Below are 57,139 nucleotides of genomic sequence, written 5' to 3'. Positions count from 1 at the left end.
AGGTGCGACGTATTGATGGCGATGTAGTTCACGCCGGCCGCTGCAAGCTTTTCGATGTGGTGAACGATGAGCGGTTTACCGTGCACCTCGAGTAATGGCTTGGGGGTGGTATCCGTCAATGGCCGCATGCGTTCGCCACGCCCCGCGGCGAGGATCAGTGCATGCCTCATGCGGCCACCGGCACGCGGATATCGCGATCACCGATCTTCGCGACGATGAAATCGGCCAGCGGCGCAACATCGGCATGGCGGCGTGCGATATCCAGTACGTACTGGAGGACGCGGGGAAGATCGTTGAGGTAGCCCGCCTTGCCATCCCGGTAGTAAAGGCGGCAGAACAGGCCGAGGATCTTGATGTGTCGCTGCAGGCTGGCCATGTCGAACCAGCGACGGAAGCGGTCGGTGTCCACGGTCTCGTCGAGCAGGCGCGCATCGAGCAGGCGCAGGCGATACGCCTCAACCCAGCCTTCCACGCGTTCGTTATCCCACACCACGTACGCATCGCGTAGCAATGACGCCAGGTCGTAGGTGATCGGTCCGGACATGGCGCCCTGGAAATCGATGACGCCCGGCGAGCGGTCGGTGGTGATCAGCAGGTTGCGGCTGTGGTAATCGCGGTGCATGAACGCGCGCGGCTGCTCGGCGAGCGAATGCAGGATCGCACTGAAGGCGCCTTCCACGACGTCCCATTCTTCGCACTCGACAAAAGCACCGAGGTGTTTCTGCAAAAACCACGTTGGCATGATCTCCATTTCCATGGTCTGCCATTCGCGGTTGAACGCAGGCAGGCCGGTGGTTTCCACGTGCATCTGCATGCGCAACAGCGCATCGAGTGCATCACCGTAGAGCGCGTCCGCGGTCTCGTTGTTTAGCTCCGGGAGGTACGTGCGCGTGCCCAGGTCCTCGATCAGCAGGAAACCCTGTTCAAGGTTGGCCACCATTACGGTCGGTGTGTGCAGCCCCGCATCATGCAGGCGCTTGCCAATCTCGACCCAGGGCGCAGGGTTCTCCTGGGCCGGCGGTGAATCCATGATGATCACGGGCTGTGTATCGACATAGCCGCGCCAGTAGCTGCGGAAGCTGGCATCAGCGGAGGCGGGTTCAAGCACGAGATCGGACTGGCCAGTGGCATGGCGTGCCCAGGCGAGGCGGGCGGCGGCACGGTCGTGAGTGGAGGTCATGCGGGTATTCAATGGGGATTCGATCAAAGCAGCTTAGAGCGTTTGCGCAGCGCTGTCATAGCACCAACCCGGTGCATGCCTAACGACCTGTTGTTGTGCACTGCAACGTATGGTTACTCTGTGGCATCGGGGTAGCCAAGGGGTAGTGGTATGGGTAGCGAATTCCCGCCCGCGTCGCTAAGTCGGCGCGACCTGTTGCGGATGATTGGCGTGGCTGGGGGCAGCGCGTTGATGTACCAGGCGATGACCAACCTGGGCTTTGCCGCGGAATCGACCTACCGGCGACCGCCGCCGCTGCAAGGCAGTGGGAAAGGCAGTGTGCTGATCCTGGGTGCTGGCCTGGCCGGCCTCGTCGCCGCCTACGAGCTGGGCAAGGCGGGCTACAAGGTGCAGGTGCTCGAGTACAACGCCCGTGCCGGCGGACGCAACTGGACCTTGCGCGGGGGCGACACGTTTACCGAACTCGGTGGCCACACCCAGACCTGCCGCTTCGACAAGGGGCTTTACTTCAATCCGGGCCCGTGGCGCATCCCTTACCACCACACCGGCGTACTCGATTACTGTCACCAGTTCGGTGTACAGCTCGAACCGTTCGTGCAGGTGAACCACAACGCCTACATGCATAACCCCGAGGCCTTCGGTGGCAAACCGCAACGGCTTCGCGAGCTGCAGGCGGATTGGCATGGCGGCATCGCCGAGTTGCTCGCCAAGGCATCGGGCAAGGGGGCGCTTGATGACCTGGTGTCGAACGAAGACCGCGAAGTCCTGCTTGAATCACTGCGCCAGTTCGGCGGCCTCGATAGCCAGTTCCGTTATGTGGCCGGCCGCGACAGCAGTGAACACCGTGGGTACGCGAAGGAGCCCGGTGGCGGGCCCAGTGGCAAGCCCGAGTTCTCCCAACCGGTCGGTATATCGGACGTCCTCAAGTCCGGGCTGTGGAAGCAGCTAGGCATGAGCGCCATGTACGAATACCAGACCACACTGCTGCAGCCCGTGGGTGGCATGGATGCGATCGGCAAGGCCTTTGTCCGTGAGCTCGGCCCGCAGGTCATCCGCTACAACAGCAAAGTGACCGCGATCGCGCAGAGCGATCGTGGGGTGACCGTGACTTACGAAGATACCGCCAGGCCGGGGCAGGCCCAGCAGGCCACGGCCGATTGGTGTGTCTGCACCATTCCGCTTTCCATCCTCAGCCAGATTCCTGTCCAGGTGTCCGCGGAGAAGGCGGCAGCCATCTCGGCTGTGCCGTACATGTCGTCCGCCAAGGTGGGGCTGCAGTTCAAGCGGCGTTTCTGGGAAGAAGACGACCGGATCTACGGCGGCGTGAGTACCAGCGATACCCCGATCGGGATGATCGGTTATCCGAGCCATGGTGTAGGCACGAAGAAGGGCGTGCTGCTTGGCGCGTATGCCTTCTTCACCGAAGCGTACGAGTTCACCTCGCTCGATCCGGCTACGCGCATTGCCAAGGCGCTCGAATACGGCAGCCAGGTCCACCCGCAGTACAAGACCGAATACGAGAACGGCATGGCCGTGGCGTGGCACCGGGTGCCCTCCACGCTGGGCTGTTTTGGCTGGTGGACCGACCAGGCTCGCGAGCAGCATTATGCCAACCTGTGCTCGATCGACGGGAGGATCGTGCTGGCCGGCGAACACGCGTCGTACTTGCCTGCATGGCAGGAGGGGGCCATCCTTTCCTCGCTGGCCGCGATCGACCAGTTGCACCGCAAGGCGGTGGCCGGAGGTGCGGCATGAAGGCGCTGATGCTTCGCCTTGCGGCTGTCGCCAGCCTGCTGGCCACGGGCACCGCCATGGCACAAACCAATGACGCAGCATTCTTTTCCCGCAAGGACGCGGCGCACGTGACTGGCGAGCAGATCTTTACCCACATCTGCCAGGGCTGCCATATGCCGGATGCGAAGGGGGCTGTCGGGGCAGGGCATTACCCCGCGCTTGCTTCGAATCCAAAGCTTGCTTCCAGCGCCTATCCCGCCGTGATGGTGTTGAACGGCCGCGGTGGCATGCCACCGTTCTCGATGCTGCTCAATGACCAGCAGGTTGCCGATGTGGTGAACTACGTGCGCACGCACTTCGGCAACCACTACACCGATGCGCTCACCGCCGACCAGGTCAAGGCGTTCCGTCCGCCCGCACCGAAACCCGAGGATTCACGATGAAGCTCACCCACCATTCCGTCATCCTGGCCGCCGCCGCCTGTCTTCTCGCTACGCCGGCTTTTGCGGCCGAGGTGGTGCGCCACAAGATTCCGAACAGCACATTCCCTATTTCCGCTGCCGTGGAAATCCCCGCCGGGAAAACGCTGGTGTTTCTCAGTGGCGTCGTGCCGCCCGTGGCGGATGCGAGCGCGCCGAAGGACAGCCCGCAGGCCTACGGCGACACCAAGACCCAGACGGTCGGCGTGCTCACCTCGATCGAAAAGCAACTGAAGGGCATGGGCCTGTCGATGGGCGATGTGGTGAAGATGCAGGTGTTCCTGGTAGGCGACCCGGCGAAGGGCGGCAAGATGGACTTCGGCGGTTTCATGGGCGGCTATACGCAGTTCTTCGGCACGCCCCAGCAGCCGAACCTGCCTTCGCGCAGTGCCATGCAGGTGGCGTCGCTGGCCAGCCCGAACTTCCTGGTCGAAATTGAAGTGACTGCCGTCCGTCCCTGATAGCCAGGCCCGGTTGCTGTTGGGGTGGTCTTGGCCGCGGCATCTTTCGTGAGAGCGCCCGGGTTGGCGTTCTCACGAATACACCAGGAGCGGGAGGGTGAGGGGCTGTGCCACAATGCTGTCGACGAGGTTGAGGTCAGCAGATGATGTTTTAGTAGCAAACTCCTTCGGAAACGCGTTCGGTAGGACAGTGGAGATTGCACCGCCAAACCCCTCGAAAGATAGATCCGTGAACAACTGCGATGAGTGGCTTCACAATGTCACGTCCGAATATTCGGTGAAGGATGCGATAGTCGCGCATCTATCCGATTCGCTCGATGGAATCTTCTCAGCTAATTTCCCGAAGACTTTCTTGGTTGTGTTTGTCATTTAGGGCAATTTGAGGTTGTGGTGTCGTACGTTAGGTTGACGTTGATGTATACCGTTTGTTGGTAAGTTTCCATCCTGAAAGTTGTTTCGATACCGCGTTTGCAGAGATGGATACGCCACTTTTCGCCATCGCCCGTTTCACGAATGATCCAGTCATTCTGAGTGAGACCGTCGCTAAGAAGTCGCTGTAGATCTTCTTGTTTCCCCTTGATACGCGCGATAGCACCGATACTTACGATGAATGATCTATCGGACGATCGAGCTAGTTGAAATCTGTCGTACAAGGGGAGCGTCGAGAAGACGCGCTTTAGGTCAGCGATCGTGGGCAGAGGACGCTTTAGTAAGTTGTCGTGCTGCGTGATGCAGCTACGGATTCCTGCGACTAACGCTCCGGCGAAACAGATGGCCAGTGCGAACGCCCGGATACTATTGAATGCGTTCATCACCGATTCGCCTGTCTCTTCCGGAGGCAGCTTCAGCTGCCGTCCCGGTCCCTGGCTCACTTCTTGTAGGCGCAGCGGTGGCCGCGAAGTCTTTCACGGGAGCGAGGTTGGGCGCTCTCACGGAAACACGAGGAGCGGGCACGTGAAAGGGCTGCGCCGCAACGCTGTCGATTAGGCTGAGGTCAGAAGATGATGTCTTATCAGCATTACTCGCAGAACAGAGACACGTAGCAATGTGATTTCCTCATCGAGATCACGTGGAATGAGGCGACTGCATCCGTCTTTTTTTGCCGCCCCTCGATCGCTAGGACCACGTCTCCCACTGGACCGGAGGCGCTTACGGAGGCGTAAAGTGTTAGTCCGTCCGGATCTAAGTTCATGGAAAGATCGTGAACCGTCACGTCCGATGGTTTGAGCGGGCCGGTAAGATCGACCAACGACGGGATGGCTGAGACGAACAATCTCAAGTCCCTCCCGACGGAAATATGGTTCACCAGTGCTCTGGTCACAATGAAGATCGTCAGGATGGACAGGCCAATCCAACGCATGACGGTGATGCATCGAAGCAGGGTTACCTTGCTCCGTCGTGTTGTGTTGCGTTCGTCAGTTGCCGTTTCCATTAGATCTCGCGCTACCAATTGGAGTAAGAGCCAAACTCGAAGCCGAGTGAAGCGGATGCGCGGACCGAGTAGCGAGTGGGTTTCGTTCCATCAGCTCCGATCACTGGGCTGAGGCCGGTGTAACTGCGCGTTCCCCAGTCCATCGCATGACTTTTTTGGCTCAGGTCGAATACATTCTCTGATGCGCTGATGCCGCTGAGCTGCGCTGAGATCGGCCCTAGTCCGGCCCCGACGGAAAACGTACCGGTCGTGCGCCCGATATAGCCAGACCCGCAGGACTTTGCGTGCTTAGATGGACCGCCATCTGGGTCCAGTGACGCTCCTGCACCAAACCCAAGACCGATACGTCCGGTAAGTTCTAAGGTGCCGTTCTTCCAGGCGATGTTGACGCCGCCACCAAGCAGCGCGTATGCCTCAAGGGTGAACGACCAAAGCCCGCGTGGATCAATGAAAACGAGAGGATTGTTTTCGCCGTACGCGTAGAGGGATATCCCGCCATGCAGACCGATCGGGTCACTCTGTACAAATCGTCCACTTGTCGGATCATAGTCACGCCACCCGTTCTGATAGAGCTTGGTGACCGCATCAAAGCGTTGCCCCGGAAAGCGCATGTCGAACAGGTACTTCCGGCCATCGCCATCGGCATCGTCATTGGGCGGGTTGGAGCCGAAGGCATCGCCAAGGATGTCCCATGCCCAAATGGCCCTGTCCCTTGCGCGATCAATCACGACCCTCGGCGTACCGATGTGATCGGCCTCGATATCGTGGACGGTGTCGCCATCAAGGGCTGCGATCGGCAGGTCATCCAGCCATACAGCCTGGCGAATGGCCCGTCCGGCGCTGTCGTAGTCACCTAACCAATGCCCGGATTCATCGTGCAGCGCGATCGTTGATTGCCCTGCGATGTACCGCGCCACCTGCTGCCCGAATGGGTTATAGAGATAGTTCATCTCGACCACGCCGTTCACCTTGGCCTGGCTCATGCGCCCGCTGGCGTCGTAGACGAATTCGCGCTCATCCATGTGGGTGGTGTTGCCGTTCTCGTCATGGCCGCGAAGCACGCCCGCAGCCATGATCAAGCGGTGGCTGTCCGCAGGGTATTCGTACGTTTTCACTGGAGAAGGCGGCGCCGTCCAGCTCAGGCGGTTCCCCGTCTTGTCGTAGGTGTACGTCTGCCGTGCGCTGGTTGGGCCGGTGGCCGTGACCCGACCTAGCGCGTCATGTGTGACGTTGGTCGTTGTGCCGCTACTCGTAAGGGTCTTGCCCTTGCCGTCGGCATAAGTGATCGCCAGGTCGAGGCCGTCCGGGCGCCCATCCGTCGCCCGGGTCAAGGCGCCCTGCAGGTTGTATGTGCGGGTGAGGGTGCGAGTGCCCGCAGTCCACTGGATGGGGCGGCCAAGGGAGTCGCGTTGGATGGCGGTGACGATGGGTTGTACGGTGCCTCCGTCAAGGCTCACATCGACGATGTTGCCCATGGCATCCCGTGAATAGACGACGCGGCGGCCATCCGGGTAGGTCATGGAGGCCAGTCGCCCGGCGGGCGTGTACGCGTAAGCCAGGTCGAGGCGAACGCCCCGCACGGTCTGGCTCTTGCGTACCACCCGGCCAGCGAAGTCGTAGCAGAAGGTCGTGTTTCCGCCATCACGGTCGGTGGCGCTCGCGAGGCGACCCACGCCGTACGTCTCGCCAGCGGGGCAAACAGACGACGCGACATCATAGGTGAAGCGTGTCTGTTTGCCGTCGCTGTAGGTTAGGGTGGTGACGCGACCCAGGGCGTCGTGTCCGCGCTCGATGCGGCGGTGGTCGGCGGGTGTTTCGCCGACGACCTGGCCCGCTTCATCGTTCTCGAACGCCGTCTCCCCGCTATCGGGGCTGCGCTGCCAGAGGAGATCACCCAGGCCGTTGTGTAGGTATCCCGTGGAGAGCCGCTTCGGGTCAACGACGGTGTTGGTGTTGTCGGCACCGTCGTACGTGAAATCCGTTTGCGCCGTAAGTAGGAACTGGCCTTCGGTGCGGCGGGTTACGCGACCACGGGCATCGCGTATGAGCGCCACTTTGGTGGTATTGCCTTCCACGCCTTTGGAGCGGCCGTTTGCATCGGCCGGGAACGAAAGGGTGAACCCGTCGCGGTCGCGGATGCTCTCCAGGATGCCGTGGGTGCCGTAGGTGAATTCCCTGTGAGCATCCTCGGTGCCGTCGGGCCGAAGATGCGTTACGGCACCGACAAGGCCCTGGTCGTCCCGGTCGAGCCGCTGCCGGTTGCCCTGGGCGTCGATGCGTTCCACGAGGCGGTGCGCGGCGTCGTAGATATGCCGCACACTGGCACCATCCGCGTCGGTCAGCGTCTCGATATCGCCGTTGGCGTTGTAGGCGATGCGGGTCACGCGGTCGCCAGCGGATGGGTTTCCATCCTGTCGGGCACGCAGCGCAACCTCCACTGGCCTGCCGGCCTCGTCGTAGCGGCGATCGGTACGAACACCCTGGGCATCGGTGCTGGCCAGGACACGTCCTGCGCCGTCATAAGCGAGCACGGTGGTGACGTGCCCAAGCGCATTCGCCAGCGTGTGCAGGTCGCCCTTACGCCACGCACAGGAGGAAGAACCCTTCGCGCAACCGGGATCGTCGCTCAGGCGGTACGCGTAGCGGGTGGTATCCACACTACCGGCGATGGGGCCGTCGATCGAAGCAAGCCGGCCGGCCGCATCGTAGGCAAAGCGTGTAACGCGTTCGTCGGGCCACGCCGCGGAACGCGGGTCGGCCGCATCGGCCAATCCGCCGTTACGTTGCTCGGTGAGATTGCCCTTGGCATCGTACGTCAGCGTCGTCCAGCGCGTGCCGTCATCGATGCGCGTCGGCTTGTCGAAGGCCGGGTGCCACGTCGTCTTTATCGTCCGGGCGGCGCTGGTGCCGGCCGCTTCCGTGCGCTCTGTCTCAAGACCGCGTGCGTCGTCGTAGTGGTACGTGGTTGGTACACCAAGGTAATCGGTCTGGCTGGCGACCACGCCGCCCGCTTGATAATCGAATGTGCGGCTCGCCGAATTGCCGCGCACACGTTCGGTTCGCTTCTGCAGGCGGACGCGCTCATCGGGCCGGACCGACGACCAGGTTTCATCTCGGCGTGGATCCTTGCCGCTTACGACGACACCGTCGCGCGATACCTTCAGTGCAGTCCACTCCAGATCGTCCCCGTGAGACGAGCGAATGGCCCGGTTGTCGGTGTCGTAGCCGAATGTGGCGAAGCGCTTGCCATCGGCGCCGACGATGCCCGTGAGCTTGTGGCTTGGCTTTCCGCCCATGGCCGACTCGTCATACACGTAGGTGATCTGCCGCCCATCGGCGTAGGTGACGCCGACCAGGTCGAATTGGTCGCGGTTCACGGCCTTGCTGTAGGCGTAAGTCACCGTGGACCCATCTGGCAGGCTGAGCGTCGCTAGCCGGCCCACGTCGTCATAGGTGAGGCGGAGTTCCCGGCCTTGCGGGTCCTGCACGCGAACGAGCGCCCGTTGGTCACGAACGCCCCACCCAGAGATCGTTGCGTACGAAAGCGTCGTGGTGTTGCCGTTGCTGTCGGAGCGACTGGTCAGGTAGCCGTCTTCGTCGTAACGCTCTTCAGTCAGGTCGGGCGCGGTGTAGATCCAGCCTTTTCCCGCATCGTCGCGTAATGTGCCCCGTTCGCCAGCCTCGGGTACGTAGCTCTTTCCACGATGCCGGAAACGGACCTCGCGCCCGTCCTCGCGGATAAGAAACAGCGACTGCACGTACGCGGCCGCGTCCGGATCATAGTCACCGCGATGGACAATGCGCCGGTCCCACGTGTGGCGCCAGCGGGCCCCCATCCGCGAGTCTTCCACGTAGAGGGACAATGGCGTGGTGAGCTGGTCGCGCTCGGCTGACATGGCGCCGCTGTGATAACGGCGGACAAACGCCAGCCCCGAACCTGAGGGATCGTCGTAGTCCGTGGCGGTCTCGATCTTGCTCATGGTCAGCGGATTGATGGGATTGCCGACCGTGGGCGCGTTACCTATCGGACACTGGTTGGCCCCGCTTTCCATCGGTGCGCCGAGATCGGCAGGCGCGGGTCGGATGCGTGACGGCTCGCACGCGACGGGTGTGTACGATGTCCGTCCGTCGCGGTTGTCGTAATGATTGCCCTGGTCATCGACAAGCACTGCGCCATTAGGACAGGAGCGAACGATGGAAATGGCGTGCGACGTCCATGGGCGATCGATCGAGCCCATGACGATCTCCACCTTCGTTGCCTGGCTTTGTTTACCTGCGGCTCCGTGGACGGGGGTCTTCACAGTGCGTAGTAGCTGGCAATCGGACGCGCTACCGCAATAGTTGGCGACGATCCTGCCGATCGCGCTGTTCATTCGTGCGGCATCAGCATAGACATCAATGGATGTATCGATGCCAAGATTTCGTCCAAAGGTGTAGAAGCCATCCTCGTATGACGGGAAGCGTTCCGGAAGGGTCGTGGCAAGCGCGTACGTCGGGCATGCGGCCGAGGTTGCGCCTATAGCGAGGGATAAAATGGAAATGCGCGGGGTTTTTCGAGGGACCGAGGGCATGCCTTTCCTTACTGGCGATAACGAATCGCGCAGGCTAGACACCCCCATCGTCGCTGCCTATGGAAGGATTCTGAAAAATGATGCCCGTCAACCGTTATGTGCGGTCGTTTGCAGAATCGAGATCATGAGCGTCTTGACGCATCAAGTGTCCGGGATTCTCAACCCGCGGGCATAAAAAACCCGGCTTGCGCGCCGGGTCGAGAATGCCTCCCAAGAGGGGAGAGGTGCCGCGCGGTGGGAGAGCCGCGCGGCACGATTTGCGATTACAGGTCGTAGCGGACCGAGAAGCGGAAGTACCGCGGCTGGGTGTACGAATTGGCACGCTTATAGGTCGCCACCGGCACGCCGGCGGCGTTTTCGCCGACCTCGATAACGCTGGTTTCGCGCTGCTGGCTGAAGACGTTGAAGACGTCCACGTTGAAGCCCAGCTTGTGGTCGGCGAAAGCCGGGCGCCATTCGGCGCCGACGTTCAGTTGCTGCGTCCACGGCAAGCGGCCACGCGAACCGCGCGGGGAGAGTTTGCCGTCGCAGTAGAAGTATGACGCGCCGTACTGGATGGGATCGCCCGGGGCGAGGCCAATGCAGTTAACAGGTCGGCCCGAGGCCACCACCATATTGGCGCTGAGCAGCCATTCCGGCGTCATCTGGTAGAAGCCGTAAGCCTTGAACTGGTGCGTGCGATCGTTCGGCAGGGGGCCGTTTGAGCCCACCATGATTTCCGGTGCATCCCAGTCCTGCGTCACTGACGGATCACGCTGGCCAATATCCGACTTGAGCATGCCCTCGGAGTTTCCATAGCTGCGCGAGAACACGTAGTCGAATTTCGCGTACCACTTTTCGTCGAACTGCTTCTCGGCATAGAGGTTGAGGGCGTAGTACTTGCGCTTGAGATCCGGGAAGCCGATGCCGTTGTTGGTGAAGTCACCCTTGGTCAGTGTCACGTCACGGAAGTTGCCGTTGCCATCCATGTCGACCTGGAACGTGTTGCTCTTGCCCGGGTTGAACAGGTAGCAGCCCGAGATGGTGGCGTTGCTCATGTCCACGCCATTGCGCGCGCCCCAGTTTTCAAACGGACGCGAATCGCAGAAGTCGTCGATCGAGCTCTTCAGCTTGCGCAGGGTGGCCTTGGCGCCCACGACCCAGTCGCTGCCCAGCTGCTTGTCGAAACCGAGGATGTACTCATCCTGGTAGTACGCATCCATGCCCTTGGCCGCGATGGTGCGCGGATCGGGGTTCGTGCCATCGTGGCCGTTCGATGCGTACTCGCGGCCATTGGGCACGAAGCCGACGGGCATGCCCGTGACCGGATCGATACTGTCGAACGTGCCGAACTGGCGCAGGAAGTAGGAGCCCGAAGCGGCACGAATGGCGACATTCGACGGGATGGCCAGGTGGTAGCGGCCCGCGTTGCCGTACACCTTCAGCGAGGAATCACCGAACACGTCCCAGGTGAGGCCGAGGCGCGGTGCCAGCTGGTGGCGCTGCTTCACGTACACATCGCCCGCGCCATTTACGTTCTTGAACTGCTCATTGCGCAAGCCGATGTACGCCAGCCAGCGGTCGTTGACCTGCCAGTGGTCTTCAATGAACTGCGCTTCCTGCACCGTCTTCACGTTAGATGCGGCGTAGTAGTACACGCGCTGCACGTAACGGGTGGTGCCGGCCGGGAACAGCACATCGGGGTAGCCATTGATTGTGCCGCTCGCCGGGGCGTTGCCGTACGTCCAGTAGTACGCGCCACCATTCGCGCGACCGGAATCCGGGCCTTCATACGAGTTGCCGGAGAACGATTCGAGCGTCTGGTTATCGAGGCCTGCACGCAGGTCGTGATCACCCACACGGTATTCGACGTCCAGGCGCCAGCCGTGGGTCTTGTCTTCTGCGCCCGGCGCAAGGAGCTGGCCCTGCAGATAGCAGTTCGGCGGGAAGATGGTGCGGCCGTTCTCGTTGAAGCTGCCGGTGATAAGGGGGCACTCACCGCCGACGGAGTTCACCGTCTGCTGGTGCTTGGTGCTGCTGTGGCCGTAGAGGGCGTTCACCGTGAGATCGTCGGTGAGGTACCCGGTGTACTTGCCGATGTACACATCGCCACCCGGCGTGGCGCCGGCGGTGCCGTAGTTCTTGTTGTACAGCGAACCACGGTAAGCGCCACGGTTGCCGGTGGCGTAGCTGTACGCGTAGATATCGTTCTGCTCGGTGGTCTTGTCACTGAAGCCGGTGAGTTCGAGCAGGTGGTTATCGCTGATGTTCCAGTCGATCTTGGCCAGGTAGCGGTTGGTCTTGGTGGTGTAGTTTGTATCCGTGGCCGCCGCCGTCGAGCCGCGCGTAAAGCCCTCGGTACGGATGAAGTCACCCGTGGCGTACAGGAACAGCTTGTCCTTGACCAGCGGGCCGCTGATGTACGCCGAGTACTCGGTGCTCCAGCTCTTGTTCTTGGTGCGGTCCTGGTAGAGCTGGCCGTTCGTCAGGTAGATATTGCGAGGATCGTCGCGCAAGGCTTCCGGTGTGTAGATGACCTGGCCGCCAGCTTTCCACGTGTTGCCGCCGCGCTTGGTGATCATGTTGACCACGCCGCCGGTGGAGCGGCCGTACTCGGCGCCGTAGCCACCGGTGAAGATCTGCTGCTGGTCGATCGCGTCGTACGGCAGGCTGATAAGGCCAAGGCCGGTCAGCGCGTTGGTGACGGCGTAGCCGTTCACGTAGTACTGGTTCTCCGCGGCGGAGGCACCACCGAACGATGCGACATTGCCGTAGCGCGAATCGCCGCCAACGGCGCCCGGGGCGAGTAGCGCGGCCGAGGTGACATCACGCGCGATCGGCAGCTTCTGCAGCTGTTCCGCGGTGAGGACCGTGCGCGAATCCACGGATGAGACATCGATGGTCGGCAACGCGGTACCCGTGACCTGGATGCCTTCAAGGGTGGCTGCATTTGCCGCCGATGCGGCGTCGGTCACGAACGATACGTCGGTGCCCGAACCTATCTGCACCGACACGTTCTCGCGGGTGCTCACGGTCGCGCCATCGCGCATGACGGAGATGTTGTAACGCCCGACTGGCAGCGACGAAGCGCGATAGCGGCCCTCGGCATCCACGTTGATATCGCGGCTGAGGCCGGTATCGACGTTCTGCAGGTGCACGGTGGTGCCCTGGTCGGCGGAGACACGACCGAAGACCACGCCGGAGGCGTTGGATTGTGCGTAGACGTTTCCAGCGGCGGCTAGGCCGAGCGCGAGCGCCAGCGCCGTGGGGCGCAGGAACAGGCGGGCGGAGTGATTTTTCGACATGCAAAAGCCCCTACCGGGCCCCTGTGGAAGGGCCCCTTGGTTGACGACGGAGTTGGAGCGAGCTCATGGGGGAAGCTCGCGTGATTCACCCGGCGTGCGGCCTTTCGCCATTCCCCTGCGGAGGGCTGCCCGGTAGCGGGTGAGCTCTGGTTCTATGGCAGGAAATTACGAGTGTCAAACCTGCGTGAAGGTACGATGACACCTAGCTATGGCGTCTATACGAAACGAAATCAGCGACTTGCGGCGCTGGATGGCGTTAGGGCCAAACAGCCATATGGACGTCTGTCGCGGCGATGCAAACGCCTGCGCCATGAAGAAATTCGTAGGAAACGACGAACGACAACCCACTTTTGTCGCGCGGAAACGAAAAGAGCCCGGCATGACCGGGCTCTTTCGATAAAGTGGTGAGATAAATCTCAGGACAGGTTGTAGCCGCGCTCCTCGTGCAGCGCGAGGTCCAGGCCGACCTGCTCCTGTTCCTCATCCACGCGCAGGCCCATGGTCACGGCAATGCCCTTGAAGATCGCGTAGCTAAGCACCGCGCTGTACACGACAGTGAACGCCACACCCTTGAACTGGATCCACAGCTGCAGGCCGAGGTCGGTAACCGTGCCGAAGCCGCCGAGTGCCGGTGCCGCGAGCGGGCCGGTGAGCAGTGCACCAAGGATGCCAGCCACCGCGTGCACGCCGAACACATCGAGCGAATCGTCATAGCCCAGCTTTCGCTTCAGGCGCGTCGCGCAGAAGAAGCAAACGACGCCGGCGGCGAGGCCGAGCACCAGCGCGCCGCCCGGGCCGCACGTGCCTGCGGCGGGAGTGATTGCGACGAGACCTGCCACGGCGCCCGAGGCAATGCCCAGCACGCTGGGGCGGCGATGGGTGATCCATTCCACGGCGGTCCAGCCAATGGCGGCGGCGGCCGTAGCGATCTGCGTGACCAGCATGGCCATGCCGGCACTGCCGTTGGCAGCCACGGCAGAGCCCGCGTTGAAGCCGAACCAGCCCAGCCACAGCATGCTTGCGCCCACGAGCGTGTAGCCCAGGTTGTGCGGCGGCATGGGCGTCGTCGGGTAGCCGCGGCGCTTGCCAATCACCAGGCAGCCGACGAGGCCGGCGATACCCGCGTTGATATGCACCACTGTGCCGCCGGCGAAATCGAGCACGCCCAGATCGCCGAGGAATGAGCCGGGGCCGCCCCAGACCATGTGTGCGATGGGCAGGTACACCACCGTGAACCACAGCGCGGTGAACACCAGCAAGGCGGAAAACTTCATGCGCTCGGCGATCGCACCGACGATCAGCGCGGGGGTGATGATCGCGAAGGTCATCTGGAACATCACGAACACGGCTTCGGGCACCGTGTTGTACAGGCTGCCCGGGGCGAGGCCCGCGAGCATGGCGTGGCCAAAGCCACCCACGAACGAATGCAGCCCCGTGGTGCCGGCGGCCATGCCGGTGGTGTCGAAGGCGACGGAGTAGCCGTAAACCACCCACAGCACGGTGACCAGCGCCGTGATGGCAAAACACTGCATGAGCACCGAAAGCAGGTTCTTCGCACGGACCATGCCGCCGTAGAAGAGCGCGAGACCCGGGATCGTCATCAGCAGGACGAGCATGGTGGCCGTGAGCATCCAGGCCGTATCGCCGCTATCGAGCTTGGCGGGCGCAGCGGCCTGGGCGAATGCGAGGGCAGGGGAGCAGGCCGCTACGGCGGCAAGGGAGCGGAAGGACTTAAAGCGCATCGCCATCCACCTCCTGCGTGCGAATACGGATGGCCTGTTCGAGATCGATAACGAAGATCTTGCCGTCGCCGATCTTGCCGGTACGCGCGGCCGTGCTGATTGCTTCGATCGCCCGCTCGAGCTGTTCGTCGGTTACCGCGATCTCGATCTTCAGCTTGGGGAGAAAATCGACAACGTATTCAGCACCCCGGTAGAGCTCGGTGTGGCCATGCTGGCGGCCAAACCCCTTCACCTCGGTCACCGTCATGCCCTGCACGCCTACCTCGGCCAGGGCCTCACGGACATCGTCCAGCGTGAACGGCTTGATGATCGCGTTGATCCACTTCATGTGCCGCGCTTCCCCATCTGGTTTGGATAGGGAAGACAAGGCACGATGCGTGCCACCCGCGGCAGAGGGAGCGAAGCCGTTGTGCGACAACGCCTGCGGCGTCGTGCCAAAGGTACATACGAGATGGTTTGCACCAATATGGAGCGAACAATCGTCCATACTGGTGCCCAGCAAGCGCGTTCCTACAAGGGCTTGGCCACGCTGCGTTGCAAAATGGACCTCGAAACAGTACCATTTTGGTCCGGTTTCCCATTCCCCGTTCCCGCCGATGCTCCGCGTCAGCCGACTAACCGACTACGCCACCGTGGTGATGACCGTCATCGCCACGCACCCCAGCGACGTTCTGAGCACGGCTCAGATCGCCGATGAGGCGCGCCTGGAGTTGCCCACCGTTTCCAAGCTGCTCAAGCTGCTTGGCCACGCCGGGCTGGTGGATTCGTTCCGCGGCGTGAACGGTGGTTACCGCCTGGCACGGCCAGCGGAAGCGATCAGCCTGGCCGATATCGTCGAGGCGCTGGAAGGGCCGATCGGGCTTACCGAATGCAGCATCGCCCAGGGGCATTGCGATCGTCAGTCGCAGTGCGGCGTCAGCGGCAGCTGGCGCTCCGTTTCCGGGGCCATCGATGGCGTGCTGCGCGGTATGACCCTGGCACAGATGCTTGCCGGGCGCCCAGCGGCGCCGGCGAAGGGCGCGGCCGATGCCGCGCAGGCAAACGCATGAACGAGAGCGAGAACATGACACGCGACGTGGCAGACCCGGTGCGCGATAACGCTGAAGTCGTAGAGGCGCTCAACCGCCGCTATGAAGCCGGCTTCGTCACCGATATCGAATCCACCAGCCTTCCGCCCGGCCTCAACGAGGACATCGTCCGCCAGCTGTCGGCGATCAAGGGCGAGCCCGAGTGGATGACCGAGTGGCGCCTGGCCGCCTACCGTCACTGGCTCACCATGCCGGAGCCGGATTGGGCGAAGCTCGATATCGGCCCTATCGATTATCAGTCGGTGAGTTACTACTCCGCGCCCAAGGCCGGCCCGAAGTCGCTGGATGAAGTGGACCCCAAACTGCTCGAGACCTACGAGAAGCTGGGCGTGCCGCTGCATGAGCGTGCGAAGCTGGCGGGCGTGGCGGTCGATGCCGTCTTCGATTCGGTGTCGGTCGGTACCACCTTCCGCAAGGAACTGGCCGAAGCGGGTGTCATCTTCTGCTCCATGTCCGAAGCCATCCGCGAGCACGGGGACCTGGTGCGCCAGTACCTGGGCAGCGTGGTGCCGGTGGGCGATAACTACTTCGCCGCCCTGAACTCCGCCGTGTTCTCCGATGGTAGTTTCGTCTTCATTCCCAAGGGCACCCGTTGCCCCATGGAACTGTCGACGTACTTCCGCATCAACGCCATGAACACCGGGCAGTTCGAGCGCACGCTGATCGTGGCCGAGGACGACAGCTACGTGTCGTACCTCGAGGGCTGCACCGCGCCCATGCGCGACGAGAACCAATTGCACGCAGCCGTGGTTGAACTGGTCGCACTCGATCGCGCGCAGATCAAGTACTCCACCGTGCAGAACTGGTACCCCGGTGACGAGAACGGCGTGGGCGGCATCTATAACTTCGTGACCAAGCGCGGCGATTGCCGTGGCGTGGAATCGAAGATCAGCTGGACCCAGGTGGAAACCGGCTCGGCCATCACCTGGAAGTACCCCAGTTGCGTGCTGCGCGGTGATCGCTCGGTGGGCGAGTTCTACTCGGTGGCACTCACTCACCACCGCCAGCAGGCCGATACCGGCACCAAGATGATCCACATTGGCAAGGGCACCAAGTCGAAGATCGTGGCCAAGGGCATCAGTGCGGGGCGCAGCTCCAACAGCTACCGCGGCCTGGTCAAGATCGAGAAGGGCGCCGATGGCGCGCGCAATTACACGCAGTGCGATTCGCTGTTGATCGGCAAGAAGTGCGGCGCCCATACCTTCCCGTACATGGAAGTGAAGAACCCGGGCGCCATCGTGGAGCACGAGGCGACCACCTCGAAGATCTCTGACGACCAGCTGTTCTACTGCCTCTCGCGCGGCATTGGCGAGGAAGATGCCGTTTCCATGATCGTGGATGGCTTCTGCAAGCAGGTGTTCCGCGAGCTGCCCATGGAGTTCGCCGTGGAAGCCAAGAAGCTGCTCGAAGTCTCGCTCGAAGGCGCGGTGGGCTAAGCGATGGGTATCGCTGGCTCCGCCCCGGGCCTCACCGACCTGCGCGCGCTGCTGGCCGCGCTGGATCCGGCTGTGGACCCGGTGCCCAAGCGCTTCATCCATGTCTCGCACGATCGCGCCCGCGAGCGCATGGCCGAAGCGCTCATGATGTTCCGCGAAGACGAGGGCACCACGCTCATCGTCGACGTGACCGAGGATGACCGCAGTGGCGATCGCATGCTGTGGGCGTGCATCACCCTGCGCGTGCAGTCCAGCCTGACCGCGGTGGGCATGATGGCCGCCGTCTCCGCCGCGCTCGCGAAGCGTGGCATTCCCTGCAACCCCGTTTCCGCGTTCCTGCACGATCACATCTTCGTGCCCTGGGACCGCCGCGACGAAGCGCTCGATGCGCTCTCGCACCTGACGCCCTGATGGACAGCCCCGCCATGCACATGCTCAAGATCGAAAACCTCCATGCCCGCGTCGAGGGCAAGGAAATCCTTAAAGGCCTTTCGCTCACCGTGAACCCGGGCGAAGTGCACGCCATCATGGGGCCCAACGGCGCGGGCAAGTCCACGCTGGGCAACGTCCTCTCCGGGCGTGATGGTTACGAGGTGACGGAAGGTTCGGTGTCGTTCGGCGGCCAGGATCTGTTGGCCCTGGAGCCGGAAGAGCGCGCGGCCGTCGGCCTGTTCCTCGCGTTCCAGTACCCGGTCGAGATCCCTGGCGTGAACAACACCTACTTCCTGCGTGCCGCGCTGAATGCGCAGCGGAAGTTCCGTGGCGAGGATGAGCTGGATTCCATGCGCTTCCTCAAGCTGGTGCGTGAGAAGCTGAAGATCATGCAGATCTCCGACGAGCTGCTTCACCGCGCCGTGAACGAAGGCTTTTCCGGCGGCGAAAAGAAGCGCAATGAAATCTTCCAGATGGCCGTCCTCGAGCCGAAGCTCGCGATCCTCGACGAGACCGACTCCGGCCTCGATATCGATGCCCTCAAGCAGGTCGCCGAAGGCGTGAACGCACTGCGTTCGGCCGAGCGCTCGTTCATCGTCGTGACGCACTACCAGCGCCTGCTGGACTACATCGAACCGGATTTCGTCCACGTGCTGGCGGGCGGCCGAATTGTCGAAAGTGGCGACAAGTCGCTCGCGCTGAAGCTCGAAGCCGAAGGCTACGCCTGGCTGGCCGACAAGCACCCGCACCTGCGCAAGGCCGACCTGGCCGGAGAGCCGGCATGACCAGCGCGCCGTCCCTGTTCGTGCGGGCGGCGCTGGATGCCGCCGCCGCGGTGCCCGCCACGGGCATTGCGTGGCTCGATGCCGCGCGCCGCGAAAACCTGGATGCCTTTGCTGAAACCGGGCTGCCGGAAGGGCGCAACGAGGCGTGGAAATACACGCCGCTGCGTGCGCTTTCGCAGCGTGCGTTCGCGCTTGCCGATGCGGAAGTGGCGGCGAAAGCCGATATCGCGGCGTCGCTCACCACGTTGCCGGGCGTCGATGGTGCCCGTGTCGTTCTCGTTGATGGCGTCTACCGCGCCGATCTCTCCTCGCTGAGTGCTGGCGAAGGCGTCGACCTGGCGCCTCTGAGTCTCGCGCTTGGTACCCAGCCCGAGCCCCTGCGCTTTGCGCTGGCCAATCGCTACCGCCGCGGTGCCGCGGATGCCTTCGCTCACCTGAATGCGGCACTGGCCGGCGATGGCGTCGTGCTTCGCGTGGCTGATGGCGTCGCACTGGCCAAGCCGCTGCACATCGTCCATGTCACCAGCGGCGCCCAGCCGGATACCGCCTGGCACGCTCGCGTGCTGGTGGAAGTGGGCAAGGGCGCCCGGGCGGATGTGGTTGAACACTTCGTTTCCGCAGGCGCTGCGCCGCAGCTGGGCACGGTGGTGGCCGATTACACGGCGCGTGAAGGTGCGGTGCTGGGTCTGGTCATCGTGCAGGATGCCTCATCCGCCACCACGCTTGTGCGTCGCGGTCACGTCCGGCTGGATGCCGAAGCGCATGTGACGGTTCACGCACTCGAACTCGGCGGCGCACTCGTCCGCCACGAACTCACCGCCGAAGTCCTGGGCGACCGTGCGCGTTTCGATACCCGCGGCGTGTTCGCGCTGGCCGGCCGCCAGCATGTGGATACGCAGCTGGAAGTGCACCACAAGGCACGTGACACCGCTTCCGAAGCGCTCTGGCGCGGCATTGCCGATGGCCGCTCGCGTGGCGTCTTCCGCGGCGCCATCGTGGTGGCCGAGGGCGCCGATGGCACCGACGCCTCGCTCAGCAACAAGAACCTGCTTCTGTCGGGCTCCGCGGAAATCGATACCAAGCCGGAACTCGAGATCTATGCCGACGAAGTGAAGGCGGCGCACGGCGCCACGATCGGCCAGCTCGACGAACGCTCGCTGTTCTATCTGCGTTCGCGCGGTATCCCGTTGGTGGAGGCGCGCAGCCTGCTTACCCTGGCGTTCTGCCGGGCGGCGCTGGAATCGCTATCCAACGAGGCCTTGCGTGAACACCTGGGCGACCTGCTGGTGGCGCACCTGCCCACCACGGTTGCTGCCGATTAAGTCCGGAGCCAAGCCATGAATGCCAGGGCCGAGACCGCCCCCCTTCCGTTGGATGTCGAGCGCATCCGTGCCGACTTCCCGCTGCTGTCACGCACCGTGCACGGCAAGCCGCTCATCTACTTCGATAGCGCCAATACCAGCCAGAAGCCGGTATCGGTGATCGAGGCGGTGGATCGCCACTATCGCGAGCACAATGCGAACGTGGCCCGCGCGGTGCACACGCTCGGCGAAGAGGCGACGGCGGCCTACGAAGGTGCCCGAGACGCCCTGGCCCGCTTCATCAATGCACCGTCGCGTGACGAGGTGATCCTGACCTCGGGCACCACGCAGGCGATCAACCTGGTCGCCTACAGCTACGCGCTTCCACGCCTGAAGCCCGGCGATGCGATTGTCACGACGGTGATGGAGCACCACGCCAATATCGTGCCGTGGCAGCTTGTCGCCGAACGCACCGGTGCCGTGGTGAAGGCCGCCCCGATCAATGAAAAGGGTGAGCTGATCCTCGAGGAATACTTCAAGCTGCTCACCCCCGAGGTGAAGCTGGCTTGCGTCGGCCACGTGTCCAACGTGACCGGCACGGTGAATCCCGTACGCGAGATCGCCCGCGAGTGCCGCAAGCGCGGTATCCCGCTGCTGGTGGATGGCTCGCAGGCCGCCCCGCACCGCAAGGTGGATGTGCAGGCCCTGGGTTGCGATTTCTACGCGATCACCGGCCACAAGATGCTGGCGCCCACGGGCACCGGCGCGTTGTGGGCGAAGCGCGAGCACCTCATGACCATGCCGCCGTTCTTCGGTGGTGGCGAAATGATCCGCGAAGTCCGCTTCGAAGGCACCGTATTCGCCGATCCGCCGCACCGCTTTGAAGCCGGCACCCCGAACATCGCCGGTTTCGCGGGCATGAAGGCGGCCATCGACTACCTCGAAGGCATTGGCTTTGATCGCCTGAAGGCGCACGAGCAGGATCTGCTGGCCTATGCCACGGATGCGATCAGTGGCCTGCCGGGGGTCCGGATCTTTGGCCAGGCCGCCGAAAAGGAGCCGGTGATTTCCTTCCTGCTCGAAGGCGCCCACGCCAACGACATGGCCACACTGTTGGATCTGCAGGGCGTCGCGGTCCGCTCCGGCCACCACTGTGCCCACCCGCTGATGCAGTGCTTCGGCGTGCCCGCCACGCTGCGCGCCTCGCTGGCCTTCTACAACACGAAGGCCGAAGTCGACGAGTTCATCGCAGCCGTAGGCCGGGTCCGCAAGCTCCTCCTCTAAGGCCTTCTGTAGGAGCGCGCTCGCGCGCGATGGGGTTTGCGACGTCGCGCGCGGGCAACCTTGCGCGCGACGCTTCCCCCGGGCTTAAAATCGCCCCATGACCCCCAAGCACACCTTTCGCACCGCCACCCAGGCCGATGCCGCCGTCATCGCCACGCTGGTCGAATCCGCCTACCGCGGCGACGCCAGCCGCGCCGGCTGGACCACCGAGGCTGATTTCCTCCATGGCCGCCGCACCGACATCACCGAGATCGAAGAACTGCTAACCGGCCCCAACGGCCGCTTCGTGCTGTTCGAGCGCGATGGGCTCGTGGCCGCCTCCTGCTACATCGAGCGGCAGGGAGCTGTGTGCTACTTCGGCATGTTCTCCGTGCACCCGCCGTTTCAGGGCACGGGTATCGGTCGCCTGGTGATCGAAGAGGTGGAGCGCATCGCCCGCGATGAGTGGCATAGCGAACGCGTGGAAATGACGGTCATTGATATCCGCGCCGAGCTGATCGCCTGGTACGAGCGCCGCGGCTATGCCCGCACGGGGCGTACCAAGCCGTTCCCCTATGGCGATGAGCGCTTCGGCCTGCCGCAGCGCGACGACCTGCGCTTCGAGTACCTTGTGAAGGACCTGGGCGCGTGAACGGCTGGGTGAAAGTCGGCACGCGTAGTGAGCTGCTACCCGGCGAGTTCCGCGTGGCATGGGATGGCGACACCGCCATTGCTGTTTACAACATCGATGGCGATCTCTACGCCATTGAAGATGTCTGCACCCACGACGGCGGCGAGCTTGCCGGCGGCCCGGTGGTTGGCTTCGAAGTGGAGTGCGTACGCCATGGCGCGCGTTTCGACCTGCGCTCGGGCGAAGTCACGTGCCCACCCGCCTATGAGCCTGTCACCGTCTTCCCTGTGCAGGAAGCCGACGGCTTCATCTGGACTCGCGACGATCGCTGAATCGCGGTCGCGTTGAGTCATCTCTGAAGTAGGAAAGGCCTGACGCGGCACGTCGGGCGAAGTTCGCATGCCTGGAAGTCAAAGTACTACATAGGGTTGCGAAAACACTGATTGAATGACACGCCATTCGTGGCAAAGAATCGTCCCTCGTTCTTGCCGGTTGGAGTGTCATGCGTACAGGGAAGGTGGTGGCTGCCGTGGCCACGGTTGTGGGGGCGCTCGCGTGGGCCCCGTGGATCACGGCGCACCTGCTTGCGCGCCTGCTCGGCGTCGATGTCTCCGAGCGATGGTGGCTTGCGTGGTGGGCCTACTACCAGCATGTGCATGAGCCGGCGTACCAGCCGTACGCATGGCGCATCTGGCTGGCCGGCGGCGTCGGCGCGGGCATACCGCTGCTCATCGCCACGGCAACGCTCATCCTGCTCTTCCGCTCGCCGGGACAGGCCCTGCACGGCAAAGCGCGTTTCGCCTCCAGGCGGGATCTCGCCCGCAAAGGCATGTTCAAGCACACGCCTACCGCGCTGGTCGTGGGTCGCCGTGGTCGCCGGTTCGTCTACATGTCGGGTCAGCAGTTCGCGATCCTCGCTGCACCCACGCGTACGGGCAAGGGCGTCGGCATCGTCATTCCCAACCTGCTGAGCTATCAGGGTTCGGTCGTCGTTCTCGACATCAAGCAGGAAAACTTCGACCTCACCAGCGGCTGGCGCAAGGCGCAGGGGCAGGAGGTCTACCTGTTCAATCCGTTCGCGGAGGATCTGCGAACGGCGCGCTGGAATCCGTTGCACTACGTTTCGGATGGCCTGTTTCGCATCTCGGACATCATGGCGCTCGCCGAGACGCTCTACCCGGACAGCGGCGGCGCAGATGGCTTCTGGGTGAGCCAGGCCCGCAACGCCTTCGTCGCCTTCACCATGTACCTCTTCGAACGCCGCGATGCGCAGTCGGGTGGCAGCCGCCTGCAGCCTTCCCACGAACCGACGCTGGGCGAGGTGTTCCGCATTTCCACGGGCGAGGGCGACGACTTCAAGGCGTACCTGCAAGGGCTCGCCACCCAGCCCTACCTCTCCGATGCCACACGTAACGCGTTCAATAACCTGCTCTCCCAGGCCGAGGACACCTTCGCCTCGATCTTGGGCTCGTTCCGCGAACCGCTGAACATGTTCCTGAACCCAGTGCTCGATGCCGCGACCAGTGGCAACGACTTCCTGCTGACCGATGTACGCAAGAAGAAGATGACCATCTACATCGGTATCCAGCCCAACAAGCTGGCCGAAAGCCGGGTACTCATCAACATGTTCTTCAGCCAGCTGGTGAAGCTCAATACCAGCGAGCTACCGGCGCAGAACAAGGAGCTGCAGCACCAATGCCTCCTCCTGATGGACGAGTTCACCGCCATTGGCCGCGTCGACATCCTCGCCAGCGCCGTCTCCTTCATCGCCGGCTACAACCTGCGGGTGCTGCCGATCATCCAGAGCCTGTCGCAGCTTGACGCCGTGTACGGGCCTGATGTGGCGCGCAGCTTCGTTACCAACCACGCTCTGCAAATCGTCTATACGCCGCGCGAACAGCGTGACGCGAATGACTACTCGGAAATGCTTGGCTACACCACGGTCCGGCAGAAAAGCATTTCCCGCGGGCAGGGCATCAGCGTCACCCACAACGACGAGCGACGCGCGCTCATGCTGCCCCAGGAGTTGAAGGCAATGAGCCAGGACAAGGAAGTCTTCTTCTACGAGGGCATTCCCCATCCGGTCATGGCGGACAAGATTCGCTATTACCAGGAGAAGTACTTCACCCGACGGCTCATGCCGAAGGTGGACGTTGAGACGCTAAAGGTGAAGGGCGTGAAGCCCTCGAAAGGAGTGTGATGAAGAGGAATAAGCGAACGGCCGTGGCCGCGGTAGGTATGTGGTTTGTCCTGGCGGGCTGCGCAACACCGGATGACCGGGGGAAGACCAGACAGGAACTCGTCGCCCAGGCTACGGAGGATGCCGAGGAGATGGCGGGATGGCCTGACATTTCCGTCGAGGACCTGGCGGAAGAGCATGGCATTGTGTACATCCGCACCCCGTCACCGGACAAATGTCCGTCGGATCCCTTTGTCCACGGGCCGCAGGATAGGTGTCATCCGCATCACGCGATGTACGCGGACATCCGTGTGCTGATTGAGAAGTTCCGGTCCAGCAGCAGCCATGCGCTCGCGGATGACGAGGCCGAGCGCATTGCGATGGCGGCATTCTTCTGCGCACGCCTGAATAAGCTGGAAAAGGTGGACGAGATCGAGTCATGGCCAAAGGGGGCGCCGTGGGCATCACGCCTGCTCACCCTTCACCAGCACCCAGGTAAGGGACCGGGTGGCCGGCCGGCAGGCGCCGTGGACATCCCCGCGATTTCTGGTCTCGCGGCCAAGCACAACCAGTTGATCTTGACCATTCGATACACGGATAGGGGCATGACCTATGACAGCGGTAACCCGTGACAGTAGTCGAGATCGCACCTCTGAACGTGCCGGGACAGACGCGCGTCTTAATGGGGACGCCGTTCTGAGTCAAAAGCGTAGGTATGCCATCGGAACGAAACACGGCGTGAAGGGAGAAGTGAAATGAGGTTTCGAATGACGGCGCTGGCGGCCACAGCGCTGCTGGTAGCAGGATGTGCGGCGGCTGACTCGGGCAAAAGGCCGCCTCGACCGACGCACTTTCGTCACCATGCGTTCTCGGCGGAATGCGGGAATACACGCAGTTGCAAGGTTCTCTATGCGAACCGATTTCAGGTCGAAGAGCTTGAGGGTGGTCCTGTCTCTCCATTGAGGGAAGGTGTCATCAAGATCGCTAGAAACGGGCATATTGCGATTCGGAACTTTCCGGGTCCGGCAATCGTTTCATGGCAATCCCTCGACGGCGAAAGGCATGAGGCTGAAATCGATATCGGTTCAATATTCAGAGACCGGGTGGTCATCCATGCAGAACCTGTAGAGGACGTCGAAGACGATAGCGTGAATGGCGAGCCCCTGATTTTGCTGGTTGTCGATGACCGGACCGTTCAGGTGTATATGCAGTCGATGGTTTATCTGAGGAAGGCCACCGGGGAACGCGACGAAAGCTACAAGGCTCGCCACGACTCGGTTCTAGCGTACTCAAAGACCTACTAAGGGAATGCAATGAAAATCAAGGAAACTCACAAGATAGGTCGTGACGGAAGGCGGCTTGACGGTGTGTCCAGCACTCGTTCAACCATTCATGACCTGAGGTCATACGACGCGGCGAAGCACCTTCTTGGATCAATGCGCGTCCCAATCCTTCTTCACGCCGACGCTCCGCACGAGCGACTCTTCTTAGCGAACTTCGACGGTACAGGTAATGATGTGGATGGTGACCCGCATCACATGACGAATGTAGGTCGTTTCGCTGAGCAGCTTAAGGCGAAGAAGGATTCTCGCATTTCGTCATTCTATGTTGCGGGGCCTGGGACCCAATCGGGGTTCGTTCTGCGATTGGTTGATGGCGCCGTAGGCTATTCGCACGATGAACGCGTTGAGATCATGCGGAAGCGTCTTTCACTAAAGGTTGAAGAATGGTTGGCTGAGGATCCGGAAGCGCGTATCAGGGTCGTATCGACAGGCTTTAGTCGGGGCGGTGAGGAGGTCATGTCCTTCTCGCGAAGGCTTCACGATGAAGGTGTCTCGACAAAGGTCGGTCGAGACCGAAAGCAGCTGATTCGGGCGGGAACAATCCCACAAGCCGTCGCGCTGTTTGACCCCGTCGCCACGGGTCACCCAACTCGCCATGATCGCCGTGTGTCGCCTTCGGTGGTTGCTGGCTTCCAGGTTACGGCCAAGGACGAGCGGCGTAGCCAGTTTCCGTCATCCATGATCATTCCGCAGGGGCTCTCGGCTGACCGTCGGTTGCTCGCCATCACTGTACCTGGGGCTCATTCTGACGTGGGCGGCAGTTACCACGAGGATGGCTTGGCCCGCGCAAGTGGCAACCTGATGATCGACTTCATTGACGGACTCAGCGAGCAGAGGCTACTCGAGCGCTATCAACTTTACGACGACGTCCAAAGGTATCCGATTCATCGTTCGGAAGAGCACTCCATTATTTACGACACTCGTGTCCACGATCGCCTGGGGGCTAGGGGCGTGCGTGGCGCGCAGAAAGGTGCGCCGGATTGCCGTCCCGTTGTGCGATGTGCATTGCCGGAAGGAACGAGCGAAGAAGTCCTTGCTCAGGTGCCAGATAGGGCGCGCGTACACGTGGGCGAAGTGCCGTCAGAAGTCATGGATCTTGACCTTCAGTTCAAGCATGACTTGTTACGAGATGCCGCGCCGTTGACCGGAAGGGATCGTGGCGAGGATGCCCTTGACATAGAAGGCCATGAAGCCCGCCCAGAACCTTTCGCTGAGCCGAAAATTCAGCCTGTCTTGAGTTCGGAAGGGCAGATCGAACACGCCCGCGACAACCGCATCGAGTTCAGCCGCTTTCCGTGGCTTGAGCCCGATGCCCCGGTCGTACCCGCACCCACCAGCCCTGCGCACCCCGCTCACCGTGACCACCGTCTCTACAACTCAATCCACGACCAGCTAACCACCCTCCACGCCGAAGAAGGCATCACCCTTTCCGACCAGCAAATGGAACGGCTTGCGCACTGTTCGGTCGCTCAGGCCAGGCGCTGCGGGATGACCGACGTGACGCACATGAGCCTCGGCCAGGACAAGCAAGGCAACATTGAGCCGGAAGTGCATATGTACCAGGCGTTCCGCGGCGACCTTGATGATCCTCGTACCAGGTGGGGCAAGGTCGACGCGCTGGAGGCCTTCCAGACACCTGTCGCAACAGCTTCCCAGGATCTGCAGATGGCTAACCAGCAGTGGGAGCAGATGGCGCAGGACCGGCAGATGCAGTTGAGCCAGCAGCAGGAGCAGGGAATGTCGATGTCGCGCTGATTTTGCCGACCAGGCTATGGCGCCCAAGGGCCTCCCGGCCCTAAGCTGTGCCCCGCGCCAACCTTACCGGGGAATCCATGCCTGCCGTCGACCGCAAGCGCGTCGTCATCGCGTTCGTTGTCCTGTGTGTCCTCTACCATGCGGCAGAGGGCCTTGGCGGGCATGTATTCCATAGCCTGGCGGTTTCGGGGGCTTTCCTGGTCGCGATGCTCGCGGTGGCGTGGCCGCTGGGGCGCTGGCTGGGCTTCAAGGGTTATGACGCCTACGCGCTCGAGTGGCGCCGGAGCACGCTAGTGCTCCTTTCCGGCGGGCTGGTGCTGGCCCTGCTGCTGAAGTACGTGGCGGTCTGTGTCGGCATGGGCCTGGGTGTATACGCCGCACGTGCACCTGAAACGGCTGCCGCGGCCGCCATGTCGTTCGCTACGTCGCTGCCGTGGGCCTTGCTGGTGACGTTCGTTCCCTCGGTCGCCGAGGACCTCCTGGCGCGTGGCTTTATCTATCGCGCCACACGCATCGCGTGGTCGCCCTGGGCCTTCGTCCTGGTTTCCGCGGTGGTCCATGTGCTGAACCATATGTATAGGCTGGGCAGCGGTGCCGGCGAATGGGTGATGCTGTTCTTCTTTGGGGTGGCGTATGCGACGGCAGTCGTTCGGGCCGGCACCCTGTGGCTCGCCGTGGGCCTGCACTGGGGCTGGAACCTGGCGAACCAGCTGATCGATACGGTGCTGCCCTACGACATCGTCATGCCCGGCTGGGCGCCCTACCTGTCGGCCGCAGCGCACGTCGTGATGCTGGGCGTCTTGTTCGCCGTTCCCACGAACCTGGAAGGCGACGACCTGCACGCCGATCCGGCGTGAGGCACCGTTAGAAGTGAACGACGAACGCCAGCGTCGTCGTGACCTGGCGGCGGGCACCGAAATCGCGCACGAGCGGGCTATCGGCTGCATTGCCGTACAGGCGCGCATACGACAGCGCCACCGCGAAGCCCGTATGCAATGAGGTAGGCACGAAGGCGTCGTATTCGAGGTTGGCGGAGTGCCAGCCAGCGCCCGGCTGGTAGGGCGCCGTGCCGATCGCCTGCGCCTCGGATGGCGTGACGCCGAAGAAGCGCGTCATCGCGGCGCCGTTCATGCCTTCCACCTGCAGTTCCAGCGAGTGCTGGATGTACCACACATCGGGAAGTTGCCAATCGGCGTAGAGGGCCGCGTAAGCGCCGGCGCCACTCGTGTCATGCGCGACGTGGGTGCCCACGCTGAGCTTCTTGTCGAACGCGTATTCCAGATAGCCACCACCTTGCCAGCGCGGCGACAGCGAGGCCACCTTGCCGCCCAGTTGGGGGCCCAGCTCGTTACGGGTACGGCCCCAGAGCCAGTTGCCATACAGGCCGCCGTGCCAGTGCTCTCCGTGGATCACGTCGAGGGTGAGCCCATCGGTGGTCGACACCTCACCCACGCCCGGCAGCTCGATATCGATATACGGCACGGCCTGGTTGCGCGTGTCCTTTGAGCCCTGCCATGCCGGCATGCGCTGGATGCCAGCGCCAAACGCATAGGTCGGGGTGTCGTCGTCGGCATGGGCCACGGTGCAGGCGGCCAGCGCAAGAAGGAGGGAAAGGCTCGTGCGGCGCATGCGTAAAAACAGGACGGGGAGAGCGGCAGGGTGCCACAACGTGCTTACAAGTTGCTTTCAGTAAAGGGAAAGGGATGGGAAAGGATGGGCCCCTAGCCTTCGCAACATCCTGACACCGGTGCCCGTTACGTGCTCACTTCGCCCGACTGGAACATCCTCTGCGACTTCGACGGCACCATCGCCGTGGAGGACGTGATCGATTCGCTGCTCGATCGCTACGGCCGCCCGGGCTGGGAAGTGCTTGAGCGCGACTGGCGTGAGGGCCGCATCGGTTCCGCCGTGTGCATGGCCGGGCAGGTGGCGTTGCTCGACATGAGTGATGACGAACTGCGTTCGCACCTCAATGGCTTGCATATCGACCATGGTTTCGCTGCCTTCGTGAAGGCCACGATCGACCTGGGCATTCCCATGGAGATCGTCAGTGATGGCCTCGATCACGCGATCCACGCCATCTTGAAGAACCACGGTATCGACAGCCTTCCGACGGTGGCCAACCATCTCAAGCAGTCAGCACCACGTGCGTGGAACCTCACCTCGCCGTTCTCAGCCGATGGCTGCCGCAGCGGCACCTGTAAATGCGCCCGTGTCGACGTGGCTCGCGCCCGCGGTGGCAAAACGTTGCTCATCGGCGATGGCGCCTCCGACTTCTGCGCCGCCGATCGCGTCGATTTCGTATTCGCGAAGAATCGCCTTATCGAGCATTGCCGCGCCGCCGGCATCCCGTACGCACCTATCGCCAGCTTCGATGAAGCGCTGGCGCTGCTCCCCGATCTGCTCGACGGCCGCCTGCCGCCGAAAACCGTCCTGCCCACTTCCGTGCCGAACACCGTGGAACTGCCTGTATGAATATTCTCTCCCGCAACCCCGATATCGTGATCGACGACGCGGCCCTGCTGGCCGATGAAGCCAAGTACTGCTCGTTTGGCGATACCGTGCACTACGTCGATCCGCCGAAGATCTTCCGCCACGCTGAAGGCAGCTACATCTACGACAGCGAGAACATCCCGTTCCTCGACCTGCAGATGTGGTACTCGGCCGTGAATTTCGGCTACGGCAACAAGCGCCTGAATGATCGCCTGAAGTCGCAGATCGACCTGCTGCCGCAGGTGGCCAGCCAGTACCTGCACCAGGGCAAGATCGAGCTCGCCAAGACGATCGCCGTGGATGCCAAGCAGAAGTTCGGTATCGACGGCCGCTGCCACTTCAACGTCGGTGGCGCGCAGGCGGTGGAAGACTCACTCAAGCTCGTGCGTAACGCCAAGGGCGGCAAGAGCCTGATGTTCGCCTTCGAAGGCGGCTACCACGGCCGCACGCTCGGTGCGTCGTCCATCACCTCGAGCTACCGCTACCGTCGCCGCTTTGGTCACTTCGGTGAGCGCGCGCAGTTCATTCCGTTCCCGTACCCTTTCCGCCGCCCGAAGGGCATGACCCCGGAAGAATACTCGGACGCGTGCGTGCGCCAGTTCGAGCGCCTCTTCGAAACCGAATACAACGGCGTGTGGGACCCGAAGGTGGGTGAGGCCGAGTACGCCGCGTTCTATGTCGAGCCTATCCAGGGTACCGGCGGCTACGTCATCCCGCCGAAGAACTTCTTCATCGACCTGAAGAAGGTGCTCGACAAGTACGGCATCCTCATGGTGGTCGATGAAATCCAGATGGGCTTCTGGCGCACCGGCAAGCTGTGGTCGATCGAGCACTTCGGCGTTACCCCCGACGTCCTCGTGTTCGGCAAGGCGCTGACCAACGGCTTGAATCCGTTGTCCGGCATCTGGGCGCGCGAAGAACTGATCAACCCCACCGTATTCCCGCCGGGATCCACGCATTCCACGTTCAACTCCAACCCGCTCGGCACCGCGCTGGGCCTGGAAGTCATCCAGATGGGTTATGAGCTGGATTACGAGACCAAGGTGGCGGAGAAGGGTAAGCACTTCCTGGATGGCCTGCGTGACCTGCAGAAGCGCCACAAGGAAATCGGTGATGTCGACGGCCTGGGCCTGGCCCTGCGCGCCGAGATCTGCACCGACGATGGCTTTACGCCGAACAAGGCGCTACTCGATCGCATGGTCGATATCGGCCTGGCCGGCGGCCTGACTCACGAAGGAAAGAAGATCGGCCTCGTGCTCGACGTGGGCGGCTGGTACAAGAACGTGATCACGTTCGCCCCGTCGCTCGATATCAGCCACGATGAAATCGACCTTGCCATTGCGCTGCTTGACCAGCTGCTGACGCTGGCCAAGCGCGGCTGACATTCCGGGTTGGCTTGCAATGGCCTTCGTGAACCAGCTCGAGCCGGATGCGCTGCTCGAGCACTTCGAGCACCACCCCCCGCGCGGGTTCACCCCGACGCGTGCGGGGGATGGTGCTCCGCTTTTCTCCACGGATTTTGATCTGCTCACCACGGCGGATGCATCGCTGCGTGAGCGGATTACCCGTTTGCCCTTCCAGTGGTTCCTGAAACGCCTGCTGCGCATGCGTACCTGCTTCGTGGGTACGACGGTCTCCGAGTACGCCTTGTTCAATGCCGGCAGTCATCCCGTGATGATGGCTGCCGATCTGTCGGCGCGGTACGGCAAGCAGCAGCCGCTGCTGATCGTGAAGGACCTGGCTTTGGATTCGCCGCTGACCTCGGCGGCCGAGCGTGCGTGGACGCGGCGGTTCATCGATGCGGCACGTGATCGCGGCTACCTGATCATCGAAGGCCAGGCGCTGGCCTATGTGCCCATCAACTTCGCCAGCGTCGATGAGTACCTTGGGCGGCTCTCGTCGTCCCGTCGGAAAAACCTTCGTCGCAAGTTGCGCACTCGGGGAGAGCTGCAGGTCGACGCCATTCAGACCGGCGAAGCATTCCGTGCCGACGGCGCGGTCGACGAGGTCTACGCGCTGTTCGAGAACGTGTACGCCCAGAGCGAAGTGCACTTCGACAAACTTTCCCGCGAGTTTTTCGCGGCCACCCTTCGTGAACCTGGTGGGGTGGTTTTTACATACAGGCACGCCGGCCGGCTCATCGGCTGGAACCTCTGCTACGAGCATGGCGGCAAGCTGCTCGACAAGTACGTGGGCTTTTCCTACCCGGCGGCGCGCGACCTCAACCTGTATTTCGTCAGCTGGTTCGTGAACCTGGAGTACGCGTTGTCCCGGGGACTTACGCACTACGTGGCCGGCTGGAGTGATCCACAGGTTAAAGCGGAGCTTGGGGCCAGCTTCCATCTTACGCGGCACGCCGTGTTCATCCGGAATCCGCTGCTGCGCGCCGTCATGTCCCGGTTCCGGCACCACTTCGAAACCGATAGCCAGTGGGTGCCACGCGCCGATGCAACCCATCGTTCTTGATCTGGATGGCTCGGTCGGCGAGCTGCCCGATCGCCTCGTCGTTCCGCTCCGCGAATACGAAGAGAGCGTGCGGTTCGGTTGCTCGGTAAGCCGCCTTCGCCGTCTCGGCCTGACCATCGATGCCACGCTGCCGCGTGAACACGGCACCGTGTTCCTCGGTAGCGGCGATTTCCATCACCTGACATGGCCCCTGGTCGCCCGTGTCCCCGGAAAACAGGCGTTCCAGGTGGTCGTGCTCGATAACCACCCGGATAACATGCGCTTTCCGTTTGGCGTGCACTGTGGGTCGTGGGTTCGGCGCGTGGCGATGATGCCGCGGGTGACGCACGTTCACGTCATCGGCATCACATCCCACGATATCGGAAAGGGCCACGCATGGGAGAACTACCTCGGCCCGCTTAAGGCCGGGAAACTCACCTACTGGTCCAATGGTGTGGATACACGCTGGGCAGCCCGCTTCGGCCTGGAAACGGCGTTCCGGTCGTTTCCCGATGCCGACGCGATGGTCGAAGATTTCGTGGCGATGCAGACCGGCGCCGGCCAGCCGGTCTACCTGTCGATCGACAAGGATGCCTATGCGCCCGATGTGGCGATGACCAACTGGGACCAGGGTACGCTGAGCGAAGCGGGTGGGGATGCCATCATTCGCAGCTTGCGTGGCCGCATCATCGCCAGCGATGTGACCGGCGATATCTCACGCCACGTCTATAAAAGCTGGTGGAAGCGGCGGCTGAGCGCCATGGACGACCAGCCCGACATCGATCCGCTTCGCCTGCGCGGGTGGCAAGAGCAGCAGCACGCCCTCAATCTGCGCCTGCTCGGCGTCATTCACGGATAGCTCGCTCGGGACGCCTGTCATAGCAGCATCGTCCGCGATTCAGGCGGCGGTTTTGGTGGCCTTGGCCAAGAGGGAATTCCACCTCGAGTGCTGTTATGAATTGGCTGCCAGCGCGCCGCATGCAATGGCCCAAAGTCTCATGGCTTCATCGGTACAGGCCAGTGCAATCTGTTCACTGGCCGGATCGTCTGAGTAATCGCTACATCGTCACCAGCGGCCGATGATGTGCTGGACCAGCAAACTGGTCAGCGCCACGGCCGCCCACGTGCCCAGGCCCAGCAGGATGGGGCGGGGGCCCGTTTTCGCCATGCGGCGCAGGTCGGCGGAGAGGCCGATGGCGGTCAGCGCCACGATGATCAGGCATTCCGCGATGAAGTGGATGATGGGGACAAGTGCTTCAGGGACGAGGCCGGCGGTACGAATACCTGAGGCCACCAGGAACCACAGGATGAACCAGGGGAAGATCTTCGCCAGGCTGAAATCACCCGCGCCGCCGCGCTTCTGTCGCCACGCGACGATGAAGGCGATGGTCAGGCTGATCGGGATGATCAGCGTGGCGCGGGTAAGCTTCACGATGGTCGCGTAATCACCCGCGGCGTGGCTGTAGCTGTAGCCCGCAGCCACGACCGACGAGGTGTCGTTGATCGCCGTACCTGCCCACAGGCCAAAGCCCAGGTCGGACAGACCCATCGCATGCCCGAGCAACGGGAACATCAGCACGGCCACCAGGTTGAACAGGAAGATGGTGCTGATGGCGAATGCGGTGTCGTGGTCATCGGGTTTGATGATGGGCACCACGGCGGCGATAGCCGAACCACCGCAAATGGCAGTGCCCACACCGATCAGGACCTGTAGCTTGTCGTGCACGCGCAGGACGCGGCCAAGGCCCCACGCGACCAGGCCAGCGGCTGCGACGGTGGCCAGGGTGACCGAGAGCGATTCAAGCCCGGTTTTCGCCACCTGGTTCAGGCTGAGCCCGAAACCCAGGGCAATGATCGACCACTGCAGGATCTGCTTCCCCGCGAAACGAATGCCCGGCTGGAACGTCGCCGAAGGGGCTGCGAAGTGCCGCACGAGAATACCGAGGACGATGCCGCAGACCGCGCCGCCCACCAGGGGCATCAGCCTACCAAGGCCGAAAGCCACCGCCGCGACGGCGAAGGCGAGGAGGATGCCTGGCAGGCGGGATTCGGGCGCAGGAGTGGCGGCGACGGTGGACACGGCAAAGGCCTTGGGTTGATCAGGACGGATAAATTGTCCGCTCATCCAGCCAATAAGGATATTGAAGATGACTGATTGAAGGCATAAGGTTTGCTTATGCATGCCTTCAGCCCTCGCCAGTTGGAAGTCTTCGTTGATATCGCCACCACGGGCAGCGTGCGCGCTGCCAGTGAGCGGCTGCACCTCAGCCAGCCTGCGGCCTCGATGGCGCTGGGTGAGCTGGAGCGGCAGATCGGCGAACCGTTGTTCGATCGCGAACGCGGGCGCCTTCGGCTCAACGACCGGGGGCGCAACCTGTTGCCGCTGGCGCGCGAGCTCGTGGAGCGGCATGCCGAGTTTGCGCGGCGTGCATCCGGCGCCGTGACGGCCCTGAGCGGCGAGCTACGGGTAGGTGCCAGCAATACCGTAGGCAATTACCTCGTTGGCGATCTCGTGGGCCCCTTCGTCGATGCCCACCCCACGGTCGCCTTGCGCCTTACGGTCGCCAACACCGACCGCATTGCGCAGGGCGTACTCGACCACGACGTCGATATCGGTTGCGTGGAGGGGCCGGTGGCGCACCCGGCGCTTGAGGCACGCCCATGGCGTGAGGATCGGCTCGTCGTGTGTGCGCGGCCCGCACACCGACTGGCTGGAAAGAAACGCCTGAAGCGCGAGGACTTTGCCGGTGAGCGTTGGGTGTTGCGTGAACGTGGGTCAGCCACGCGCGCGCTGAGCGAGCGGGCGCTCGCGGAACTGCCCGAAGGACGAACTGTCCTGGAGCTCGACCAGTCCGAAGCAATCAAACAGGCCGTCATCGCGGGGTTAGGCATCGCCTGCCTGCCCGAGGTGGCCGTCACGGACGCGGTCGCCACCGGGCGGCTGGCGGTACTGGCTACACCGTTCCTCGACTTGCGCCGGACGCTGTCGGTGCTGTTGCACCGGCAGCGGTACCGGGGGGCGGTTTTGGAGGCATTTCTTGGGGCGTTGGGGTAGGTAAGCTTGCCGCTTTACCGCCTCGTTGGCTTTTCGCGCGCGAGCGCGCTCCTACATGGTCTATTTCAGGACGCAGCGGTTCTTGCCGCTGCGCTTGGCTTCGTACATCGCCTCGTCCGCGGTGGAGACCAGGCGGTCGTAGGCATCGCCGGGCTGGAACATGGTGACGCCGATGCTGGCACCGATCTTCGCCGGGATGCGCAGGTCGGCCACGGAGAGCGTGTACGGCTCGGCGATGGCATCGCAAAGGGTCTGGCAACGCGCGACCGCCGCCTGCCCGTCACTGGTGTCGTGCAGGAGCACGGCGAATTCGTCACCACCCAGCCTCGCCACCGTGTCGCTGCCGCGCGTGCGCGCATCGACCCGTGCTGCGATCGCCTTCAGCAATTCGTCGCCGGCGGCGTGGCCGTGGCCATCATTGACGCCCTTGAAGCCGTCGATATCGATGTAAGCCAGGGCAAAAGGAGCCCCACCCGCATTGGCGGTAGCCAGGGCGGCCTCGAGCCGTTCGCGGAACAGTACGCGGTTGGGTAGCCCCGTGAGCGCATCATGCGTCGCCTGGTGGCGCACCAGTTGTTCCATGCGCGTGCGCTCGGCCACTTCGGTGGTGAGCTGCTGGTTTCGCACGGATAGTTCATCCAGCGCGTGTTGCAGCAGCGCGCGGGCGCGGTACAGCTCCAGGAAGATCTTCACCTTCGATTGCAGGATCGCATCGTTGATGGGCTTGGCAATGTAATCCACGGCGCCCGCCGTGTAGCCCTTCATGCGGTTGAGGTCATCGGCGTAGGCGGCCGTCACGAAGATGATGGGCGTTTCGCGCAGGTGCTCGGTCTCAGTGATCAGCTCGGCGACTTCGAAGCCATCCATGCCGGGCATGTTCACGTCGAGAAGCACCAGTGCGAACTGGTGGTCCAGGCACAGGGCAAGCGCATCGTTACCGTTGCTGGCTTCGAAAATATCGGCGTCGGCGCGCGCAAGCAGGCGGCGCATGGCCACGAGGTTGGCGGGGGTATCGTCGACGACAAGGATCTTGGGGCGAATCGGGGTCATGGGATGCAGAGTTCGTTAAGTCGTTGCGCAATGTGGTCAAGCGAAAGGCAGGCATCGGCCCCGGCGATATCGAGGCCGGCGCGGGGCATCACATCGGATTCGGCGCTGGCCGGGTCCTGCACGATGGCGTATCCGCCGGCGTGCCTTACGGCCTTCAGGCCCGTGGCGCCATCGGAATTGGCGCCCGTCATGAGTACGGCGACGAGGCCGCCCTGCCATGCGTCGGCGGCCGTCTCAAACAGCACATCAATCGAGGGACGTGCGTACGTGACGCGCGCATCCACGCTGAGCGAGAAGTGTGCGTTGGGCTCCACCAGCAGGTGGTAGCCACTGGGCGCGACGTGCACCACGCCCGGGTCGGCGGGTGCACGCTCGGCGGCTTCCACCACGGGCAGGGCCGACACCCGGGCGAGGATCTCCACCAGCAGCGATACATCCGCGGAGCCCGTATGGCAACAGATCACCACCGGCACGGCGAGCCGCCGGTCCAGCGCGGGGAGCACGCGCTGCAACGCCGCGAGGCCTCCTGCGCTGCAGCCCATCGCGATGGCGGTGCGTGCGGTCATCGTGCCAGCGGCCTCGCCATCGATGCGCTGCTAGCCTGGTAGATCCGCAGGGGTGCGTCCACGTCGCTGAAACATGCGGCGGCGGGCGAGAAATCAATGTTCTCGCGTGTTCCCAGGCACAGGAAGCCGCCGCGCACCAGGCTATCGCGGAACAGGGCCAGCGTATGGTCCTGCAGGCTGTTGTTGAAGTAGATGAGCACGTTCCGACACAGGATAAGATGCGCCTCGCAGAACACCTCATCGGTCACCAGGTTGTGGTTGAAGAAGGTGACGTTGCGCCGCAAACGCTGGTCGAGCTTGATGAAGTCGTAGCGCGCGCTGTAGTAGTCGCTGAACGATTTCAGGCCGCCCGCTTCGATGTAATTGCGCGACCAGTCGCGCGCATCGCGCGTCGCATAGATGCCTTCCGCGGCGACGTGTAGCGCCGCATCGTTGAAATCCGTGGCATAGATGCGCGCACGGTCGTAGAGGCCGGCTTCTTCAAGCAGGATGGCCAGTGAATACACCTCCTGCCCGTGGGCGCATCCCGCCTGCCAGATGTTGATCTCCGGGTACGAAGCCAATATCGGTAGGACCTTGTCGCGCAGGGCGCGGAAGACCGGCGGGTCGCGGAACATCTCCGAGACGGGCACGGACAAGCCTTCGATAATCCGGGTGACGAAGCCTTCCTCGTGCAAAAGCCGCCGGTTCAGTTCACTGATCGTGCCGGCATCGTGCGTGCGCACCAGCTGCTGCACCCGGCGCTTGAGCGACGCCGGGGCGTAATTGCTGAAGTCGTAGCCGTGGCGCCGTTGCATGGCGCGGACGAACAGTTCGATCTCGATGTCCTCGACGTCCACCTCAGACCCTTGCCGGCAGCCAGACGCGAATCATCGAGAGCAAACGGTCCACATCGATGGGCTTGGACAGGTAGTCGTTGGCACCGGCCTCCAGGCATTTCTCGCGATCGCCGCGCATGGCCTTGGCGGTAAGCGCAATGATGGGCACGTTGGCGACGGCGGGCTTGGCGCGGATCGCGCGCATGGTGTCGTAGCCATCCATCACCGGCATCATGATGTCCATGAGCACCAGTTCCAGATCGGCGTCCTTGTCCAGCACATCGAGGGCCTTCTGGCCATCCTGCGCCATCACCACATCGATACCCTTGCCGCGCAAGACTTTCGACAGGGCAAAGAGATTACGCATATCGTCGTCCACGAGCAGGATGCGGCGGCCGCGAAGGCTGGCCTCGTCCATGCCGCTGGCAGGCGTCGCGCGCTCGATGGCGGCGGCGCTGCCACCCTGGCGGATCGAATGCAGGAACAGGCTCACCTCGTCCAGCAGACGGTCAGGGGAGCGCGCACCCTTCACCACGATGCTGTCGGTGTACTGGCGGATCTTCATGCTCTCCTCGCGGGAGAGGTCGCGGCCCGAATACACGACTACCGGCGGGGTGTGCCCCGACTGGGACAGGTGCTCGAGGAACTCCATGCCCGACATGCCGGGCAAGCCGAGGTCGAGCACGATGCAGTCGTAAGCCACCTGGTTGGTCTTCGCCAGTGCTTCCTCGCCCGAGGCGGCATCGTCGATCACCACGTTGTCGTCTTTCAGCAACGTGCGCACAGCGGTGCGCGCGCTCGCATCATCATCCACGACCAGCAGGTGGCGTGTGCGGCCCTCGGCAAAGTGGAGCAGGCGATCGAACGCCGTGGCGATGGATTCGCGGCTCACCGGCTTCGTCAGGAAGCCAACCGCACCCAGCTCCATGCCGCGGCTGGCATCATCCGTGGCGGAGATGAAGTGAACCGGGATATGACGCGTGGCGGCGTCGTGTTTCAGCCGCTCGATCACCGTCCAGCCATCCATGCCCGGCAGCATCACATCAAGCAGGATGCCGGTGGGGCGGTACTGGCGGGCCAGCGCCAGGCCGGTCTCGCCATCCGCCGCAGCAAGCACGCGGTGGCCCTTGCGGTGGATCATATCGGCAAGGATCCGCGCAAATGCGGGGTCGTCCTCCACCACGAGGATGGTGGTATCGCCGGGCGCGATCGTCGCACGGTCATCATCGATTGATTCGGCAATAAGCGACGGGGACAGCGGAAGCGTGGCTTCGGCTGCCGCCTGCTCGAGCGACACTGGTTCGGCGCGGTCCACCGCGTGTGCCGGGGCCTCTTCGGGAAGGAAGATGGTGAACGTGCTACCTGCACCCACTTCGCTTTCCAGGGTGATGTCGCCGCCCATCAGCATGGCGATGCGCCGTGAAATGGCCAGGCCGAGGCCGGTGCCACCGTACTGACGGCTCGTGCTTGCATCCACCTGTTCAAAGGCGTGGAACACGCGCTGGAATTTCTCCGGTGGAATGCCGATGCCGGAATCGGTGACGGCGATGCAGATAGCACGGGCCGGGTCCAGCCCGGCAGGGAGCGTAGCGCTGGCAGCGGGACGGCCTATCCGCACGCGCACGCTGCCGCTGGCGGTGAACTTGAAGGCATTGCTCAGCAGGTTGTTCACGACCTGCTCCAGCTTGCCGGCATCGGTCTGGATGCTCGCGGGAAGGTTCTCTTCCAGCTTCACCTCGAAGGCGAGCTTCTTTTCCTGCGCCACATGGTTGAACGTGCGGCCGAGCGTGCGGGCAAGATCGGCGAGCGGGAGCTTGTCGACCATCAGCTCCATCTTGCCGGCCTCCACCTTGGACAGGTCGAGGATGTCGTTGATCAGTCGGAGCAGGTTGGAACCGGCATCGTGGATGATGCGCGCGGATTCCACCTGTTCGCCGGTGAGGTTTTCTTCGTCGTTATCGGCCAGGCTGCGCGACAGGATGAGCAGGCTATTGAGCGGCGTCCGCAGCTCATGCGACATGTTGGCCAAGAATTCGGACTTGTACTGGCTGGCGCGGGCCAGCTCTTCGGCCTTCTCGTGGGTTTCCTTCTGCAGGGCCTCCAGCGCGTCCTTCTGGTGATTGAGCGTCAGGCCCTTCTCGCGCAGCTCTTCGTTAGAGGCGTGCAGTTCTTCGGTCTGTACACGCAACTCTTCCTCGGATGCGATCAGCCGCTGTGACTGCTCCTGCAGTTCGGCGGTCTTCGCGTGCAGTTCGCTATTGGTGGCCTGCAAGGCATCCTGCTGGTGGCGCAGGGCCTCCTCGGATGTGCGCAGCTCATCCGCCTGGCTCTGGGTCTGTTCCAACAGGTCGCGGGTGCGCAGTGCGCGAGCCAGGTTCTCCAGCGAAAGCGCAACGATGGGCATCAGTTCATCGATCAGCCGCTCCTGCAGCCCGGTCAGGTGGTCGAAGCTGGCGATCTCGATAACGCCCATCAGGGTATCGCGGGACATGACCGGAACGACCACGACACTGCGCGGCGCGGCTTCGCCGGTACCCGAGTGGATGCGCGTGTAATCCTCGGGGATATCCTGCAGCACGATCGTCTGCTGGTTCGCCGCGGCCTGACCCACCAGGCCTTCGCCCAGCGCGTACTCCGCAGTGACATGGCGGCGCTGGCGGAAGCCGTAGCTGCCGGTCAGTTCCAGGCGCTGGGCTTCTTCACGGTAGATGTAGAAGACGCCCACGCCCGCCTTGAGCGAGGTGACCATCTCGGTGACGAGCGCGTCGGCGAACTCGCGGTAGGTGGTGCACTCCTGCAGACGGTTGGACACCGTGGTGACCGCCGACTTCAGCCAGGTCTGGCCTGCCGTCTCGATCGACATGTCCTTGAACACCTGCAAGGCGCGGGCGATCTCGCCGATCTCGTCACGGCGATTGCGCTGGCCCACCTCGATGGTGTGGTCGTGCCGTGCGAGGCGGGTCATCAGCTCGGTCATGCGCACCAGCGGGCGCGTGATCAGCCGGAACGTCATGAAGATGACGGCGGCGCCGGTCAGCAGGCACAGCACCAGCGAAAGGATATCGATGGTCTGTGTCGCGGCGAGCGTGGCGTCCAGTGCGGCGTTGCGCTTTTCGAGCAGCGTGCGCTCGGTGGCCGCCATCTCGTCGATGAGCTTGCGGATATCGGTCATGACCACGGTACGGCGCGCGAAGTAGTCGCGGCGGATGCCGTCGCGCGCCAGCGAGCCTTCGGGCGTCGCTGCGTTGCCGATGGCACGCATGGGCTCCAGGCCATTCTTCAGCGCCTCGACCTTCCAGCGGTCAAGCATGTCCTGCAGGCGGTCGATCCGGCCTTGCTGCAACGGGTTGTCGGCGGTGAGCGTGCGTAGTTTGCCAACGCTTACCGCAAGATCGCGATCCGCCGCCTCGAAGTCGGCGTATTCCGTGTCCGCCTGGTTCAGCATGTACCCGCGGGCGGCCACCTGGCGCTGCTGGGCATCGGCGCCGACATCGGACAGGGTAAGCAACACCACGTAGGTGTGGGTCGCCCACGCCCGGGTCTCGTTTTCGCGCCCCAGCGATACCAGGTTGGCAATGCAGGCCGCCACGAACAGGGCGAGCAGGGTACCGATGGCGAGGATGATCTTGCGCTGGAGGGGCTGGTCAGCCAGCCATTGGCGCTTTGCGTCGGTGGAAGTCATGCGATGACCGGTAGTGGGACGGAGTGGGCGGCGCGCCCGTGGGTCGAGCGTAATGGGTAGTACTACATACGGGCGTTCGCCTTCCTTGGCGGACGACACATTATCGGCAGGTCAGGCGGCAGGCTTGACCTTCGGTCGTGCCCAGAACGGTGGCACCAGGCTGCCGCGGCGGAGCGCGATACCCAGCAATACCGCCGTGAGCGTGGAGCAGATGCAAAGGGCTACGACCGAGGCCTCGGCCCCGAACTCGCCACCCGTGAGCCAATCCGGTCCCTGCATGGTGGACGCCAGCCAGCCCTTTTGTTCGAACCCGGATACCGGGATGCCGTAGAACGGGCCCTGGGCGACGTTCCAGGCGGCGTGGACACCCATGCACAGCCATAGCGAGCGGGTCACGTGGTAGATCAGGCCAAACAGCAGGCCGGCCTCCAGGGCGATGGCCAGGGCGCTCCACGTGGTGGCGTGCGGGTTCCATATGTGCATGAAGCCGAAGAAGGCCGCCGACAGCAGCAGGCTGATCCAGGTGCCAAGGCCCTCTTCGACGATACGAAACAGGACGCCGCGGCTGACGATTTCCTCGCCCACTCCGGCGCCTACGCCCAGGACCAGTACAAGGCCCAGCCAGGGGATGCCCTGGTTGGTGCCGTGCACGACATAGGCGCCCAGCGCCCACAGTGCGCCTACCACCAGTGAGAAAAGGACAAAGCCGGCCGCGAGCCCGAGCAGGACGTGGGGCACGAGCTTGCGCAAGGCCAGCTCCTCCACGCGTCGATTCTCGATGGTGCGTACCAGCAGCCAGTACGCCAGCACCACGGGTAGCAAGCGGAACAGCTCGATCAGCGGGGTGACCTCACCAAACGGCAGGCTGCCGCGGGGAAGCCCCAGGCCGCTGTAGATCCGGCTGCAGACCATGCCGATGAGCCAGGCGCTGATGGCGAAGGCCAGGATGCGACCCACGGGAGAGCGCAGCAGGCGGAGGGGCAGCGACGGCGGGGCCGCGGTAGCGTCGTGGGTCGTCATGGGCTCGCAGTGTGTGTGAAGTGTGCGGGGTGCAGTCTACGCAGGCATGATGGTGCTCCGATACAAGATCGTTCCAAACCCACCCGGTATCGTTCCGGGCGGGAGGCACCCTGGCCCCGAAGTCACCGGAATCACCGATGTCGAAGCCGTACGATAACGATCCCTCCAGCCCGATGAACCGTCAGGCGCAGACGTTTCCGCGCCTGGATGACGAGATGGCGTCCCGGGTGGTGCACTACGGCGTGGAAGAGCTTGTGCCCAAAGGCACCATGCTGTTCCAGCGCGGCCAGCGCCGGGTCGATTATTTCTTCGTGCTCGAGGGCTCGATCGAGGTTTATGACATCGGCAGCGATGGCGAGCCACGCATCGTCGTGACCCACGGCCGGCACCAGTTCACCGGTGAGGTCGACCTGTTCAGCGGCCGCCAGACCATGGTGAACGGCCGCACCGGGTCCGATTCGCGCATTGTCCGGGTGGACCCGGCGAACTTCCGCCGCCTGATCGCGGGCGAGCCGGATATCGGCGAGATCATCATGCGCGCCTTCATCCTGCGCCGGGTGGGTCTCATCCAGAGCGGGCAGGGCGGCGTGTGGCTGGCTGGTTCCGCCCATGCGGCCGATACCGTGCGCCTGCGTAGCTTCCTTATCCGCAACGGCTACCCGCACAAGCTGCTGGACACCGATATCGATGAGGATGCCCGGCACCTAATCGAAGGCTTCGGCCTGCAGCCGGATGAATGCCCGGTAGTGATCCTGCCGGACAAGCGCGTGCTGCGCTGCCCGACAACCACCGAATTGGCCGATGAGCTGGGCATCACGATCGAGCTGGACAGCGACCACATTTACGACGTCGCCGTGATAGGCGGCGGCCCCGCTGGCCTGGCCGCCGCGGTGTACGCCGCCTCCGAAGGGCTGGAAACCGTGGTGCTCGAGGCGCTGGCGCCTGGCGGCCAGGCGGGCACCAGCTCCAAGATCGAGAATTACCTGGGCTTCCCCACCGGCATTTCCGGTCAGGCCCTCGCCGGCCGGGCGCAGGTGCAGGCCATGAAGTTCGGCGCACACATGGCCATTGCCCGTGAGGTGCGCAGCATGGATTGCGGCAGCCATCCGTATAAATTGCACCTGGATAACGGTTCGATGGTGACGGCGCGCTCGGTGGTGATCGCTACCGGCGCCCGCTATCGCAAGCTGGCCCAGGTGGATTACGAGCGTTTCGAAGGGCAGGGCATCCAGTACGCCGCCACGGCGATGGAAGCCACGCTGTGCGCCAACGAAGAAGTGGTGGTCGTGGGTGGTGGGAACAGCGCCGGCCAGGCTGCGGTGTTCCTGGCTCGCTCCGCGTCGCACGTGCATATCCTGGTGCGCGGCGAAGGCCTGGCCGCGACCATGTCCGATTACCTCGTGCAACGGATCGCGCAGTCGCCGCGAATCACGCTGCATCCGTACTGCGAGATCGATCACCTCGACGGCGACGCGTACCTGCGTGAAGTGGGTTGGTACTGCGTGAAGACCAATGTGCAGGAGCGGCGCAAGGTCGCCAGCCTGTTCGTCATGATCGGCGCTGAACCGAACACGGCGTGGCTGCAGGGTTGCCTGGACCTGGACAAGAAAGGCTTCGTGCTTACCGGCCGCGATGCCGATGGCTACGCCACGCCATCGCCGTACGCGACCACGTTGCGTGGGGTGTTCGCGGTAGGTGACGTGCGCTCAGGCTCGGTCAAGCGCGTGGCTGCGGGTGTGGGCGAAGGCTCGGTGGTCGTCCACGCCATCCACCGCTTCCTGCACCCCTCGCCCGTCTAGCGCTTGTGTAGGAGCGCGCTCCTACGTTGGTCTTCAAACCTCGACGGCAGCCGCGTGCTCGCGTGTAGCCGAGAAACGCACCTGCGGCCAGCGCTCCTGGGCGAGTTGCAGGTTCACCCGGGTGGGCGCGAGATAAACGAGTTCGCCTGCCGCATCGATCGCGAGGTTGGCGGCGTTCTTTTCCTTGAACTCTTCCAGCTTCTTTTCATCGCTGCAGTGCACCCAGCGCGCGGTGGCGACGCCGACCTGTTCGAAACTCGAATCGACGTTGTATTCGTCCTTCAGGCGGTACGCCACCACATCGAACTGCAGCACGCCCACGGCGCCGAGGATGAGGTCGTTGGACATGAGCGGGCGGAAGAACTGCGTGGCGCCTTCTTCGGAAAGCTGGGCCAGGCCCTTCTGCAGCGCCTTCATCTTCATCGGATCGCGCAGGCGTGCGCGGCGGAAAAGTTCCGGGGCGAAGTTCGGGATGCCGGTGAACGACAGGCCCTCGCCTTCGGTGAACGTATCGCCGATCGTGATGGTGCCGTGGTTGTGCAGGCCGATGACATCACCCGGGTACGCACGCTCCACGATTTCACGATCGCTCGCCATGAAGGTGAGCGCGTTCGCGATACGCACTTCCTTGCCCGTACGCGTCTGCTGCATCTTCATGCCCGCCGTGTAGGTGCCCGAGCAGATGCGCATGAAGGCGACGCGGTCGCGGTGCGCCGGGTCCATGTTCGCCTGGATCTTGAACACGAAGCCGGTGAGCTTTTCTTCTTCCGGGAGCACTTCGCGCGAAAGCGTGTTACGCGAGCGCGGCGACGGCGCATGCTCCACGAAGAACTCGAGCAGCAGTTCCACGCCGAAGTTGTTCACGGCCGAGCCGAAGAACACCGGGGTCTGCTTGCCGGCGAGGTACGCCTCGACATCGAACGGGTTGGAAGCACCGAGGACAAGTTCAAGCTCGTCGCGTGCTTCCTGCAGGGCGGCCTCACCGATACGTGCGATGAGTTCCGGGTTATCCAGGCCGCCCTTGAAGATGGTGGAATCCTGGCGGGTGAAGTTCTTGCCGGGCTCGAAGATGTGCACCTCATCGAGCAGCAGGTGGTACACGCCCTTCAGGCGCGAACCCATGCCGATCGGCCAGGTCACCGGCGCGCAGGCGATGCCCAGTACCGATTCGACTTCATCGAGCAGTTCGATCGGCGAGCGACCCTCGCGGTCGAGCTTGTTGATGAAGGTCATGATCGGCGTATCGCGCAGGCGGCACACTTCCATGAGCTTGATAGTGCGTTCTTCCACGCCCTTCGCGCAGTCGATGACCATCAGCGCCGAGTCGACGGCCGTGAGCACGCGGTACGTATCTTCCGAGAAGTCCGCGTGGCCCGGGGTGTCGAGCAGGTTCACGATGGCCCCGTTGTACGGGAACTGCATCACCGAGGACGTGACCGAGATGCCGCGCTCCTTTTCCAGCGCCATCCAGTCGGAGGTGGCGTGGCGGGCGGCCTTGCGGCTCTTCACCGAGCCGGCCATCTGGATGGCGCCGCCGAACAGCAGCAGCTTTTCGGTCAGGGTGGTCTTGCCCGCGTCAGGGTGGCTGACGATGGCGAAGCTACGCCGCCGCTGGGTCTCGGTGAGGTGTGAAGACATGGAATCTGGGGTCGCATCGAAGGGCTAACCCCATATTCTAGCGCGGATTTACCCCGGGAACGCCGCCGCCAGCCAGCCGGGTACCTCAATGCCTTTTTCGCGGAGGAATGCCGGGTTGAACAGCTTGGCCTGGTAGCGCATGGCGCTGTCACATAGCACGGTGACCACGGTGTGGCCCGGGCCCAGGTGGCGGGCCAGGCGGATGGCCCCGGCGATGTTCACACCGCTGGAGAGCCCGACGCCATAGCCCTCGTGGCGCAGCAAGCGGTGGATCTCGGGGATGGATTCCGTGTCGGGGATAGACCAGGCCAGATCGATCGGGGCATCCAGGAAATTGGCGGTAAGCCGGGCGTTGCCGATGCCCTCGGTGATGGAACTGCCCTCTGCCTTGGCCTCGCCAGTGGTCACGTAGCTGGCCAGGGCGGAGCCTGCCGGGTCGGCCAGGGCCACGATGACGTCCGTTTGCCGGGAACCCTGCTGCCGGGCCTCCTGGGACAGGGCCTTCAGTGCCCGGCCGACCCCGGCGATGGTGCCGCCCGTGCCCGATGCGCAGACAAAGCCGTCGACCCTCCCGCCGGTCTGCTCCCAGATCTCGGGCCCGGTGTGGTCCTCGTGCCACTGGCGGTTGGCCAGGTTATCGAACTGGTTGGCGAACCAGGCGCTGCCCGGATCCTGGGCATTCATCTCGTCCGCAAGGCGCCGGGCGGTGGCCGCGTAGTGGTTCGGGTCGGTCCAGGTCACCGCGGGCACCAGCTTCACCTCGGCCCCGGCGGCTCGCAGGGCATCGATCTTCTCGCGGCTCTGCGTATCGGGCATGACGATGAGGCTGCGATAGCCCCGGCTGTTGCCAAGCAGGGACAGGCCGATGCCGGTGTTGCCGGCGGTGCCTTCCACCACGGTGGCCCCGGGGCGGAGCAGGCCCTGGGCCTCGGCGTCGTCCAGCAGGCCCAGGGCCGTCCGGTCCTTCACCGAGCCACCCGGGTTCAGGAACTCGGCCTTGGCCAGGATCTCGCAGCCGGTGGCCTCGGAGGCCTGGCGCAGGAGCAGGAGAGGGGTGTGGCCGATGCCGGCGCTTAAGGTGGGGTAGGTAGCCATGCCCAGATGTTAACCCGTGCCCCCGCCAAACCCATACAGACGGCCAAACGCCCGCGACGGGGCCGGAGCCCCTGTAGGGGCGCGCTTGCGCGCGATGGGGCCTGCCGCAAGCCCCATCGCGCGCAAGCGCGCTCCTACAGTGATCCTGTCGATGGTTTCGCAAGGTTTTGGAGGTTTAGACGTCTATACGGCTGTTGACACGCCGTGGATCGGCGCGTAACCTCGGTTCCACTCATCGAGACCGGCTGAGGGACAGGCCCTTTGAAGCCGGGGCAACCTGCGGATTTCCGCAACGGTGCCAACTCCTGCGGTGCGTGGTTCGCCACGCAACCCGATAGATGGGAATGTCCAGACCGGGCGCGATTCCGCGTACCGCGCCTGGCAGTCCGGCTACAGGTATCCGCAGGGCTCGATCCCGACAGGAACCCGGACATGCCAGCAGAGCCCCTCACCGTGATCCCCCTCTCCGAAGCAGCCGTGACCGCCGCACCGCGTGGCGCCGCCGATCTCACCGAGCAGCGTGGTACCCGTCGCGTGTCCATCACGCCCAAGTACGGCAGCGAGCCGGTGGCGGTGGACGTGCGCTACCTGTGGTGCGGTGCCCCCAACGCGCCCACGGTGATCGTGCAGGGTGGTATCTCCGCCACCCGCGATGTCTGCGCGGGCCGTGAGCGCCAGGGCTGGTGGCAGGAGCTGGTGAGCCAGGGCGGTGCCATCGATCTGTCGCATTGCCGCGTCCTCTCCATCGACTGGCTCGTGCCTGCCGATATCGAAGGTGTGGAATCGGTATCCAGTGAAGACCAGGCCGCGGCGCTTGCCGCGCTCGTCGATGAGCTGGGCATCGGCCGCGCGCAGGCGTTCATCGGATCGTCGTACGGTGCCATGACCGGCCTCGCCTTCGCGGCCAACCACGCCGACAAGGTGAAATCGCTCGTGCTTCTCGCCGGTGCGCATCGCCCGCATCCGCTCTCCACGGCGCAGCGTTCGGTGCAGCGTGGCATCGTGCGCCTCGGTATCGAATCGGGCCGCACCGACGAAGCACTGGCGCTCGCACGCCAGCTGGCGATGACCACGTATCGCGGCAGCGAAGAGTTCTCGCGCCGCTTTGCCGCGGGTCCGGAACTGCGCGACGGCCGCTTCTACTTCCCGGTGGAAGATTACCTGGAGCACGCAGGCCGCCGCTTCGTCGAGCGCTTTGATCCGCAGCGCTTCCTGGCGCTGTCCGAATCGATCGACCTGCACGATATCGCGCCGGAGCGCGTGCACGCACCGACCACCCTGGTGGGCTTCCCCTCCGATCGCCTGGTGCCGCTTTCCGATCTGTGTGAACTACAGCGCCGCATCGGCGGCACCGCCACCCTCGAAGTCGTGGATTCGCCGTACGGCCACGACGCCTTCCTCAAAGAAACCGTGCAGCTCGCCCCCGTGCTGCGTCACGCACTCAACGACTGTTGCGGAGCCCTCTGACCATGACCCGTGAAACCCGCCTGTGTACCCGCGCCGTCCGCGCCGGCATTGAATCCGATACCCAGCATGGCGCCGTCGTACCGCCGCTGCACCTCTCCACGAACTATGCGTTCGAAGGATTCGGCCGCAAGCGTGCCTACGACTACTCGCGCAGCGGTAACCCCACGCGCGATCTGCTCGCCGAAGCGCTGACCGAGCTGGAAGAGGGCGCTGGTGCGGTCGTGACGAACACGGGCATGTCGGCGGTGGCGCTGGCGCTTGAACTGGTGCCAGCGGGCGGTCTGGTCATCGCATCGCACGATTGCTACGGCGGTACGTGGCGCCTGCTCGATGCCTGGGCGAAGAAGGGGCGCTTCAGCGTGCGCTTCGTCAACTTCAACGACCCGACGGCACTGGCCGAAGGCCTGGCGGCGAAGCCTGCGCTGGTCTGGATCGAAACGCCGTCGAACCCGCTGCTGCGTATCACCGATGTGCGCCATGTCTCGCAGGCCGCGCACGCTGTTGGCGCACTGGTGCTGGTCGATAACACGTTCCTGTCCCCTGCGCTGCAGCAGCCGTTGAAACTGGGCGCTGACGTGGTGCTGCATTCGACCACGAAGTACATCAACGGCCACAGCGATGTGGTCGGTGGTGCCGTGATCGCCGCGGACCAGGCGGTGGCCGAGCAGCTGAAGTGGTGGGGTAACTGCAACGGCCAGACGGGCTCGCCGTTCGATAGCTTCCTTACCCTGCGTGGCGTGCGTACGCTGGCCGTGCGCCTGCGCGCGCACGAAGAAAACGCGCGCCGTATCGCGGATCGCCTTGAAGGGCACGATGCCGTCGAGCGCATCTACTACCCCGGCCTTGCCTCGCACGCAGGTCACGCGCTGGCGGCGCGCCAGCAGAAGGGATTCGGCGCCATGCTCAGCTTTGAGTTGCGTGGTGGCGATGATGCGATCGAGGCGTTCGTCGATGGCATCCAGTATTTCTCGCTCGCCGAATCACTCGGCGGCGTCGAAAGCCTGGTGGCCCACCCGGCCACGATGACCCACGCCGCCATGGCACCGGAAGCCCGCCGTACCGCCGGTATTGCCGACAACCTGCTGCGCCTGTCGATCGGCATTGAAGATGGCGACGACCTCATCGATGACCTCGAAGCCGCGCTTGCCCGCGCCTCGGCGGTCGCCAACATCACCTCGAAACGCAAGGTCGGCGCATGAACGCGGTGGTAGCTCCCCTTTCCCCGGAGGCTCCCTGTACGGCGGTCGTCCTGCTCGGTACCGGCGTGGTCGGTCGTGCGTTGCTCACCCTGCTTGCCACGCCCTCGGCGAACTCGCTGCGCCTGGTCGGCGCGGCCAATTCGCGCCGCCAGCATGTGCTGGCCGATGGCCTGCGCCCCGCCGAGGTCGCCGATGCACTGGCGAAGGCCCGTGACGGCCGCGATAACGGGCCATTGCTGGCCGCGCTCGACGAGAGTGGCGCGGCGCGCAAGGTGGTGATCGATGCCACCGCCTGCACGAAAGAAGCGAGCCGCCACGCGGAATGGCTCTCCCGTGGCTATCACGTGGTGACCGCGAACAAGGCGTTGGCCGGCGGTCACCTGCAAGGATGGCGCGCGCTGCAGGCGGCCTCCGCCGGTGGTGCGATCTATGGCGATGCCGCGACCGTGGGCGCGGGCCTGCCCGTGCTTTCCACGTTGCGCCGGCTGCGTCGCTGCGGCGATAGCCTGCTCACGCTCGAGGGCGTGTTCTCCGGCTCGCTGTCGTGGCTGTTCAACCAGTACGACGGTTCGCGCCCGTTCTCCGCACTGCTGCGCGATGCCCGCCGGCTGGGGTTCACCGAGCCGGATCCGCGTTCGGATCTCTCCGGCGAAGACGTCGCCCGCAAGCTGCTGATCATCGCGCGCCACGCCGGGTTCGCACTCGGTAGCGATGAGGTCGAGATCGAAAGCCTCGTCCCCGAGGCGCTGCGTGGCGTGGAGACCAAGGCATTCCTCGATCGCCTGGAAGAACTCGATGAGCCTCTCGCTCGCCGCCACGCCGAGGCGAAGGCCAACGGCAAGGTGCTGCGCTACCTCGCTCGCCTTAACCAGCGCGGTCGCGCCCGAGTCGGCCTCGTGGAAGTGGGGCTTGATCATCCGGCGTCGCGCCTCTCCGGCACGGATAACCAGTTCGCCCTCACCACCACGCGCTACCATTCCACGCCGCTGGTGATCCAGGGTCCGGGGGCGGGTCCGGAGATTACGGCCCAGGCCCTGCTGGGGGATGTGCTGGCGATCTGATTGCGCTGCCGTCGGCGAAAAAAAGGGCGCCCAGTGGGCGCCCTTTTTCGTCAACGGTGGCCGGTAACGGCCTCGGCTTCATCCGCACTCGGCGGAAGCACCGGTTCACCCGGCTCCTCGTCGTGGTGGAAGCGCGCAGCCTCCACCATCGGCGTACGCCAGCCCGAGGACACGCCCCAGAAATAGAACACCGCGCCGAACACAGCAACGATAGCCAGATCCCAGCCGTACGGGATGTAGTCATGGCCGCCGAAGGTCTTGCTACCGGCCCACGAGATCACCGCCATGACCGGCAGGTAGACGATGAGCCACCAGGCGCCGCGCAGGTGGCGGGCGAAATCTTCCCAGCCGCTCTTGGCGGTGTAGTAGAAGTAGATCGGCAGCGCCACGACCATCAGCAGGATGATCTCGCCCGTGAGCGGCCACTTGGCCCAGTACAGCAGTTCGGTGGCGAAGATGAAGGCGAGGGCGGCGAGCACCGGCAGGCCGGCGATGCGCAGCGGGCGCTTCAGTTCCGGTGCCGTACGGCGCAGGGTCATGACGCTGACCGGGCCGGTGAGGTAGGAAATGATCGTCGAGACCGAGATCACCGCTGCCAGCGTGCCCCAGCCGCGGAAGAAGAACAGGAAGATGAAGCTCACCACCAGGTTGAGCCACATGGCCGGGCGCGGGATGCCGAAGCGCGGGTTGATGTGGCCGAAGATCTTGGGCAGGTGGCCGTTGCGCTCCATGGCGTAGATCATGCGCGCCGTGGTCGCGGTGTACGTGGCACCGGTACCGCTGGGGCTCACGAAGGCATCCGCATAGAGCAGGATGGCCAGCCAGTTGATGAGCAGCGCGGTGGCCAGCTGGGCGAACGGCGAGGCGTATTCCAGCGCGGCCCAGCCCTGGGCAAGCTGATCGGGCGGGACGGCGCCGATGAACGCGACCTGCAGCAGTACGTAAACCACGGTAGCCAGCAGGATCGAGCCAATGACGGCGAACGGGACGCTACGGCCCGGGTTGCGGGCTTCGCCGGCCAGGTTCACCGGGCTCTGGAAGCCGTTGAAGCTGAAGACGATGCCCGAGATGGCGACGGCCGTGAGGATCGAGGAGATATCGATGGCGTGCGTGCCACCGTGCGCGCCGATGTGGAAATTGCCGCTGTTGAAGCTGGTGCAGATGAGCGCGATGCCGGTGGCGGCCGGCACGACCAGCTTGAACACCGTGATCGCCGTGTTGCTCTTGGCAAACAGCTTCACGCTCCAGAAGTTCAGGAAGAAATAGACGAAGACCAGCACCACGGCGATGGCCAGGCCCGGCGGGGTGAGCTCGCCATGGCCGGCCGTGACCACGTAGAGGTCCTTGGTCCACTTGGCCCATTCCCAGGGCCAGGAGGCCATGTACTGCACCGAGGCCTCGGCCTCGACCGGGATGACCGAGACGATGGCGATCCAGTTGGCCCAGCCGGCGATGAACCCCACCAGCGAACCGTGTGAATAATGGCCATAGCGCACCATGCCGCCGGATTCGGGGAACATGGCGCCCAGTTCGGCATAGGTGAGGGCGATGAAGAGGATGATGACCGCGCCGATGAGCCAGGCGTAGATGGCACCGGGGCCAGCCAGCTGGGCGGCGTGCCAGGCACCGAAGAGCCAGCCTGAGCCGATAATCGAGCCCAGGCCGGTCAGCATCAGGGCGAAGGCGCCGACATCGCGGCGGATATGGTGGTGGGACATGGGTACTCCGGTCGGACGGACCGGGGGAACCCGGCCCAGGGCGGCACAAGGGCCGGATGATGACAGCCCCCGGCCGCCATGTCAGCCAGCGATCCCCTACGCAAACTGTGGGCACATCGATATACACTGACCGATGCGGTAAGGAAGAAGGGGTTCGGATGCGATCGAAGGTAGTCGTCAACGGCATATGGCTTGTCGCCATGTCGGCATGCGGCATTGCCGCAGCCGAGACGCCGTGGAGCGACAAGGGCCGGCTGATCGATTCGGAGTCATACGACCGTACCGCCAAGGGTTTTTACTTCACCCTATACCCTGGCGAGGACCCGGTCGAATCCGTGCGGCGCTGCGCCATAACCATGCGCGAACTGGGGCACCTGTCCTCGGTTTCGTGCTTCGCGTACACCAGCAAGCCGCGCTTTGACACCCGCAAGGGCAAGCTGCGGATCTGCTACACGGCCGTCGCAAACTGGTGGGGGCAGGACGAACCGGTGCGGGTTGAGACGGTCGAGCGCCTGCCCCGGGCCTGCCCAACGAAGTAGGAGCCCTCCCTGTGGGTGACATCTTTCGGCGCAAACGCAACAGGGCCTGCTGCTTCGGCGCGAACAGCGTCGCCCACAGGGTGGGCTCCTACCTGGATCGCATCAACACTCGATGACGTTGACGGCCAGGCCGCCGCGCGAGGTTTCCTTGTATTTGTCCTTCATGTCGCGGCCGGTGTCGCGCATGGTGGCGATGACCTTGTCCAGCGACACATGGTGCTTGCCATCGCTCTTGAGGGCCATGCGGCTGGCGTTGATCGCCTTGACGGCGCCCATGGCGTTGCGCTCGATGCAGGGGATCTGCACCAGGCCGCCGATCGGGTCGCAGGTGAGGCCCAGGTTGTGTTCCATGCCGATCTCGGCCGCGTTCTCCACCTGGGTGACACTGCCGCCCAGCGCTGCCGCCAGGCCGCCGGCCGCCATGGAGCAGGCCACGCCCACTTCGCCCTGGCAGCCGACCTCGGCGCCCGAAATAGAGGCGTTTTCCTTGTAGAGGATGCCGATGGCGGCCGCCGTGAGCATGAAGGTGACGACGCCTTCCTCCGACGCACCCGGGCAGAAATGGCGGTAATAGTGCAGCACGGCGGGCACGATACCGGCCGCGCCATTGGTCGGAGCCGTCACGACACGGCCACCGGCGGCGTTTTCTTCATTCACCGCCAGGGCGTACAGGTTCACCCAGTCCAGGATGGTGAGCGGATCGCGCAAGGCCGCCTCGGGCTGGGCGCGCAGTTCGGCCGCCATCGCTGGGGCACGGCGGTTCACCTTCAGGCCGCCAGGCAGCGTGCCCGGCGAACGCAGGCCGCGCGATACGCAATCCTGCATGGCCTTCCAGATGGTCAGCAGGCCGGCACGGGTCTCTTCCTCGGAACGCCAGATGCTCTCGTTGCGCATCATCAGCTGGGCGATGGTGAGATTGTTCTCAGCGCAGAGCGCCAGCATCTGGTCGCCGGTGGAGAAGGGATACGGCTGCTCGCTGGTGTCAGCCACGATGCGGTCTTCAGCCGCTTCGTCCGGGTTCACGACGAACCCGCCGCCGACCGAGTAATAGTCGCGCGTCGCCAGCTCGTTGCCGTCCGCGTCGTACGCGGAGAAGCGCATGCCGTTGGTGTGGAACGGCAGCTTCTGGCGCTTGTTGAAGACCAGGTCGGCCTTCTCGTCGAAGGCGATCTCGTGGCGGCCCAGGATGCGGATGCGCTTGGTGGTGCGGATGCGCTCGAGCGTGGCCGGGATGCCATCAGGGTCGACCCGGTCGGGCCATTCGCCCTCGATACCCAACAGCACGGCCTTGTCGGTGCCATGGCCGCGGCCGGTCATGGCGAGCGAGCCGAACAGTTCGCAGCGCATGCGGGCGACGCGTTCGAGGACGCCTTTTTCTTCCAGCCAGTGCTCGGCGAAACGCGCGCCGGCCCGCATGGGGCCTACGGTGTGCGAGGACGAGGGGCCGATACCGATCTTGAAGAGGTCGAAAACGCTGACTGCCATGGCTGGACGTGGGGTTGGCTATGGGGGATAGCCGGCTATTCTACGCGTGGTACCGACTACCCCCATACACCCCCGCATGTACGCGTTCACCTTGTTCCAGCGTGATGATTGCCACCTGTGCGACCAGGCCCTGGATGTGCTGGCGCGGGCGCGGTTTCCGGACTTCGCCCCGGTGTGGATCGATGACGATGACACGCTGGAAGCCCGGTACGGTGCGCGCGTTCCCGTGTTGCGGCGCAGCGACGGGGTGGAGCTGGATTGGCCGTTTGATGAGGCGGCGGTCCGCGGGCTGGCGGGGTGATCGCTTCAAGGCTTCGTTGGCTTATCGCGCGCAAGCGCGCTCCTACAACAGCAGCCTATTTGCGCAGGCGGCGGAGAATTTCTTCACGGGCCTCGCGCAGGATTGAATCGCGATCGAGGCTGGCGACGACATCGGCGACGGCGCGCTTGGCGCCGTACTCACCCCACGACTTGCCGGCCACGAGATAGCGTTCTGCCGCGCGGCCGATCAGCACCGTGGCATACCAGCCCAGCGCGCCCTGCGCGGCGGCGGTGACGACCACCGACAGGCCACCGCTGAGCCCCTTCAGCGCGGAGGCGACCAATTGCACGCCCCATACCGCGCCCATCAACGCGGCGAGCTGGGTACTGATCACGGCGACCAGGCGCCCGGATTCCGCCCGCGTCAGCGGCAGGCCGTAGACACGGCTCAGCTGCACGACCATCGCGGCATCCAGGCCACCGGCCAGCAGAAGGTCCGCGACGGGCACGGGATTCAACGCGACGGCCACGGCCTTGGCGATGCAGTACTGGCGAATCACGCCAGACGCGACCTCACGCCGCGCAACGGCTATGCGCGCCGAGACCTGGTCGGTGAGTTTTCCGGCGAACAATCCGGCGTGGATGGCCGCCAGCGCCTTGCCTTCGCGTTCGGCGATCGCAACAAGGCGTTGCTTCAGGGCGGCGACATCCGGTGGGATGGGCTCGCTTACGGTGCGCTCATCGCCCCGTGCATCGACTTCAACCACCCGGCGCGGGGCCGGTCGCGCAGCGACGGCGAGCACATCCTCCCGGCGCACCAGGCCTGATGCGTGCTCGCGCAGCCGCTCCACCAGGCCATCGCGTTCTTCATCGTTGTAACGATCGGCCTTGTTCAGCACGAGAAGCAGGGGGCGGGAGGTCGCGGCCAACGTATGCAACGCATCGCGTTCGTCGCGGGTCAGGTCGCCATCCGCCACGAACACGATGAGGTCGCTGACCTCCGCGACGTCGTAGGCGAGCTTCTCCCGCGCTTCGCCGCCGAGCTCGTTGATGCCGGGCGTATCGATCAGCACCAGCCCCGCGTGCGCCGCCTCATCCAGCCGTACCGCATCGGCCTCCGTCGTCGTGCCATGCAGCACGCCCATCGCAAAGGCGTCGCGGCCGAGCAGCGCATTGCCAAGAGCGGATTTTCCCGCGGAAACACGGCCGAAGACGGCCACGTGCAGTTCCTCGCGCTCAATCCGCTCCAGCATTTCCTCGACGCGGCGGAAATCGGACGCCATGGCCGTCCGTACATCGGCCGGGATGGTCGGGTCATCCAGCAAGCCGCGCAAGCTGGCGCCCACCGCACCACCGCCGTGCACCACGGCCGCGGGTACGCCTGGCGTACCGCGGCGGAGGCGGCCGGTGAGGCCGCGCAGGCGATCGCGCCAACCGTTTGCCACGGCTTACTTCGGCAGCAGGTTCAGCGTGCCATTGACGAGCACCTCGTCGGCAATCGTGCCCGTGTCCTTGTATTCGCCACTGCCGACGCCGAAATCAAGGCGCTTCAGCGTGCCGGTGACCGAGAGGCGGGCGCCGCCGGCCGCGGGATTGAACACGACCTTCAGCTGCACCGGCTTGGTGACACCATGCAGGGTGAGGTTGCCGTTGGCCACGATGTCGCCCTTCGCATCCTTCGTGAAACCCGTGGTCACGTAATGTGCCTTCGGGAACTTGGAGGTGTCGAAGAAATCGGCCGTCGGCAGTGCGTTATCGCGGTCGCCGTCACCGGTCTTCGCCGTCGCCACATCCACCGTCACATCAAATTTTGCCGTCGCCAGGTTCGCCGGGTCATAGCTGATCGCCGCATCGAACTTGCCGAAGGAACCATCGAATTGCTGGCCCTGGAACTTGCCGCTGAAGCCCAGCGTGCTCCCCGGGCCCACCTTGTAATCCGCGGCCGAAGCGGCGAAGGGCAGGGCGAGCGCAAAAGCCAGAGCGGACAGGCGGCGGGGGAACAGGATCATGGCGTATCTCCGGGAGGGGTGGGGGAGTTCCGTTTCGCGCGGCCGAACGGCAGCATGCGGCGGAGGGTGTCATCACGGTCGATGAAGTGGTGCTTCAGCGCGCCACCTACATGGGCGACCAGCACCAGCAACAACAGCCAGAACAGATACACGTGCACCGTACCGAGCGTATTGGAAAGCGCTTCGTTCTTTTCCACCAGTGCCGGCAGGTTGAACTGCTTGAAGTACTGCAGCGGGAAGCCATGTGCGGAATTGAACGCCCAGCCGCTCAGCGGGATGGCGACGATCAGCAGGTAAAGGAACCCGTGGACGACGTGCGCGGCAATCGCCTGCCAGCGCGGCGCCGGCACATCCGGCGGTCGCTTGTCCGCCATGCGCCAGGCCAGGCGCAGCACGAACAGCGCGAGCACGGTCAGGCCGATCGACTTGTGCAGGGCGAACATGTTGATCTTGTTGAGTGACGGCTTCAGGCCATCCATCCAGAACGCGAAAGCGCCATTGCCCAGGATCAGCAGCGCCATCAGCCAGTGGAATGTCTTGGCGATAGTGCTCCAGCGGGTGGGTTCACTGCGCACGGGCATCGGGGGTTTCCTTGTCGTGGCTGGCGGGGCTTTCGCCGCCGCGGATGGCTTCGATCTCCAGC

Annotated in this window: 49 protein-coding genes and 1 riboswitch (2 of these 50 only partly in view); of the genes, 27 read left to right on the top strand and 22 right to left on the bottom strand. The window is 64.0% G+C overall.

Annotated elements, in window-relative coordinates; translation table 11 throughout:
• On the bottom strand, positions 1-170 hold the 5' end (the start) of the coding sequence (gene murU, locus L2Y97_RS17535; protein WP_247429150.1) for an N-acetylmuramate alpha-1-phosphate uridylyltransferase MurU. It extends 505 nt beyond the left edge of the window; 170 of the gene's 675 nt are visible here — the first part of the coding sequence; it begins with the start codon at positions 168-170; its stop codon lies off the left edge, out of view.
• Entirely contained in the window at positions 167-1,180 is a 1,014-nt protein-coding gene (locus L2Y97_RS17530) for an aminoglycoside phosphotransferase family protein (RefSeq protein WP_247429148.1), read from the bottom strand. The genes murU and L2Y97_RS17530 overlap by 4 nt, the downstream gene beginning before the upstream one ends.
• A gap of 150 nt (positions 1,181-1,330) precedes the next feature.
• Between L2Y97_RS17530 and L2Y97_RS17525 the strand changes: the two genes are divergently transcribed.
• The 3 genes from L2Y97_RS17525 to L2Y97_RS17515 are packed head-to-tail and all read left to right on the top strand — an operon-like array spanning position 1,331 to position 3,854.
• Positions 1,331-2,935, top strand: a complete 1,605-nt coding sequence (locus L2Y97_RS17525; RefSeq protein WP_247429146.1) for a flavin monoamine oxidase family protein — start codon at positions 1,331-1,333, stop codon at positions 2,933-2,935.
• Positions 2,932-3,357, top strand: coding sequence for a c-type cytochrome (locus L2Y97_RS17520; RefSeq protein ID WP_247429144.1), 426 nt, complete (start codon positions 2,932-2,934; stop codon positions 3,355-3,357). Before L2Y97_RS17525 ends, L2Y97_RS17520 begins: the two co-directional genes overlap by 4 nt.
• Positions 3,354-3,854, top strand: coding sequence for a RidA family protein (locus tag L2Y97_RS17515; protein ID WP_247429143.1), 501 nt, complete (start codon positions 3,354-3,356; stop codon positions 3,852-3,854). The genes L2Y97_RS17520 and L2Y97_RS17515 overlap by 4 nt, the downstream gene beginning before the upstream one ends.
• Positions 3,855-4,872: 1,018 nt before the next feature.
• Here L2Y97_RS17515 and L2Y97_RS17510 read toward each other — a convergent pair.
• From L2Y97_RS17510 to L2Y97_RS17490, 5 genes are all read right to left on the bottom strand, one after another.
• Complete coding sequence (locus L2Y97_RS17510; protein WP_247429141.1) at positions 4,873-5,286, bottom strand: hypothetical protein; 414 nt, start codon at positions 5,284-5,286, stop codon at positions 4,873-4,875.
• Positions 5,287-5,297: 11 nt separating this feature from the next.
• A complete protein-coding gene (locus L2Y97_RS17505) occupies positions 5,298-9,857 on the bottom strand; it encodes an RHS repeat-associated core domain-containing protein (protein WP_247429139.1) in 4,560 nt (1,519 codons plus the stop codon).
• Between the two features lie 263 nt (positions 9,858-10,120).
• The gene (locus tag L2Y97_RS17500; protein WP_247429137.1) at positions 10,121-13,141 is read right to left on the bottom strand and encodes a TonB-dependent receptor; all 3,021 of its coding nucleotides are present in this window, start codon (positions 13,139-13,141) and stop codon (positions 10,121-10,123) included.
• A gap of 416 nt (positions 13,142-13,557) precedes the next feature.
• On the bottom strand, positions 13,558-14,883 hold the full coding sequence (locus L2Y97_RS17495) for an ammonium transporter (RefSeq protein WP_425492862.1): 1,326 nt from the start codon (positions 14,881-14,883) through the stop codon (positions 13,558-13,560).
• The gene (locus L2Y97_RS17490; protein ID WP_139984600.1) at positions 14,873-15,211 is read right to left on the bottom strand and encodes a P-II family nitrogen regulator; all 339 of its coding nucleotides are present in this window, start codon (positions 15,209-15,211) and stop codon (positions 14,873-14,875) included. The genes L2Y97_RS17495 and L2Y97_RS17490 overlap by 11 nt, the downstream gene beginning before the upstream one ends.
• Positions 15,212-15,479: 268 nt before the next feature.
• Here L2Y97_RS17490 and L2Y97_RS17485 point away from each other — a divergent pair, with 268 nt between their 5' ends.
• The 13 genes from L2Y97_RS17485 to L2Y97_RS17425 all read left to right on the top strand — a co-directional run bounded on the left by L2Y97_RS17485 (position 15,480) and on the right by L2Y97_RS17425 (position 27,953).
• A complete protein-coding gene (locus L2Y97_RS17485) occupies positions 15,480-15,932 on the top strand; it encodes an SUF system Fe-S cluster assembly regulator (protein ID WP_247429133.1) in 453 nt (150 codons plus the stop codon).
• Positions 15,933-15,946: 14 nt separating this feature from the next.
• Complete coding sequence (gene sufB / locus L2Y97_RS17480) at positions 15,947-17,407, top strand: Fe-S cluster assembly protein SufB (protein ID WP_247436866.1); 1,461 nt, start codon at positions 15,947-15,949, stop codon at positions 17,405-17,407.
• 3 nt (positions 17,408-17,410) lie between these two features.
• On the top strand, positions 17,411-17,818 hold the full coding sequence (locus L2Y97_RS17475; RefSeq protein ID WP_247429131.1) for an ACT domain-containing protein: 408 nt from the start codon (positions 17,411-17,413) through the stop codon (positions 17,816-17,818).
• 20 nt (positions 17,819-17,838) lie between these two features.
• Positions 17,839-18,624, top strand: coding sequence for a Fe-S cluster assembly ATPase SufC (gene sufC, locus L2Y97_RS17470; RefSeq protein ID WP_247436864.1), 786 nt, complete (start codon positions 17,839-17,841; stop codon positions 18,622-18,624).
• A complete protein-coding gene (sufD, locus tag L2Y97_RS17465) occupies positions 18,621-19,946 on the top strand; it encodes a Fe-S cluster assembly protein SufD (protein ID WP_247429129.1) in 1,326 nt (441 codons plus the stop codon). Before sufC ends, sufD begins: the two co-directional genes overlap by 4 nt.
• 15 nt (positions 19,947-19,961) lie before the next feature.
• The gene (locus L2Y97_RS17460) at positions 19,962-21,209 is read left to right on the top strand and encodes an aminotransferase class V-fold PLP-dependent enzyme (RefSeq protein ID WP_247429127.1); all 1,248 of its coding nucleotides are present in this window, start codon (positions 19,962-19,964) and stop codon (positions 21,207-21,209) included.
• Positions 21,210-21,306: 97 nt separating this feature from the next.
• Entirely contained in the window at positions 21,307-21,840 is a 534-nt protein-coding gene (locus L2Y97_RS17455; protein ID WP_247429125.1) for a GNAT family N-acetyltransferase, read from the top strand.
• Positions 21,837-22,151: a non-heme iron oxygenase ferredoxin subunit gene (locus tag L2Y97_RS17450; RefSeq protein ID WP_247429123.1), complete on the top strand. Its 315-nt coding sequence runs from the start codon at positions 21,837-21,839 to the stop codon at positions 22,149-22,151. Before L2Y97_RS17455 ends, L2Y97_RS17450 begins: the two co-directional genes overlap by 4 nt.
• Before the next feature lie 170 nt (positions 22,152-22,321).
• The gene (locus tag L2Y97_RS17445; protein ID WP_247429122.1) at positions 22,322-24,019 is read left to right on the top strand and encodes a type IV secretory system conjugative DNA transfer family protein; all 1,698 of its coding nucleotides are present in this window, start codon (positions 22,322-22,324) and stop codon (positions 24,017-24,019) included.
• Positions 24,019-24,630 carry an XVIPCD domain-containing protein gene (locus L2Y97_RS17440; protein WP_247429120.1) on the top strand — a complete coding sequence of 204 codons (612 nt, stop codon included), beginning with the start codon at positions 24,019-24,021 and terminating at the stop codon, positions 24,628-24,630. Before L2Y97_RS17445 ends, L2Y97_RS17440 begins: the two co-directional genes overlap by 1 nt.
• A gap of 135 nt (positions 24,631-24,765) precedes the next feature.
• Positions 24,766-25,302, top strand: a complete 537-nt coding sequence (locus L2Y97_RS17435; protein WP_247429118.1) for a hypothetical protein — start codon at positions 24,766-24,768, stop codon at positions 25,300-25,302.
• Positions 25,303-25,311: 9 nt separating this feature from the next.
• The gene (locus tag L2Y97_RS17430) at positions 25,312-27,096 is read left to right on the top strand and encodes a T6SS phospholipase effector Tle1-like catalytic domain-containing protein (RefSeq protein WP_247429117.1); all 1,785 of its coding nucleotides are present in this window, start codon (positions 25,312-25,314) and stop codon (positions 27,094-27,096) included.
• A gap of 77 nt (positions 27,097-27,173) precedes the next feature.
• On the top strand, positions 27,174-27,953 hold the full coding sequence (locus L2Y97_RS17425; protein WP_247429115.1) for a CPBP family intramembrane glutamic endopeptidase: 780 nt from the start codon (positions 27,174-27,176) through the stop codon (positions 27,951-27,953).
• Positions 27,954-27,960: 7 nt separating this feature from the next.
• Here L2Y97_RS17425 and L2Y97_RS17420 read toward each other — a convergent pair whose 3' ends face one another.
• Positions 27,961-28,725, bottom strand: a complete 765-nt coding sequence (locus tag L2Y97_RS17420; RefSeq protein ID WP_247429113.1) for a MipA/OmpV family protein — start codon at positions 28,723-28,725, stop codon at positions 27,961-27,963.
• Between the two features lie 129 nt (positions 28,726-28,854).
• Between L2Y97_RS17420 and L2Y97_RS17415 the strand changes: the two genes are divergently transcribed.
• Genes L2Y97_RS17415 through L2Y97_RS17400 form a run of 4 tightly spaced genes read left to right on the top strand, consistent with a single transcriptional unit; the run spans position 28,855 to position 32,893 of the window.
• Positions 28,855-29,571 carry an MtnX-like HAD-IB family phosphatase gene (locus L2Y97_RS17415; protein WP_247429112.1) on the top strand — a complete coding sequence of 239 codons (717 nt, stop codon included), beginning with the start codon at positions 28,855-28,857 and terminating at the stop codon, positions 29,569-29,571.
• On the top strand, positions 29,568-30,971 hold the full coding sequence (locus L2Y97_RS17410; protein WP_247429110.1) for an aspartate aminotransferase family protein: 1,404 nt from the start codon (positions 29,568-29,570) through the stop codon (positions 30,969-30,971). Before L2Y97_RS17415 ends, L2Y97_RS17410 begins: the two co-directional genes overlap by 4 nt.
• A gap of 19 nt (positions 30,972-30,990) precedes the next feature.
• Positions 30,991-32,055: a GNAT family N-acetyltransferase gene (locus L2Y97_RS17405; protein WP_247429108.1), complete on the top strand. Its 1,065-nt coding sequence runs from the start codon at positions 30,991-30,993 to the stop codon at positions 32,053-32,055.
• Positions 32,036-32,893: an arginase family protein gene (locus L2Y97_RS17400; RefSeq protein WP_247429106.1), complete on the top strand. Its 858-nt coding sequence runs from the start codon at positions 32,036-32,038 to the stop codon at positions 32,891-32,893. Before L2Y97_RS17405 ends, L2Y97_RS17400 begins: the two co-directional genes overlap by 20 nt.
• Before the next feature lie 207 nt (positions 32,894-33,100).
• On the opposite strand, the gene L2Y97_RS17395 is transcribed toward L2Y97_RS17400, so the two are convergent.
• Positions 33,101-34,159, bottom strand: coding sequence for a YeiH family protein (locus tag L2Y97_RS17395; RefSeq protein ID WP_425492861.1), 1,059 nt, complete (start codon positions 34,157-34,159; stop codon positions 33,101-33,103).
• 51 nt (positions 34,160-34,210) lie between these two features.
• Here L2Y97_RS17395 and L2Y97_RS17390 point away from each other — a divergent pair, with 51 nt between their 5' ends.
• Complete coding sequence (locus tag L2Y97_RS17390) at positions 34,211-35,089, top strand: LysR substrate-binding domain-containing protein (protein WP_247429102.1); 879 nt, start codon at positions 34,211-34,213, stop codon at positions 35,087-35,089.
• Positions 35,090-35,149: 60 nt separating this feature from the next.
• On the opposite strand, the gene L2Y97_RS17385 is transcribed toward L2Y97_RS17390, so the two are convergent.
• From L2Y97_RS17385 to L2Y97_RS17365, 5 genes are all read right to left on the bottom strand, one after another.
• A complete protein-coding gene (locus L2Y97_RS17385; protein WP_247429099.1) occupies positions 35,150-36,139 on the bottom strand; it encodes a diguanylate cyclase domain-containing protein in 990 nt (329 codons plus the stop codon).
• Complete coding sequence (locus L2Y97_RS17380) at positions 36,136-36,705, bottom strand: chemotaxis protein CheB (protein ID WP_247429097.1); 570 nt, start codon at positions 36,703-36,705, stop codon at positions 36,136-36,138. Before L2Y97_RS17380 ends, L2Y97_RS17385 begins: the two co-directional genes overlap by 4 nt.
• On the bottom strand, positions 36,702-37,544 hold the full coding sequence (locus L2Y97_RS17375) for a CheR family methyltransferase (protein ID WP_247429094.1): 843 nt from the start codon (positions 37,542-37,544) through the stop codon (positions 36,702-36,704). Before L2Y97_RS17375 ends, L2Y97_RS17380 begins: the two co-directional genes overlap by 4 nt.
• Position 37,545: 1 nt before the next feature.
• A complete protein-coding gene (locus L2Y97_RS17370; RefSeq protein WP_247429091.1) occupies positions 37,546-41,205 on the bottom strand; it encodes a response regulator in 3,660 nt (1,219 codons plus the stop codon).
• 111 nt (positions 41,206-41,316) lie between these two features.
• The gene (locus L2Y97_RS17365; protein WP_247429089.1) at positions 41,317-42,225 is read right to left on the bottom strand and encodes a CPBP family intramembrane glutamic endopeptidase; all 909 of its coding nucleotides are present in this window, start codon (positions 42,223-42,225) and stop codon (positions 41,317-41,319) included.
• Between the two features lie 137 nt (positions 42,226-42,362).
• On the opposite strand from L2Y97_RS17365, the gene L2Y97_RS17360 reads away from it, so the two are divergent.
• Positions 42,363-44,024: an FAD-dependent oxidoreductase gene (locus tag L2Y97_RS17360; RefSeq protein WP_247429087.1), complete on the top strand. Its 1,662-nt coding sequence runs from the start codon at positions 42,363-42,365 to the stop codon at positions 44,022-44,024.
• Positions 44,025-44,057: 33 nt separating this feature from the next.
• On the opposite strand, the gene L2Y97_RS17355 is transcribed toward L2Y97_RS17360, so the two are convergent.
• Positions 44,058-45,662: a peptide chain release factor 3 gene (locus L2Y97_RS17355; protein ID WP_247429085.1), complete on the bottom strand. Its 1,605-nt coding sequence runs from the start codon at positions 45,660-45,662 to the stop codon at positions 44,058-44,060.
• Between the two features lie 48 nt (positions 45,663-45,710).
• Positions 45,711-46,757, bottom strand: coding sequence for a cysteine synthase A (locus tag L2Y97_RS17350; protein WP_247429084.1), 1,047 nt, complete (start codon positions 46,755-46,757; stop codon positions 45,711-45,713).
• Positions 46,758-46,986: 229 nt separating this feature from the next.
• A riboswitch (SAM riboswitch) is annotated at positions 46,987-47,102 on the top strand.
• 87 nt (positions 47,103-47,189) lie between these two features.
• Here L2Y97_RS17350 and metX point away from each other — a divergent pair.
• From metX to L2Y97_RS17335, 3 genes are read left to right on the top strand one after another with little or no spacing between them, the layout of a single operon-like run.
• Positions 47,190-48,224, top strand: coding sequence for a homoserine O-succinyltransferase MetX (gene metX, locus L2Y97_RS17345; RefSeq protein WP_247429082.1), 1,035 nt, complete (start codon positions 47,190-47,192; stop codon positions 48,222-48,224).
• A gap of 2 nt (positions 48,225-48,226) precedes the next feature.
• Positions 48,227-49,423, top strand: a complete 1,197-nt coding sequence (metB, locus tag L2Y97_RS17340; RefSeq protein ID WP_247429080.1) for a cystathionine gamma-synthase — start codon at positions 48,227-48,229, stop codon at positions 49,421-49,423.
• Positions 49,420-50,484, top strand: a complete 1,065-nt coding sequence (locus L2Y97_RS17335) for a homoserine dehydrogenase family protein (RefSeq protein WP_247429079.1) — start codon at positions 49,420-49,422, stop codon at positions 50,482-50,484. The genes metB and L2Y97_RS17335 overlap by 4 nt, the downstream gene beginning before the upstream one ends.
• Positions 50,485-50,534: 50 nt before the next feature.
• On the opposite strand, the gene L2Y97_RS17330 is transcribed toward L2Y97_RS17335, so the two are convergent.
• Complete coding sequence (locus L2Y97_RS17330) at positions 50,535-52,202, bottom strand: APC family permease (protein WP_247429077.1); 1,668 nt, start codon at positions 52,200-52,202, stop codon at positions 50,535-50,537.
• Positions 52,203-52,360: 158 nt separating this feature from the next.
• Between L2Y97_RS17330 and L2Y97_RS17325 the strand changes: the two genes are divergently transcribed.
• Positions 52,361-52,741, top strand: coding sequence for a hypothetical protein (locus L2Y97_RS17325; RefSeq protein ID WP_247429075.1), 381 nt, complete (start codon positions 52,361-52,363; stop codon positions 52,739-52,741).
• 102 nt (positions 52,742-52,843) lie between these two features.
• On the opposite strand, the gene L2Y97_RS17320 is transcribed toward L2Y97_RS17325, so the two are convergent.
• On the bottom strand, positions 52,844-54,226 hold the full coding sequence (locus tag L2Y97_RS17320; RefSeq protein WP_247429071.1) for an L-serine ammonia-lyase: 1,383 nt from the start codon (positions 54,224-54,226) through the stop codon (positions 52,844-52,846).
• Between the two features lie 76 nt (positions 54,227-54,302).
• Here L2Y97_RS17320 and L2Y97_RS17315 point away from each other — a divergent pair, with 76 nt between their 5' ends.
• The gene (locus tag L2Y97_RS17315; protein WP_247429068.1) at positions 54,303-54,527 is read left to right on the top strand and encodes a glutaredoxin family protein; all 225 of its coding nucleotides are present in this window, start codon (positions 54,303-54,305) and stop codon (positions 54,525-54,527) included.
• A gap of 55 nt (positions 54,528-54,582) precedes the next feature.
• On the opposite strand, the gene L2Y97_RS17310 is transcribed toward L2Y97_RS17315, so the two are convergent.
• The 4 genes in view from L2Y97_RS17310 to L2Y97_RS17295 are tightly spaced (at most 3 nt apart) and all read right to left on the bottom strand, a layout consistent with a single transcriptional unit that may run on beyond the window.
• Positions 54,583-55,932, bottom strand: a complete 1,350-nt coding sequence (locus tag L2Y97_RS17310) for a GTP-binding protein (RefSeq protein ID WP_247429065.1) — start codon at positions 55,930-55,932, stop codon at positions 54,583-54,585.
• Positions 55,933-55,935: 3 nt separating this feature from the next.
• On the bottom strand, positions 55,936-56,496 hold the full coding sequence (locus L2Y97_RS17305; RefSeq protein WP_247429062.1) for a YceI family protein: 561 nt from the start codon (positions 56,494-56,496) through the stop codon (positions 55,936-55,938).
• Positions 56,493-57,077: a cytochrome b gene (locus tag L2Y97_RS17300; protein ID WP_247429059.1), complete on the bottom strand. Its 585-nt coding sequence runs from the start codon at positions 57,075-57,077 to the stop codon at positions 56,493-56,495. Before L2Y97_RS17300 ends, L2Y97_RS17305 begins: the two co-directional genes overlap by 4 nt.
• Positions 57,061-57,139 carry the end of a YceI family protein gene (locus L2Y97_RS17295; RefSeq protein ID WP_247429056.1) on the bottom strand. It continues 545 nt past the right edge of the window, so 79 of the gene's 624 nt are visible here — the last part of the coding sequence; the start codon falls outside the window, past its right edge; the stop codon is at positions 57,061-57,063. The genes L2Y97_RS17300 and L2Y97_RS17295 overlap by 17 nt, the downstream gene beginning before the upstream one ends.

Origin of the sequence: Luteibacter aegosomatissinici, assembly GCF_023078495.1 — a bacterium.
In the GTDB taxonomy this organism is placed as follows: Bacteria; Pseudomonadota; Gammaproteobacteria; order Xanthomonadales; family Rhodanobacteraceae; genus Luteibacter; species Luteibacter aegosomatissinici.
This window is presented reverse-complemented; position numbering and strand designations above follow the sequence as displayed.

What these genes read in the sequence shown, in the direction of transcription:
- L2Y97_RS17370 (WP_247429091.1), bottom strand. Translation starts at nt 41,205, where the DNA reads ATGACTTCCACCGACGCAAAGCGCCAATGGCTGGCTGACCAGCCCCTC.
- L2Y97_RS17390 (WP_247429102.1), top strand. Translation starts at nt 34,211, where the DNA reads ATGCATGCCTTCAGCCCTCGCCAGTTGGAAGTCTTCGTTGATATCGCC.
- L2Y97_RS17455 (WP_247429125.1), top strand. Translation starts at nt 21,307, where the DNA reads ATGACCCCCAAGCACACCTTTCGCACCGCCACCCAGGCCGATGCCGCC.
- L2Y97_RS17445 (WP_247429122.1), top strand. Translation starts at nt 22,322, where the DNA reads ATGCGTACAGGGAAGGTGGTGGCTGCCGTGGCCACGGTTGTGGGGGCG.
- L2Y97_RS17380 (WP_247429097.1), bottom strand. Translation starts at nt 36,705, where the DNA reads ATGACCGCACGCACCGCCATCGCGATGGGCTGCAGCGCAGGAGGCCTC.
- L2Y97_RS17510 (WP_247429141.1), bottom strand. Translation starts at nt 5,286, where the DNA reads ATGGAAACGGCAACTGACGAACGCAACACAACACGACGGAGCAAGGTA.
- L2Y97_RS17405 (WP_247429108.1), top strand. Translation starts at nt 30,991, where the DNA reads ATGGCCTTCGTGAACCAGCTCGAGCCGGATGCGCTGCTCGAGCACTTC.
- L2Y97_RS17350 (WP_247429084.1), bottom strand. Translation starts at nt 46,757, where the DNA reads ATGGCTACCTACCCCACCTTAAGCGCCGGCATCGGCCACACCCCTCTC.
- L2Y97_RS17525 (WP_247429146.1), top strand. Translation starts at nt 1,331, where the DNA reads ATGGGTAGCGAATTCCCGCCCGCGTCGCTAAGTCGGCGCGACCTGTTG.
- L2Y97_RS17355 (WP_247429085.1), bottom strand. Translation starts at nt 45,662, where the DNA reads ATGTCTTCACACCTCACCGAGACCCAGCGGCGGCGTAGCTTCGCCATC.
- L2Y97_RS17400 (WP_247429106.1), top strand. Translation starts at nt 32,036, where the DNA reads ATGCAACCCATCGTTCTTGATCTGGATGGCTCGGTCGGCGAGCTGCCC.
- L2Y97_RS17365 (WP_247429089.1), bottom strand. Translation starts at nt 42,225, where the DNA reads ATGACGACCCACGACGCTACCGCGGCCCCGCCGTCGCTGCCCCTCCGC.
- L2Y97_RS17435 (WP_247429118.1), top strand. Translation starts at nt 24,766, where the DNA reads ATGACGGCGCTGGCGGCCACAGCGCTGCTGGTAGCAGGATGTGCGGCG.
- L2Y97_RS17485 (WP_247429133.1), top strand. Translation starts at nt 15,480, where the DNA reads ATGCTCCGCGTCAGCCGACTAACCGACTACGCCACCGTGGTGATGACC.
- metB (WP_247429080.1), top strand. Translation starts at nt 48,227, where the DNA reads ATGACCCGTGAAACCCGCCTGTGTACCCGCGCCGTCCGCGCCGGCATT.
- L2Y97_RS17490 (WP_139984600.1), bottom strand. Translation starts at nt 15,211, where the DNA reads ATGAAGTGGATCAACGCGATCATCAAGCCGTTCACGCTGGACGATGTC.
- L2Y97_RS17325 (WP_247429075.1), top strand. Translation starts at nt 52,361, where the DNA reads ATGCGATCGAAGGTAGTCGTCAACGGCATATGGCTTGTCGCCATGTCG.
- L2Y97_RS17420 (WP_247429113.1), bottom strand. Translation starts at nt 28,725, where the DNA reads ATGCGCCGCACGAGCCTTTCCCTCCTTCTTGCGCTGGCCGCCTGCACC.
- L2Y97_RS17395 (WP_425492861.1), bottom strand. Translation starts at nt 34,159, where the DNA reads ATGAGCGGACAATTTATCCGTCCTGATCAACCCAAGGCCTTTGCCGTG.
- sufD (WP_247429129.1), top strand. Translation starts at nt 18,621, where the DNA reads ATGACCAGCGCGCCGTCCCTGTTCGTGCGGGCGGCGCTGGATGCCGCC.
- L2Y97_RS17335 (WP_247429079.1), top strand. Translation starts at nt 49,420, where the DNA reads ATGAACGCGGTGGTAGCTCCCCTTTCCCCGGAGGCTCCCTGTACGGCG.
- L2Y97_RS17505 (WP_247429139.1), bottom strand. Translation starts at nt 9,857, where the DNA reads ATGCCCTCGGTCCCTCGAAAAACCCCGCGCATTTCCATTTTATCCCTC.
- L2Y97_RS17515 (WP_247429143.1), top strand. Translation starts at nt 3,354, where the DNA reads ATGAAGCTCACCCACCATTCCGTCATCCTGGCCGCCGCCGCCTGTCTT.
- L2Y97_RS17385 (WP_247429099.1), bottom strand. Translation starts at nt 36,139, where the DNA reads ATGACCCCGATTCGCCCCAAGATCCTTGTCGTCGACGATACCCCCGCC.
- sufB (WP_247436866.1), top strand. Translation starts at nt 15,947, where the DNA reads ATGACACGCGACGTGGCAGACCCGGTGCGCGATAACGCTGAAGTCGTA.
- L2Y97_RS17460 (WP_247429127.1), top strand. Translation starts at nt 19,962, where the DNA reads ATGAATGCCAGGGCCGAGACCGCCCCCCTTCCGTTGGATGTCGAGCGC.
- L2Y97_RS17430 (WP_247429117.1), top strand. Translation starts at nt 25,312, where the DNA reads ATGAAAATCAAGGAAACTCACAAGATAGGTCGTGACGGAAGGCGGCTT.
- L2Y97_RS17520 (WP_247429144.1), top strand. Translation starts at nt 2,932, where the DNA reads ATGAAGGCGCTGATGCTTCGCCTTGCGGCTGTCGCCAGCCTGCTGGCC.
- L2Y97_RS17425 (WP_247429115.1), top strand. Translation starts at nt 27,174, where the DNA reads ATGCCTGCCGTCGACCGCAAGCGCGTCGTCATCGCGTTCGTTGTCCTG.
- L2Y97_RS17500 (WP_247429137.1), bottom strand. Translation starts at nt 13,141, where the DNA reads ATGTCGAAAAATCACTCCGCCCGCCTGTTCCTGCGCCCCACGGCGCTG.
- L2Y97_RS17315 (WP_247429068.1), top strand. Translation starts at nt 54,303, where the DNA reads ATGTACGCGTTCACCTTGTTCCAGCGTGATGATTGCCACCTGTGCGAC.
- L2Y97_RS17330 (WP_247429077.1), bottom strand. Translation starts at nt 52,202, where the DNA reads ATGTCCCACCACCATATCCGCCGCGATGTCGGCGCCTTCGCCCTGATG.
- L2Y97_RS17475 (WP_247429131.1), top strand. Translation starts at nt 17,411, where the DNA reads ATGGGTATCGCTGGCTCCGCCCCGGGCCTCACCGACCTGCGCGCGCTG.
- metX (WP_247429082.1), top strand. Translation starts at nt 47,190, where the DNA reads ATGCCAGCAGAGCCCCTCACCGTGATCCCCCTCTCCGAAGCAGCCGTG.
- L2Y97_RS17320 (WP_247429071.1), bottom strand. Translation starts at nt 54,226, where the DNA reads ATGGCAGTCAGCGTTTTCGACCTCTTCAAGATCGGTATCGGCCCCTCG.
- L2Y97_RS17300 (WP_247429059.1), bottom strand. Translation starts at nt 57,077, where the DNA reads ATGCCCGTGCGCAGTGAACCCACCCGCTGGAGCACTATCGCCAAGACA.
- L2Y97_RS17410 (WP_247429110.1), top strand. Translation starts at nt 29,568, where the DNA reads ATGAATATTCTCTCCCGCAACCCCGATATCGTGATCGACGACGCGGCC.
- L2Y97_RS17305 (WP_247429062.1), bottom strand. Translation starts at nt 56,496, where the DNA reads ATGATCCTGTTCCCCCGCCGCCTGTCCGCTCTGGCTTTTGCGCTCGCC.
- L2Y97_RS17495 (WP_425492862.1), bottom strand. Translation starts at nt 14,883, where the DNA reads ATGCGCTTTAAGTCCTTCCGCTCCCTTGCCGCCGTAGCGGCCTGCTCC.
- sufC (WP_247436864.1), top strand. Translation starts at nt 17,839, where the DNA reads ATGCTCAAGATCGAAAACCTCCATGCCCGCGTCGAGGGCAAGGAAATC.
- L2Y97_RS17360 (WP_247429087.1), top strand. Translation starts at nt 42,363, where the DNA reads ATGTCGAAGCCGTACGATAACGATCCCTCCAGCCCGATGAACCGTCAG.
- L2Y97_RS17530 (WP_247429148.1), bottom strand. Translation starts at nt 1,180, where the DNA reads ATGACCTCCACTCACGACCGTGCCGCCGCCCGCCTCGCCTGGGCACGC.
- L2Y97_RS17440 (WP_247429120.1), top strand. Translation starts at nt 24,019, where the DNA reads ATGAAGAGGAATAAGCGAACGGCCGTGGCCGCGGTAGGTATGTGGTTT.